General features: G+C 71.7%; 46 protein-coding genes, 1 tRNA gene and 1 pseudogene. 28 read left to right on the top strand and 20 right to left on the bottom strand.

Features of this window, described 5'->3' with window-relative positions; translation table 11 throughout:
• Nucleotides 1–61: 61 nt before the first annotated feature.
• Both ACZ67Q_RS11050 and ACZ67Q_RS11055 read left to right on the top strand, forming a co-directional pair.
• The gene (locus ACZ67Q_RS11050; protein ID WP_471179447.1) at nt 62–652 is read left to right on the top strand and encodes an ArsR/SmtB family transcription factor; all 591 of its coding nucleotides are present in this window, start codon (nt 62–64) and stop codon (nt 650–652) included.
• 40 nt (nt 653–692) lie between these two features.
• The gene (locus ACZ67Q_RS11055) at nt 693–1,934 is read left to right on the top strand and encodes an MFS transporter (protein WP_471179450.1); all 1,242 of its coding nucleotides are present in this window, start codon (nt 693–695) and stop codon (nt 1,932–1,934) included.
• A 735-nt stretch (nt 1,935–2,669) separates the two neighbouring features.
• Here the strand turns inward: ACZ67Q_RS11055 and ACZ67Q_RS11060 are convergent.
• On the bottom strand, nt 2,670–3,305 hold the full coding sequence (locus tag ACZ67Q_RS11060; RefSeq protein ID WP_471179452.1) for a TIGR03085 family metal-binding protein: 636 nt from the start codon (nt 3,303–3,305) through the stop codon (nt 2,670–2,672).
• A gap of 61 nt (nt 3,306–3,366) precedes the next feature.
• Between ACZ67Q_RS11060 and hisI the strand changes: the two genes are divergently transcribed.
• The 11 genes from hisI to lgt all read left to right on the top strand — a co-directional run bounded on the left by hisI (nt 3,367) and on the right by lgt (nt 12,314).
• On the top strand, nt 3,367–3,768 hold the full coding sequence (hisI, locus tag ACZ67Q_RS11065; protein WP_471180099.1) for a phosphoribosyl-AMP cyclohydrolase: 402 nt from the start codon (nt 3,367–3,369) through the stop codon (nt 3,766–3,768).
• A gap of 11 nt (nt 3,769–3,779) precedes the next feature.
• On the top strand, nt 3,780–5,270 hold the full coding sequence (locus ACZ67Q_RS11070) for an anthranilate synthase component I (RefSeq protein WP_471179455.1): 1,491 nt from the start codon (nt 3,780–3,782) through the stop codon (nt 5,268–5,270).
• A gap of 68 nt (nt 5,271–5,338) precedes the next feature.
• Nucleotides 5,339–5,998, top strand: coding sequence for a TIGR02234 family membrane protein (locus ACZ67Q_RS11075; RefSeq protein WP_471179457.1), 660 nt, complete (start codon nt 5,339–5,341; stop codon nt 5,996–5,998).
• Nucleotides 5,999–6,114: 116 nt separating this feature from the next.
• On the top strand, nt 6,115–6,378 hold the full coding sequence (locus tag ACZ67Q_RS11080; RefSeq protein WP_471179460.1) for an HGxxPAAW family protein: 264 nt from the start codon (nt 6,115–6,117) through the stop codon (nt 6,376–6,378).
• Between the two features lie 113 nt (nt 6,379–6,491).
• Nucleotides 6,492–6,905, top strand: coding sequence for a DUF2752 domain-containing protein (locus ACZ67Q_RS11085; RefSeq protein ID WP_471179462.1), 414 nt, complete (start codon nt 6,492–6,494; stop codon nt 6,903–6,905).
• Between the two features lie 139 nt (nt 6,906–7,044).
• Entirely contained in the window at nt 7,045–7,854 is an 810-nt protein-coding gene (trpC, locus tag ACZ67Q_RS11090; protein WP_469809847.1) for an indole-3-glycerol phosphate synthase TrpC, read from the top strand.
• Nucleotides 7,855–7,875: 21 nt separating this feature from the next.
• Complete coding sequence (gene trpM / locus ACZ67Q_RS11095; RefSeq protein WP_471179466.1) at nt 7,876–8,064, top strand: tryptophan biosynthesis modulator TrpM; 189 nt, start codon at nt 7,876–7,878, stop codon at nt 8,062–8,064.
• Between the two features lie 120 nt (nt 8,065–8,184).
• Complete coding sequence (gene trpB / locus ACZ67Q_RS11100; RefSeq protein WP_471179467.1) at nt 8,185–9,468, top strand: tryptophan synthase subunit beta; 1,284 nt, start codon at nt 8,185–8,187, stop codon at nt 9,466–9,468.
• Nucleotides 9,465–10,283, top strand: coding sequence for a tryptophan synthase subunit alpha (trpA, locus tag ACZ67Q_RS11105; protein ID WP_471179468.1), 819 nt, complete (start codon nt 9,465–9,467; stop codon nt 10,281–10,283). Before trpB ends, trpA begins: the two co-directional genes overlap by 4 nt.
• Nucleotides 10,284–10,414: 131 nt before the next feature.
• Nucleotides 10,415–11,191 (top strand): DsbA family protein, encoded by a 777-nt coding sequence (locus ACZ67Q_RS11110; RefSeq protein ID WP_471179471.1) that lies wholly within the window; start codon nt 10,415–10,417, stop codon nt 11,189–11,191.
• Nucleotides 11,192–11,315: 124 nt separating this feature from the next.
• Nucleotides 11,316–12,314, top strand: a complete 999-nt coding sequence (lgt, locus tag ACZ67Q_RS11115) for a prolipoprotein diacylglyceryl transferase (protein WP_471179474.1) — start codon at nt 11,316–11,318, stop codon at nt 12,312–12,314.
• 51 nt (nt 12,315–12,365) lie between these two features.
• Here the strand turns inward: lgt and ACZ67Q_RS11120 are convergent, their stop codons facing one another.
• The 6 genes and pseudogenes from ACZ67Q_RS11120 to ACZ67Q_RS11145 form a co-directional block, all read right to left on the bottom strand.
• On the bottom strand, nt 12,366–13,319 hold the full coding sequence (locus ACZ67Q_RS11120; RefSeq protein WP_471179477.1) for an HpcH/HpaI aldolase/citrate lyase family protein: 954 nt from the start codon (nt 13,317–13,319) through the stop codon (nt 12,366–12,368).
• Nucleotides 13,316–14,536: a CaiB/BaiF CoA transferase family protein gene (locus tag ACZ67Q_RS11125; RefSeq protein WP_471179480.1), complete on the bottom strand. Its 1,221-nt coding sequence runs from the start codon at nt 14,534–14,536 to the stop codon at nt 13,316–13,318. The genes ACZ67Q_RS11120 and ACZ67Q_RS11125 overlap by 4 nt, the downstream gene beginning before the upstream one ends.
• The gene (locus ACZ67Q_RS11130; protein ID WP_471179483.1) at nt 14,533–15,888 is read right to left on the bottom strand and encodes an ADP-ribosylglycohydrolase family protein; all 1,356 of its coding nucleotides are present in this window, start codon (nt 15,886–15,888) and stop codon (nt 14,533–14,535) included. The genes ACZ67Q_RS11125 and ACZ67Q_RS11130 overlap by 4 nt, the downstream gene beginning before the upstream one ends.
• Nucleotides 15,876–17,054 carry an ADP-ribosylglycohydrolase family protein gene (locus tag ACZ67Q_RS11135; RefSeq protein ID WP_471179485.1) on the bottom strand — a complete coding sequence of 393 codons (1,179 nt, stop codon included), beginning with the start codon at nt 17,052–17,054 and terminating at the stop codon, nt 15,876–15,878. Before ACZ67Q_RS11135 ends, ACZ67Q_RS11130 begins: the two co-directional genes overlap by 13 nt.
• Nucleotides 17,055–17,062: 8 nt before the next feature.
• A complete protein-coding gene (locus tag ACZ67Q_RS11140) occupies nt 17,063–18,178 on the bottom strand; it encodes an ADP-ribosylglycohydrolase family protein (RefSeq protein ID WP_471179488.1) in 1,116 nt (371 codons plus the stop codon).
• Between the two features lie 356 nt (nt 18,179–18,534).
• Nucleotides 18,535–19,491, bottom strand: a pseudogene (locus tag ACZ67Q_RS11145) (ADP-ribosylglycohydrolase family protein); the annotation flags it as partial.
• 636 nt (nt 19,492–20,127) lie between these two features.
• On the opposite strand from ACZ67Q_RS11145, the gene ACZ67Q_RS11150 reads away from it, so the two are divergent.
• From ACZ67Q_RS11150 to ACZ67Q_RS11160, 3 genes are all read left to right on the top strand, one after another.
• Nucleotides 20,128–20,859 carry a VIT1/CCC1 transporter family protein gene (locus ACZ67Q_RS11150; RefSeq protein WP_361638776.1) on the top strand — a complete coding sequence of 244 codons (732 nt, stop codon included), beginning with the start codon at nt 20,128–20,130 and terminating at the stop codon, nt 20,857–20,859.
• Between the two features lie 376 nt (nt 20,860–21,235).
• A complete protein-coding gene (gene gltB, locus ACZ67Q_RS11155; RefSeq protein ID WP_471179491.1) occupies nt 21,236–25,843 on the top strand; it encodes a glutamate synthase large subunit in 4,608 nt (1,535 codons plus the stop codon).
• The gene (locus tag ACZ67Q_RS11160) at nt 25,836–27,299 is read left to right on the top strand and encodes a glutamate synthase subunit beta (protein ID WP_471179493.1); all 1,464 of its coding nucleotides are present in this window, start codon (nt 25,836–25,838) and stop codon (nt 27,297–27,299) included. The genes gltB and ACZ67Q_RS11160 overlap by 8 nt, the downstream gene beginning before the upstream one ends.
• Before the next feature lie 102 nt (nt 27,300–27,401).
• Here the strand turns inward: ACZ67Q_RS11160 and ACZ67Q_RS11165 are convergent, their stop codons facing one another.
• Together ACZ67Q_RS11165 and ACZ67Q_RS11170 are read right to left on the bottom strand one after the other, a co-directional pair.
• Nucleotides 27,402–28,313, bottom strand: coding sequence for a chitosanase (locus tag ACZ67Q_RS11165; protein ID WP_471179496.1), 912 nt, complete (start codon nt 28,311–28,313; stop codon nt 27,402–27,404).
• A 19-nt stretch (nt 28,314–28,332) separates the two neighbouring features.
• Complete coding sequence (locus ACZ67Q_RS11170) at nt 28,333–29,256, bottom strand: rhomboid family intramembrane serine protease (protein WP_471179498.1); 924 nt, start codon at nt 29,254–29,256, stop codon at nt 28,333–28,335.
• A gap of 145 nt (nt 29,257–29,401) precedes the next feature.
• Here ACZ67Q_RS11170 and ACZ67Q_RS11175 point away from each other — a divergent pair, with 145 nt between their 5' ends.
• Entirely contained in the window at nt 29,402–30,127 is a 726-nt protein-coding gene (locus ACZ67Q_RS11175; RefSeq protein WP_471179500.1) for a vWA domain-containing protein, read from the top strand.
• Between the two features lie 127 nt (nt 30,128–30,254).
• Here ACZ67Q_RS11175 and ACZ67Q_RS11180 read toward each other — a convergent pair whose 3' ends face one another.
• Entirely contained in the window at nt 30,255–30,719 is a 465-nt protein-coding gene (locus tag ACZ67Q_RS11180) for a MarR family winged helix-turn-helix transcriptional regulator (RefSeq protein WP_471179503.1), read from the bottom strand.
• A 111-nt stretch (nt 30,720–30,830) separates the two neighbouring features.
• On the opposite strand from ACZ67Q_RS11180, the gene ACZ67Q_RS11185 reads away from it, so the two are divergent.
• Complete coding sequence (locus tag ACZ67Q_RS11185; RefSeq protein WP_471179506.1) at nt 30,831–32,288, top strand: MFS transporter; 1,458 nt, start codon at nt 30,831–30,833, stop codon at nt 32,286–32,288.
• Nucleotides 32,289–32,761: 473 nt separating this feature from the next.
• Here the strand turns inward: ACZ67Q_RS11185 and ACZ67Q_RS11190 are convergent, their stop codons facing one another.
• Nucleotides 32,762–33,862, bottom strand: coding sequence for a LacI family DNA-binding transcriptional regulator (locus ACZ67Q_RS11190; protein WP_471179508.1), 1,101 nt, complete (start codon nt 33,860–33,862; stop codon nt 32,762–32,764).
• 275 nt (nt 33,863–34,137) lie between these two features.
• Here ACZ67Q_RS11190 and ACZ67Q_RS11195 point away from each other — a divergent pair, with 275 nt between their 5' ends.
• Nucleotides 34,138–36,555, top strand: coding sequence for a polysaccharide lyase 8 family protein (locus ACZ67Q_RS11195; RefSeq protein ID WP_471179511.1), 2,418 nt, complete (start codon nt 34,138–34,140; stop codon nt 36,553–36,555).
• A gap of 31 nt (nt 36,556–36,586) precedes the next feature.
• Here ACZ67Q_RS11195 and ACZ67Q_RS11200 read toward each other — a convergent pair whose 3' ends face one another.
• Nucleotides 36,587–37,483, bottom strand: a complete 897-nt coding sequence (locus ACZ67Q_RS11200) for a zinc ribbon domain-containing protein (RefSeq protein ID WP_471179513.1) — start codon at nt 37,481–37,483, stop codon at nt 36,587–36,589.
• A gap of 125 nt (nt 37,484–37,608) precedes the next feature.
• On the opposite strand from ACZ67Q_RS11200, the gene ACZ67Q_RS11205 reads away from it, so the two are divergent.
• The 6 genes from ACZ67Q_RS11205 to ACZ67Q_RS11230 all read left to right on the top strand — a co-directional run bounded on the left by ACZ67Q_RS11205 (nt 37,609) and on the right by ACZ67Q_RS11230 (nt 45,183).
• Nucleotides 37,609–37,977, top strand: coding sequence for a chorismate mutase (locus tag ACZ67Q_RS11205; protein WP_471179515.1), 369 nt, complete (start codon nt 37,609–37,611; stop codon nt 37,975–37,977).
• Between the two features lie 137 nt (nt 37,978–38,114).
• Nucleotides 38,115–38,738, top strand: coding sequence for a response regulator (locus tag ACZ67Q_RS11210; RefSeq protein WP_471179517.1), 624 nt, complete (start codon nt 38,115–38,117; stop codon nt 38,736–38,738).
• A 56-nt stretch (nt 38,739–38,794) separates the two neighbouring features.
• A complete protein-coding gene (gene pepN, locus ACZ67Q_RS11215) occupies nt 38,795–41,284 on the top strand; it encodes an aminopeptidase N (RefSeq protein ID WP_471179520.1) in 2,490 nt (829 codons plus the stop codon).
• Nucleotides 41,285–41,394: 110 nt separating this feature from the next.
• Nucleotides 41,395–42,219 (top strand): NmrA family NAD(P)-binding protein, encoded by an 825-nt coding sequence (locus ACZ67Q_RS11220; RefSeq protein ID WP_471179523.1) that lies wholly within the window; start codon nt 41,395–41,397, stop codon nt 42,217–42,219.
• 184 nt (nt 42,220–42,403) lie between these two features.
• A complete protein-coding gene (locus ACZ67Q_RS11225; protein WP_471179526.1) occupies nt 42,404–43,777 on the top strand; it encodes a pyridoxal phosphate-dependent decarboxylase family protein in 1,374 nt (457 codons plus the stop codon).
• Nucleotides 43,774–45,183 carry a lysine N(6)-hydroxylase/L-ornithine N(5)-oxygenase family protein gene (locus ACZ67Q_RS11230; RefSeq protein ID WP_471179528.1) on the top strand — a complete coding sequence of 470 codons (1,410 nt, stop codon included), beginning with the start codon at nt 43,774–43,776 and terminating at the stop codon, nt 45,181–45,183. The genes ACZ67Q_RS11225 and ACZ67Q_RS11230 overlap by 4 nt, the downstream gene beginning before the upstream one ends.
• A gap of 66 nt (nt 45,184–45,249) precedes the next feature.
• On the opposite strand, the gene ACZ67Q_RS11235 is transcribed toward ACZ67Q_RS11230, so the two are convergent.
• Nucleotides 45,250–47,049, bottom strand: a complete 1,800-nt coding sequence (locus ACZ67Q_RS11235) for a bifunctional metallophosphatase/5'-nucleotidase (protein WP_471179531.1) — start codon at nt 47,047–47,049, stop codon at nt 45,250–45,252.
• A gap of 162 nt (nt 47,050–47,211) precedes the next feature.
• Here ACZ67Q_RS11235 and ACZ67Q_RS11240 point away from each other — a divergent pair, with 162 nt between their 5' ends.
• Nucleotides 47,212–47,925, top strand: coding sequence for an SIMPL domain-containing protein (locus ACZ67Q_RS11240; RefSeq protein WP_471179533.1), 714 nt, complete (start codon nt 47,212–47,214; stop codon nt 47,923–47,925).
• A gap of 185 nt (nt 47,926–48,110) precedes the next feature.
• A complete protein-coding gene (gene pyk / locus ACZ67Q_RS11245; RefSeq protein WP_471179536.1) occupies nt 48,111–49,547 on the top strand; it encodes a pyruvate kinase in 1,437 nt (478 codons plus the stop codon).
• A 6-nt stretch (nt 49,548–49,553) separates the two neighbouring features.
• Here pyk and ACZ67Q_RS11250 read toward each other — a convergent pair whose 3' ends face one another.
• Nucleotides 49,554–50,321 carry a transcriptional regulator gene (locus ACZ67Q_RS11250; RefSeq protein ID WP_471179538.1) on the bottom strand — a complete coding sequence of 256 codons (768 nt, stop codon included), beginning with the start codon at nt 50,319–50,321 and terminating at the stop codon, nt 49,554–49,556.
• Between the two features lie 105 nt (nt 50,322–50,426).
• Nucleotides 50,427–50,499: transfer RNA gene (locus ACZ67Q_RS11255), tRNA-Leu, on the bottom strand.
• A 102-nt stretch (nt 50,500–50,601) separates the two neighbouring features.
• Here ACZ67Q_RS11255 and ACZ67Q_RS11260 point away from each other — a divergent pair.
• Nucleotides 50,602–51,255, top strand: a complete 654-nt coding sequence (locus tag ACZ67Q_RS11260) for an ANTAR domain-containing response regulator (protein ID WP_361635311.1) — start codon at nt 50,602–50,604, stop codon at nt 51,253–51,255.
• Between the two features lie 66 nt (nt 51,256–51,321).
• On the opposite strand, the gene ACZ67Q_RS11265 is transcribed toward ACZ67Q_RS11260, so the two are convergent.
• The 5 genes from ACZ67Q_RS11265 to ACZ67Q_RS11285 all read right to left on the bottom strand — a co-directional run bounded on the left by ACZ67Q_RS11265 (nt 51,322) and on the right by ACZ67Q_RS11285 (nt 57,064).
• Nucleotides 51,322–52,038 carry an ABC transporter ATP-binding protein gene (locus ACZ67Q_RS11265; RefSeq protein ID WP_471179541.1) on the bottom strand — a complete coding sequence of 239 codons (717 nt, stop codon included), beginning with the start codon at nt 52,036–52,038 and terminating at the stop codon, nt 51,322–51,324.
• Nucleotides 52,035–52,934: an ABC transporter ATP-binding protein gene (locus ACZ67Q_RS11270; protein WP_471179544.1), complete on the bottom strand. Its 900-nt coding sequence runs from the start codon at nt 52,932–52,934 to the stop codon at nt 52,035–52,037. Before ACZ67Q_RS11270 ends, ACZ67Q_RS11265 begins: the two co-directional genes overlap by 4 nt.
• Before the next feature lie 6 nt (nt 52,935–52,940).
• Entirely contained in the window at nt 52,941–54,767 is a 1,827-nt protein-coding gene (locus tag ACZ67Q_RS11275) for a branched-chain amino acid ABC transporter permease (protein WP_471179547.1), read from the bottom strand.
• 5 nt (nt 54,768–54,772) lie between these two features.
• Nucleotides 54,773–55,705, bottom strand: a complete 933-nt coding sequence (locus ACZ67Q_RS11280) for a branched-chain amino acid ABC transporter permease (protein WP_363267071.1) — start codon at nt 55,703–55,705, stop codon at nt 54,773–54,775.
• Between the two features lie 123 nt (nt 55,706–55,828).
• Nucleotides 55,829–57,064 (bottom strand): branched-chain amino acid ABC transporter substrate-binding protein, encoded by a 1,236-nt coding sequence (locus ACZ67Q_RS11285; protein WP_471179550.1) that lies wholly within the window; start codon nt 57,062–57,064, stop codon nt 55,829–55,831.
• Nucleotides 57,065–57,671 lie beyond the last annotated feature (607 nt).

Genomic DNA, 57,671 nt, shown 5'->3' on the forward strand with positions numbered 1-57,671 from the left:
GTGAAAGGAAAGTTGCGCAAAATATGTTGTGCAACTTTTCTTTCGCATCTAGCGTTGAGGCATGCCGGACAAGGAGAGAGACCGCCGCATCCGGGACGTGGGCACGCTCAAGGCGCTCGCCCACCCGCTGCGGATGAAGCTGTACCGGGCGCTGACCATCGCCCGCACCGCCACCGCGTCCCAGCTCGCCGAGCAGGTCGACGAGGCCGTGTCGCTGGTCAGCTACCACCTGCGCAAGCTCGCCGAGCACGGCCTGATCGAGGAGGCCGAGAAGCAGAGCACGGACGCCCGCGAACGCTGGTGGCAGCCGTCCACCGACGGCGTCACCATCCGCGACGAGGACTTCCGCGACGCCCCGGACAAGGCCGCCGCGCACACCGCCGCCAGCCGCCTCTTCTTCGAGCAGCGCGCCGACACCTACCGCCGCTTCCTCGACGAGCGCGCCCACTGGGGCGCCGCGTGGAACGCCGCCTCCGACTCCTCCGAGTGGCTGCTCAAGCTCACCCCGGAGGAGCTGGCGCGGCTCTCCAAGGAGATGTACGACCTCGTGCGCAAGTACGAGGAGCTCGGCCGTGCCGCCGCCGACGCGGGCGACACGGAAGGCCGCGAGAACGTCGCGGTGCACACGTACGGCTTCCCCTTCCGCGCCTGAGATCCCGCGACCCGGGGTCCTTCCCGAGAGGACGGTCCGCGTGACCACCACCCTCGCGTCACCCGCCCGCCCGGTCGACAGACCCGCTCACCGCGACCCCAACGTCCTGCGCTGGCTCGGCGCCTACGCCTCGTCCGCGGTCGGCGACAACGTCTACTACATCGCCCTGTCCTGGGCGGCCGTCCAGAGCGGCACCCCCGCCCAGGCCGGGCTCGTCACCGCGGCCAGCGCCGTGCCGCGCGCCCTGCTGATGCTCGGCGGGGGAGTGGTGGCCGACCGCTACGGGCCGCGCCGGGTCGTCCTCGGCTCCACCGCCGCCCGCAGCGCCCTCGTGCTCGGTGCGGCCGTCCTGCTGCTCGCCACCAGCCCGGGCCTGTGGGTGCTCGGCGCGGTCGCCGTGCTCTTCGGCATCGTCGACGCCGTCTTCCTGCCCGCGGCCGGCGCGCTGCCCGCGCGGATCACCTCACGCGGCCAGCTCACTCGCGTCCAGGGCATGCGGGGCATGGCCACCCGGCTCGCCAACGTCCTCGGCGGCCCGCTCGGCGGCCTCGGCGTCGCCGTCGGCGGCACGGCCGGCGCCTTCGGTCTGGCCGCGCTGCTCGTCGGGGTGTCCCTGCCGCTGCTGCTGGGCGTACGGGTGGGTGCGCTGCCGCCGGACGAACGTCAGGACCGGCGGCCGGTGCTCGCCGAACTGCGCGACGGGCTGCGGCACATCCGGCAGGACGCGGTGCTGCGCCCGCTGGTGATCGCCGCCGCCCTCAGCGACCTCGGCTTCGTCGGCCCGATGAACCTCGGCCTGACCGTCCTCGCCCAGCAGCGTGGCTGGGGCTCCGCCGGCATGGGCTGGGTGCTCGCCGGCTTCGGCACCGGCGCTGCGGGGGCCGCGCTGCTGATCACCTGGCGGGGCCGGATACCCCGCGCCGCGGTGGTGGCCGCGGTGACCAACCTGGTGGCGGCCCTCGCCATCGCCGCGCTCGCCCAGGTCCCGTCCGTCGCCGCCGCGGCCGGTGTGGCCGCGCTCATCGGCGTGACCGCCGGACTGTCCGGCGCGCTGTGCGGAGCCCTCGTCCAGGTCCGGGCCGGTGCCGCCTACCTCGGCCGGGTCATGTCCGTCTCGACGCTGGTCGGCTTCGGCGTTGCGCCCCTCACCTTCCCGCTGGTCGGCGGCGCCGTGACCCTGTGGGGCACCGGCCCGGTGTTCGCGGTCTGCGCGGGCGTCAGTGCCCTCGCCGGCCTCGTCGTCCTGTGCGCCCGCGACCTCCGCCGCGCCGAACTGCCGTAACCCGCTCCCCGGGCCGTGGGCGCGAGCCCCGGCTCGGCAGCCCGCCGCCCAGCCCGCCGGGGCGGCGCGGGTCCCGGCCCGCGGGCCCGGCGGACCGCCCGCCGGGGGAGCCGAGTCGCCGTAGGGGCGCACGGGGATGTCACGTCCACCCCCCGGGGGCATGCCGCCGTGCCGAACCGCCGTAGCTCCGCTGCCCGGGGACGGGCCCTGATCTCCTGGCCCGGCAGCCCGCCGGGGCGGCGCGGGTCCCGGCCCGCGGGCCCGGCGGGCCGCCCGCTGGGGGAGCCGAGTCGCCGTGGGGGCGCACGGGGATGTCACGTCCACCCCCCGGGGGCATGCCGCCGTGCCGGACCGCCGTAGCTCCGCTGCCCGGGGACGGGCCCTGATCTCCTGGCCCGGCAGCCCGCCGGGGCGGCGCGGGTCCCGGCCCCGCGGGCGGGTGCGCCGGGGTCGCCGGCCGAGGGAGCCCAGTCGCCGTGCGGGTGACGCATCGGGATGCCGCGGTCGCGCGGTCGGGACGCCTCCGCGCCGAGCTGCCGTGGCACCGGGACCTTCACCGGGGGCCGCCGCGCAGAACCGCCGCCGACCCAGGAGCGCCTCCGCCCCGACCCGCTGTAAAGCCCAGGGCGCCGCCGCGCGGAACCGCCGTGGACCCCAGCGGGCCGTCGCTTCCACCCGCCGTAGAAGCCAGGGCACCGCGTCTCCGCCGGCGGCCGCCGTGGCCGGGGGAAGACCCTAGATGCCCAGCTCCTTCGCCTCGTGCAGCTTGGCGATCGCGTCCTCCTCGCCGTCCAGCGCCACCTTCGCCGCGCTCTGCCGGCCGTACAGGAACAGCAGCAGTTCCGACGGCTCGCCCGTCACCGTGACCACCGGGGTGCCGCGGTGGGCGACCGCCGTCTGGCCGTCCGGGCGCCGCAGCACCAGGCCCGTCGGGACGCCGCGGCCCATCAGGCGGGCCGTGCGCTCCAGCCGGGACCACAGGGCGTCCTGGAACACCGGGTCCAGCTCGCGCGTCGACCAGTCCGGCTGGGCGCGGCGGACGTCCTCGGCGTGGACGTAGAACTCGATCGTGTTCGACGCCTCGTCGATCTGCTTGAGCTGAAACGGTGAGAACCGCGGCGGGCCGGTACGGATGAGCCGGATCAGCTCCCCGTACGGCTTCGCGGCGAACTCCTCCATCACCTTCTCCAGCCGGGACGCCAACGGCTTGATCAGGATGCCCCCGGCGGCGTCCGGGCGGCGCTCACGCACCACCACGTGCGCGGCGAGATCACGCGTCTGCCAGCCCTCGCACAGGGTCGGCGCGTCGGGACCGGCCGTCTCCAGGAGGTCGGCGAGCAGGAGTCGTTCACGCTTGGCGAAGGTCGACATGCCGTCAGCCTACGACCACCCTGCGGACACGGCACCGGCGTTGTCACCCCCGCGCGGCACAATGGCACCCATGACCAGCACTCCCCGGCCCAGCAGCCTCGACCCGGAGATCGCCGCGCGCCTCAAGCGCAGCCCCGACGGCCTCCTGCCCGCGATCGCCCAGCAGTACGACACCGGAGAGGTGCTCATGCTCGGCTGGATGGACGACGAGGCCCTGCACCGCACGCTCACCACCGGCCGCTGCACCTACTGGTCGCGCAGCCGTCAGGAGTACTGGGTCAAGGGCGACACCTCCGGGCACTTCCAGTGGGTGAAGTCCGTCGCCCTGGACTGCGACGCCGACACCGTGCTCGTGAAGGTCGACCAGGTCGGCGCCGCCTGCCACACCGGCGCGCGCACCTGCTTCGACACGGACGTGCTGCTCAAGGACGCCGGTTCCGGCGTACCGGGCTCGGATCAGTAGGGTCGGCCGCCATGGACCTCGAGACGTTCCGCAAGCTGGCCACCGACCGCCGGGTCATCCCGGTCACCCGCAAGCTCCTCGCCGACGGCGACACCCCGGTCGCCCTCTACCGCAAGCTCGCCGCCGAACGCCCCGGCACCTTCCTGCTGGAGTCCGCGGAGAACGGCCGCTCCTGGTCTCGGTACTCCTTCGTCGGCGTCCGCAGCGCCGCCACCCTCACCGCACGCGACGGGCAGGCGCACTGGCTCGGCACCCCGCCCGTCGGTGTGCCCACCGACGGCGACCCGCTGGCCGCGCTGCGCGCCACCCTCGAGGCGCTGCACACCCCGCGCGACCTCGCCCACGACCTGCACCTGCCGCCCTTCACCGGCGGCATGGTCGGCTACCTCGGCTACGACATCGTCCGCCGCCTGGAGAAGATCGGCCCCGGCGAGCGCGACGACCTGCGGCTGCCCGAGCTGACCATGCTCCTCACCAGCGACCTGGCCGTCATGGACCACTGGGAGGGCTCGGTCCTGCTGATCGCCAACGCGATCAACCACAACGACCTGGAGAGCGGCGTCGACGAGGCCTACGCCGACGCGATCGCCCGCCTCGACGCCATGCAGGCGGACCTCTCCAGCGCCGTCGCCCAGCCGCCCGCGGCACTGCCGCCCTCCGAGCTGCCCGAGTTCACCGCACGCTGGGGCGGCACGGACTTCCAGGCCGCCGTGGAGGACGTCAAGGAGCGCATCCGGGCCGGCGAGGCCTTCCAGGTCGTCCCCTCGCAGCGCTTCGAGACGCCGTGCACGGCGAGCGCGCTGGACGTCTACCGGGTGCTGCGGGCCACCAACCCCTCGCCGTACATGTACCTGTTCCGCTTCGACGGGTTCGACGTCGTCGGTTCCTCGCCCGAGGCCCTGGTCAAGGTCGAGGACGGGCGGGCGATGGTCCACCCCATCGCCGGCACCCGGCACCGCGGCGCCACCCCGCAGGAGGACCAGGCCCTCGCCGACGAGCTGCTCGCCGACCCCAAGGAGCGCGCCGAGCACCTCATGCTCGTCGACCTCGGGCGCAACGACCTGGGCCGGGTCTGCGAGCCGGGCTCGGTGGAGGTCGTCGACTTCATGTCCATCGAGCGCTACTCGCACGTGATGCACATCGTCTCCACGGTCACCGGCCGCGTCGCCCCCGGCCGCACGGCCTTCGACGTGCTCACCGCCTGCTTCCCGGCAGGCACCCTCTCCGGCGCCCCGAAGCCGCGCGCCATGCAGATCATCGACGAACTGGAGCCGTCCCGGCGCGGGCTGTACGGCGGCTGCGTCGGCTACCTGGACTTCGCCGGCGACTCCGACACCGCCATCGCGATCCGCACTGCCCTGCTGCGCGACGGCACCGCCTACGTCCAGGCGGGCGCCGGTGTCGTCGCCGACTCCGACCCGGTCGCCGAGGACACCGAGTGCCGCAACAAGGCGGCGGCCGTCCTGCGCGCCGTGCACACCGCCAACCGGCTCGGCAAGTAGGGCCGCACACCGCGTGCGGCGCTTCTCACGGGACCCCGGGTGACGGTTCGCCCGGGGTTCGGGCGATAGTGGAGTACGTGACAGCCGTACCTCACCCCCGTACCGAAGCCGCCCCCGCCCGGTCGGGCCGCCGCAGCCTCGCCCTCGCCCTGCTGTGCGGAGCGCTCGGCGCGGCCGTCGTACTGCTGTCCACCCGGCAGCGCTGGGCCGAGGGCACCGCGACGGTCGCCGGCGGCGCCTTCCCGCTCACCGCCAAGGGCAGCGACGTCACCGGTGTGCCCGCGGCGCTCGCCATAGTGGGCCTGGCCGCGCTCGTCGCCGTCTTCGCCGTACGCCGCGCCGGCCGGCTGCTGGTGTCCGCGGTCCTCGCCCTGGCCGGCGCGGGGACCGTCGCCGCCGCCCTGGTCGGCGCGAGCGACGGCGCCGCCCTCGACGACAAGGCCGCCGCGGCCTCCGGCGACACCTCCGCCACCGTGGGCGCGCTCACCCACACCGCCTGGCCCTACGTCGCCGCCGTCGGCGGCGCGCTGATCCTGCTGGCCGGCCTGCTCGCCCTGCGCTACGGCCGGCTGTGGCCCGCGATGTCCGGGCGCTACGAGCGCTCCGGCGCACCCCGCCCGCGCCGCGCCGCCCAGGCCGTCGACCCCGACCGCCCCGAGGACCTGTGGAAGGCCCTCGACCGGGGCGAGGACCCGACGGGCGCCGACCCGGCCGCCGGCCCGGCCTGACCCGCTCCGACGGCCCACCCCGGCGCACGGCACGCGCGTGCGTACGGGACAATGGAGCTGAACACAACGTCCGTCACGGACACGTACGACACGTACACGGCAACGAGGAGCTAGCAATGGCGGGCAGCAGCCACGGACACACCCCGGCCGCCTGGACCGGTGTCATCATCGCCTTCATCGGTTTCTGCGCCGCCGGCGCCTTCGTGGTGCTGGCCCAGCCGGTCGGCTTCTGGGTCAGCATGGGCGTCGTGTGCCTCGGCGGTGTCGTCGGCGGCATCATGCGCTCCATGGGCATGGGCGCCCCGAAGTCCGCGTCCCAGCCGCTGGTGATGGCCGACCAGCCCACGGCCAACCGCGAGGCGGCCGTCGCCAAGGGCTGAGCCCTCGACCGGCCCCGCAGACGCAGTGAGGGGCGTAGACACAGCGAGGGGCGTTCCGGCACGCGTGTGTGCCGGGACGCCCCTCACTGCGTCTGCGGCGTCGGGGGAGCACAATGCGACACGTGAGACACGGACTCCTGGAGCGGCTGGCGGTGCCCGCCGCCGTCCTCGCCGCCGTCGCGGGCGCCTTCGCCTACGTCGGCGTGGTCGACCCCAACGAGCCCGGCCACTACCCCGTGTGCCCTCTGCTGCGCCTCACCGGCGTCTACTGCCCCGGCTGCGGCGGGCTGCGCAGCGCGCACGCCGTCGCCCACGGCGACCTCATGGGCGCGCTGCACGACAACGCGGCGGCGGTTGTGGGCTATCTGGGCTTCGCGGCGCTGTGGACCGTCTGGGTGGTTCACGCGGTGCGCGGACGGCCCTTCCGACCCGACCCCGGGCCTGTGCACCTGTGGACGCTGGGCGGGCTGCTGCTGGTCTTCACGGTTGTCCGGAACCTGCCGTTCGGCGGTTGGCTCCATCCGTGAGCGATCAGTGAATGTCCAGGTAGTGGGACCGGCATCGACCGGATGCGAAGTCATGGCCTTCGGGCGGATACCATCGCAGTGACCAATGGTTCCCCCCTGGTCGCTGGAACTGTCAACCGTCTGGAAGGGGGCCGCTCGCGTGAGTGTGCTCGACGAGATCATCGACGGAGTCCGTGCCGACCTCGCGGAGCGGCAGGCGCGCGTCAGCCTCGACGAGCTCAAGGAGCGCGCGGCGAAGGCCCCCGCGGCCAAGGACGGGGTGGCCGCGCTCAAGGGCGACGGCGTCAAGGTGATCTGCGAGGTCAAGCGCTCCAGCCCCTCCAAGGGCGCGCTGGCCGCGATCGCCGACCCGGCCGGCCTCGCCGCGGACTACGAGGCGGGCGGCGCGGCCGTCATCTCCGTCCTCACCGAGGAGCGCCGCTTCGGCGGCTCGCTGGCCGACCTGGAGGCCGTCCGCGCCCGCGTGGACATCCCGGTGCTGCGCAAGGACTTCATCGTCACGTCGTACCAGCTCTGGGAGGCCCGGGCCTACGGCGCCGACCTCGCCCTGCTGATCGTCGCCGCCCTGGAGCAGCCGGCCCTGGAGTCGCTGATCGAGCGCGCCGTCTCCATCGGTCTCACCCCGCTGGTCGAGGTGCACGACGAGGACGAGGTGGAGCGGGCCGTGGACGCCGGCGCCAAGATCATCGGTGTCAACGCGCGCAACCTCAAGACGCTGGAGGTCGACCGCGGCACCTTCGAGCGCGTCGCCCCGGAGATCCCCGACCACCTGGTCAAGATCGCCGAGTCCGGCGTCCGCGGCCCGCACGACCTGATCGCCTACGCCAACGCCGGTGCCGACGCCGTCCTCGTGGGTGAGTCCCTGGTCACCGGCAAGGACCCCAAGGCCGCGGTCGCCGACCTGGTCGCCGCGGGCGAGCACCCGGCACTGCGCCACGGCCGCGGCTGAGGCCCCGTTAGGCTGGACCCGATGACTCTGACGATCCCTGTGCCGACCACGGACCGGTACGCCCGCCTGGCGCGCGGCTGCCGTCCCCGTGGTTGCCGCGCACCCGCACGCCGGGTACACGGCCGCAGGGTCCGCTATGTCATCGGCGATGAGCCTGGGCAAGTGAACGGCATGCGATGGCAGCAGCCCCTCAGGGGCGCGGGGCTGTAATCGATCTGCGGCTACCGCCGCGCGGGCGCGACCAGTCACGACCGGCCCGCAGCCGACCGACAACCCCCGGCCCCACGGCGACCAAGTTTTTTCCCCGAGAACTCACCGTGAGGTACTCGCATGCCCAGCGATTTCTTCATCCCCGACCCGCAGGGTCAAGTCCCCAACTCCGAAGGCTACTTCGGAGAATTCGGCGGCAAGTTCATCCCGGAGGCCCTCGTGGCCGCCGTCGACGAGGTGGCCGTCGAGTACGACAAGGCCAAGAACGACCCCGAGTTCGCCAAGGAGCTCGACGACCTCCTGGTCAACTACACCGGCCGCCCGTCGGCCCTGACGGAGGTCCCCCGCTTCGCCGAACACGCCGGCGGCGCCCGCGTGTTCCTCAAGCGCGAGGACCTCAACCACACCGGCTCGCACAAGATCAACAACGTGCTCGGGCAGGCCCTGCTCACCAAGCGCATGGGCAAGACCCGCGTGATCGCCGAGACCGGCGCCGGCCAGCACGGCGTCGCCACGGCCACCGCCTGCGCGCTGTTCGGCCTCGAGTGCACGATCTACATGGGCGAGATCGACACCCGCCGCCAGGCCCTCAACGTCGCCCGCATGCGCATGCTCGGCGCCGAGGTCGTGGCCGTGAAGTCCGGCAGCCGCACGCTGAAGGACGCCATCAACGAGGCGTTCCGCGACTGGGTCGCCAACGTCGACCACACCCACTACCTCTTCGGTACGGTCGCAGGCCCCCACCCCTTCCCGGCGATGGTCCGCGACTTCCACCGCGTCATCGGCGTGGAGGCCCGCCGTCAGCTCCTGGAGCGGGCCGGCCGCCTGCCCGACGCCGCGATCGCCTGCGTCGGCGGCGGCTCCAACGCCATCGGTCTCTTCCACGCCTTCATCCCCGACGAGGGCGTCCGCCTCATCGGCTGCGAGCCCGCGGGCCACGGCGTCGAGACCGGTGAGCACGCGGCCACGCTGACCGCGGGCGAGCCGGGCATCCTGCACGGTTCGCGCTCCTACGTCCTGCAGGACGAGGAGGGCCAGATCACCGAGCCGTACTCCATCTCGGCCGGTCTGGACTACCCCGGCATCGGTCCCGAGCACTCCTACCTCAAGGACTCCGGCCGCGGCGAGTACCGCGCGGTCACGGACGACGCCGCGATGCAGGCGCTGCGCCTGCTGTCGCGCACCGAGGGCATCATCCCGGCCATCGAGAGCGCCCACGCCCTCGCCGGCGCCCTGGAGGTCGGCCGTGAGCTGGGCAAGGACGGCCTGATCGTGGTCAACCTGTCCGGCCGCGGCGACAAGGACATGGACACCGCCGCCCGCTACTTCGGGCTGTACGACACCGACGCGGAGGTCGCCGCGAACGAGGCCGACACGGCGGAGATCGAGGGGGACGCCAAGTGAGCGGGAACATTCAGCTGCTGACCGACACCCTGGCCGCCGCCAAGGCCGAGGGCCGCTCCGCGCTCATCGCCTACCTGCCGGCCGGGTTCCCGACCGTGGACGGCGGCATCGAGGCGATCAAGGCCGTCTTCGACGGCGGCGCCGACATCGTCGAGGTGGGCCTGCCGCACAGCGACCCCGTGCTCGACGGCCCGGTCATCCAGACCGCCGACGACATCGCCCTGCGCGGCGGCGTGAAGATCGCCGACGTGATGCGCACGGTGCGCGAGGCCCACCAGGCCACCGGCAAGCCGGTGCTGGTCATGACCTACTGGAACCCCATCGACCGCTACGGCGTCGAGCGCTTCACCGCCGAGCTGGCCGAGGCGGGCGGCGCGGGCTGCATCCTGCCCGACCTGCCGGTGCAGGAGTCGGCGCTGTGGCGCGAGCACGCCGACAAGCACGGACTCGCGACCGTGTTCGTCGTGGCGCCCAGCAGCAAGGACGCACGGCTGCGGGAGATCACCGCAGCGGGCAGCGGCTTCGTCTACGCCGCCTCACTCATGGGCGTCACCGGCACCCGTGAGTCCGTCGGCGCGCAGGCCCAGGACCTGGTCGGGCGCACTCGCGCGACCGGCGCCGGCCTGCCCGTGTGCGTCGGCCTCGGTGTCTCCAACCGCGCCCAGGCCGCCGAGGTCGCCGGCTTCGCGGACGGCGTGATCGTCGGCTCGGCCTTCGTCAAGCGGATGCTGGACGCGCCGGACGAGGCGGCCGGTCTGGAAGCGCTGCGCGCCCTCGCCGGCGAGCTGGCACTGGGCGTGCGCGGACAGGCGTAAGCAGCCGCGCGCAGGCGTCTACGCAGGCGTAACAGACCGTAACAGACAGGGACAATTTCGTATCGGTCACTCGAACGGGTGGACCTGGGACCGGGGAGGCGCAATGCGCCTCCCCGGTTCGTTCTGGGGGTGTGAGCGAGAAGAACCGTGACGGAAAGCGCACCGCCAGGGAGCGGCTGGCGGTCGAGCGCGAGAAGCAGAAAGCCGCCGAGAAGCGCAGGCGCGCCCTGATCATCGGGGCCAGCGTCGTCTGCGTGCTCGGCCTGGCGGCGGTGATCGGCGTCGTCGCCGCGAACGCGGGCAAGGACAAGGGCTCCAGCAGCGCCGGTCCCGTCGTCGCGCCCTCGGGCGCCCAGGGCAAGGACGCCCTGGCCATCCCGGTCGGCAAGGACAGCGCCAAATCCACGCTCGTCGTCTGGGAGGACTTCCGCTGCCCGGCCTGCCAGGCCTTCGAGGCGGCGTACCGCCCCACGATCCACGAGCTCACCGGCGCCGGCCTGCTCAGAGGCGAGTACCACCTGGTCACCCTGATCGACGGCAACCTCGGCGGCAGCGGCTCCCGGCACGCCGCGAACGCCGCGGCCTGCGCCCAGGACGCGGGCAAGTTCACCGCGTACCACGACGTGCTGTACGAGAACCAGCCGAAGGAGACCGACGACGCCTTCGCCAAGGACAGCAAGCTGATCGAGCTGGCCGGCAAGGTCCCCGGGCTGGACACGCCCGCCTTCCGCTCCTGCGTGCAGGACGGCAAGCACAACAGCTGGGTGGCGAAGTCCCACCAGGCGTTCCAGAAGGCCGGCTTCCAGGGCACACCGACCGTGCTGCTCAACGGCAAGAACATCTACCAGGACCAGACGATGACCCCGGCGAAGCTGAAGCAGCTGGTCCAGGAGGCCGCCAAGGGCTGATTTCCTTCCGCCGCCGGAGCCGGGCCCGGCGGCGTCTCACGGCGTTTTCTCACGCCCCTGTTATGGACCCGTAGCCAGGCGGCTTGCCGTCGCCCGGGTCCGGCACGGTAGCGTCGACCTTGCCATGGAACTTGCCTTCATTCCCAGCCCGTCGCGCGGGGTCCTGTATCTCGGGCCCATTCCGCTGCGCGGCTACGCCTTCTGCATCATCATCGGCGTCTTCGTTGCCGTCTGGCTCGGCAACAAGCGATGGATCGCCCGGGGCGGACGAGCCGGCACGGTCGCGGACATCGCGGTCTGGGCGGTGCCGTTCGGCCTGGTCGGCGGGCGTCTGTACCACGTGATCACGGACTACGAGCTGTACTTCAGCGCGGGCCGTGACTGGGTGGACGCCTTCAAGGTCTGGGAAGGCGGCCTCGGTATCTGGGGCGCGATCGCCCTGGGTGCCCTCGGCGCGTGGATCGGCTGCCGCCGCCGGGGCATTCCGATGCCGGCGTACGCCGACGCCGTGGCCCCCGGCATCGCCCTGGCCCAGGCGATCGGCCGCTGGGGCAACTGGTTCAACCAGGAGCTGTACGGCAAGCCGACCGACCTGCCCTGGGCGCTGAAGATCACCTCCTCCGCGGACGGGCGGGTGCCCGGCACCTACCACCCGACGTTCCTGTACGAGTCGCTGTGGTGCATCGGCGTCGCGCTGCTCGTCATCTGGGCCGACCGCCGCTTCAAGCTGGGCCACGGCCGCGCGTTCGCGCTGTATGTCGCCGCGTACTGCGTGGGCCGGTTCTGGACCGAGTACCTGCGCGTGGACGACGCGCACCACATCCTCGGCCTGCGGCTGAACAACTGGACCGCGCTGTTCGTCTTCCTGCTCGCGGTGCTCTACATGGTGCTGTCGGCGAAGAAGCGGCCGGGCCGGGAGGCGATCGTCGAACCGGGGACGGACGCAGACGGTTCGGCCGAGAGCGACACCAAGGCCGAGAGCGACACCAAGGCCGACGGTGCCGTGACCGACGCCGAGCCCGAGGCCGCTAGCGGGGCCGCGAACGAGGAGAAGGCCCCGCTGGCCGACGGGATCAAGGACGAGGCGAAGGACGAGGCGGGGACCGCGACCAAGAAGTCGTGACACGTCACGTCGTACGACCGTGAGGGGCGCCCGGAGTCTTCCGGGCGCCCCTCACGGCATGTCCGCGGCGCCGGGCATCAGCGGCGGCGGGCCAGGTCCAAGCGTGCGGTGGGCCGCCGTCACCGCCGCCGCGTCGATGAAGCGGCCGTCGGGCAGTGCCTGGGCGCCCGGGTGGGCCGCCGCCTCGATCACCGCCTCCGCGTCCTCGATCTCCGCCGCGGTCGGCAGATAGGCCCGTTCGATCACCGGGAGCTGACGGGGATGGATCGCGGCGCGCCCCAGGAAGCCGAGGGCGCGGCCGTGGGCACAGCTCGCGGCCAGGCCGTCCAGGTCGCGGATGTCGGGGTGCACGGACTGGGCGGGCGGTGGCAGCCCCGCCGCCCGCGCGGCGACGACCACCCGGGAGCGCGGCCAGTCCAGACCGGCGTCGTCCCGGATCCCCAGATCGCCGCGCAGATCGGCCTCCCCGAGTGCGATGCCGCGCACGGCACCGTGAGCGGTCGCGATGGCGTGGGCGTACTCGATGCCGAGCGCCGACTCCAGCAGGGCGTACAGCGGCGGCACCCGGCCGCCCGCCGCCACCGTCCGCTCGGCGACCCGGACGATGTGCTCGGGCCCGCCGACCTTCGGCAGCCGCAACCCCGCCACGCCCGGCAGACGGGCGAGGGCCCGCAGGTCGGCCTCCGCGAGCGGGCCGTCCAGGGCGTTGATCCGCACATGCACCGGCACCGGCTGCGGGTCGGCGAGGAGGGCGGCGGTGGCGGCGCGGGCGTACTCCTTGCGGTCGGGGGCGACCGCGTCCTCCAGGTCGACCACCACCACGTCGGCCCCGCAGCCGAGCGCCTTGGCGACGACCTGCGGCCGGTCGCCGGGGGCGTAGAGCCAGGTGAGCGGGGCACCGGCGAGCGAAGAAGCGGCCGACAGGGAAGCAGCCGACAGGGAAGCGGCCCACAGAGAGATGGCCGGCGCCGAAGCGGCGGACGGGGTGCGCGGCGGGCTCGTCATACGGCGCCCTCCGCGCGCAGCGCGGCCACCTCGGCCGCGGTCAGGCCCAGCTCGGCGAGGACTGCGTCGGTGTCGGCGCCGTGCGGACGGCCGGCCCAGCGGATCGCGCCGGGCGTGGAGGACAGCCGGAACAGGACGTTCTGCATGCGCAGCGGGCCCAGCTCCGGATCGTCGACGGTGGTGATCGTGGAGAGCGCCTGATACTGCGGGTCAGTCATCACCTCCCGTACGTCCTGCACCGGGGCGATCGCCGCCTCCGCCTTCTCGAATGCGGCGAGGACGTCCTCGCGCGGGCGGGCGGCGATCCAGCGGCCGACGGCCTCGTCGAGCAGGTCGGCGTGACGGGCGCGGCCGTCGCCGGTGGCGAACCACGGCTCGTCGATGAGCTCGGGGCGGCCCACCAGCTCCATCACCCGCTCGGCGACCGACTGGGCGGAGGTGGAGACGGCGACCCAGGTGCCGTCGGCGGTGCGGTAGGTGTTGCGCGGAGCGTTGTTGGCGGAGCGGTTGCCGGTGCGTTCCTGGACGTATCCGAGCTGGTCGTACCAGGTCGGGTGAGGGCCGAGGACGGTCAGGATCGGCTCGATGATCGCCATGTCGACGACCTGTCCGGCGCCGGTGCGCTCCCGGCCGGCCAGCGCGGCCATGACGGCGTAGGCGGTGGCCAGCCCGGCGATCGAGTCGGCCAGGCCGAACGGCGGCAGCGTGGGCGGGGTGTCCCGTTCCCCAGTGATCGCGGCGAAGCCGCTCATGGCCTCGGCGAGCGTGCCGAAGCCGGGCCGGTGGGCGTAGGGGCCGAACTGGCCGAAGGCGGTGACCCGGGCGAGGACCAGCCGCGGGTTGGCGGCGGACAGCTCGTCCCAGCCGAGGTCCCACTTCTCGAGGGTGCCGGGGCGGAAGTTCTCCACGATCACGTCAGCGCCGGCGGCCAGGCGCAGCAGGGTGGTGCGGCCGCCTGGGGTGGACAGGTCGAGGGTCACGGTGCGCTTGTTGCGGCCGAGTACCTTCCACCACAGGCCGATGCCGTCCTTCGCGGGGCCGTGGCCGCGGGACGGGTCGGGTTTCGCCGGGTGCTCGATCTTGATCACCTCCGCGCCGAAGTCGCCCAGGAAGGTGGCCGCGAGAGGCCCGGCGAAGAGGGTGGCCAGGTCCAGCACACGCAGGCCGCTGAGCGGGGCCTCGGCCAGGGACGGGATGCCTGCCGGTGCGTCGGTCATGGACGGGATGCCTCCCGGTGCGTGAGGTGGGCCAGGGCGTCGAAGCCGATGCCGTCCAAGCCGGCGACGGAGGTGGCGAGCCGGTTCTTCAGCGGGGCCGTCCAGCGGTCGGGCAGCGCGGCGGGGGAACCGGCGAGCAGTCCGGCGACGCTGCCGGCCGTGGCACCGTTGGAGTCGGTGTCCAGGCCGCCCGACACCACCCGGCAGATGGACCCGGCGAAGTCCCCGTCGGCGTGGGTGAGGGCGGCGGCGGTCAGCGCGGTGTTGGGCAGGGCGTGCACCCAGTGGTGGCTGGGCGAGTAGCGGGCGTGGAGTCGGTCGACGACGGTGTCGAAGTCGGCGTGCTCGTGAGCGAGTCGCACCGCATGCCGGACCGCGTCCGCGAGCCGGGAACCGGGCGGCACGACGGTCAGGCCGACACGCAGGCAGGAGTGGACGTCGTGCTCCCCGGTCGCCGCGGCGGCGAGGGTGGCCGCGACGAACATCGCCGCGTAGACGCCGTTCGCGGTGTGGGTGAGCGTGGCGTCGCGGTGGGCCTGCGCGGCGGCCCCCGCCGGATCGCCGGGGTTGGTCCAGCCGTGGACGTCGGCGCGGATGAAGGCGCCGATCCACTCGCGGAAGGGGTTGCGGTGACGGGCGGTCTCCGGCGGCTCGAGGCCGAGCAGCAGGTTGCGCAGGGCGATGCGCTCGGCGGTGAAGACCCGGCCGGGCCGCAGCTCGTCGAGCCAGAGACCGGCGACGTCGGCGGTGGTGAAGGCGCGGCCGTGACGCTGGAGCAACAGCAGGTTCAGCAAAGGGTAGTCGAGGTCGTCGTCCTCGGGCATGCCCTCGATGGTCTCGGCCAGGGAGGTGGCGGCCGAGCGGCGGTTCCACGGGTGTGCCGCGAGCAGCTCGGAGGGGACACCGCGAGCGGTGAACCAGGTGCTCAGCGGCCAGTTGCCGACCGCCTGGGCGAGCGCGCGGATGCCGTCGAGGGGGAGCTTCTCGACGGGCTTGCCGAGCAGACAGCCGGCGGCCCGGCCGAGCCAGGCGGCCTCCAGCCGTTCCGGGGTGACGGGCGTACGCGGCGCGGGAGCGGGCCAGTCGGGGCACAGGCGCTTGATGCGCTCAAGGTCGGTCGGCTCGTCCAGCCGGCTGGGCAGATCGGCGAGTTCGTCCAGCAGGTCCTCGGCGAGCTGGCGCAGATAGCGGGAGGCACGCTGCGGGGAGGCCCCGGCCCGCTCGGGGGCGTCGGTGCCTCCGGCCGCCCGCCAGCGCGCCGCGATCGCCTTCGGCTCACGGCCGTCCAGGGTGGCCTGGCGCAGCTCGTGCCCGATCAGGTCCTCCGGCTGGACCCAGGTCAGTCGGCGCATCCGGCGCCTCCGAGCCGTGCGAACGCCTCCTCGTGGGCGCGCCGGCGCTCCACGTCCCGCCGGAAGACCTCCCGGGCGACCTCGGTGAGGGCGCGGGCCGGCTCCCACAGGTCGAGGCGGCTGGCTTCGGCGACGGTCTTCGCCCAGTCCTCCGGGACCGGGGAGCCGAGGGCACCGGCCAGAGCTCCCGCCATCGTCGCGATGGAGTCGCAGTCGCGGCCGTAGTTCACCGCGCCGAGCACGGCATGCCGATAGTCGCCGCGCGCCACGACCAACATGCCCAGGGCGACGGGCAGTTCCTCGATCGCGTGCAACCGGGACGGGCGGCGGGCGCCCAAAGAGGGCGAGCGGTAGTCGGGGCCCACGGTGTCGTAGGGGGCGACCGCGTCCCGCAGCGGGGCGAGCGCCGACTCGAAGTCGGTGTGGCGGGCGGCGACGTCGCACACCGCCTCGATGGCCGCCCGGGTGCCGTCCTTCGCCAGGTCCAGGCACGCGCGGACCACCGACTCCGGTGTCGCGCCCGGGGCGCAGGCCGCCGCCACGGCCGCGGCGAAGACACCGGCCGCCTCCCGGCCGTACGACGACTGGTGGGCGCCCGCGACGTCCAGTGCCTCGGCGTACGCGCCCGCCGGGTGGGCCGCGTTGACCAGGCCGACGGGGGCCATGTACATCGCGGCCCCGCAGTTGACGAGGTTGCCGGCGCCCGCCTCGCGGGGGTCGACATGGCCGTAGTGCAGGCGGGCGACCAGCCACTTCTCCGCCAGGAAGATCCGTTGCAGGGGCAGCGCCTCAGCCTCCAGTTCCGGGATCCAGCGCGGGGTGCTCATCAGGTCCGGGACCAGGTGGTCGGCGACCGCGTACGCGTCGAGGTGGTCGCGGACGGTGGCGTAGACCCGGACGAGGGCGTGGGTCATCAGGGTGTCGTCGGTGACGTGCCCGTCGCCCTTGTGGTACGGCGCGAGGGGGCGGGCGGTGCGCCAGGCGTCGCCGTGCCAGGGGCCGACGACGCCGTGCACGCGGCCGCCGTGGCGTTCGGTGATCTGGTCGGGGGAGTAGCCCTCGACCGGGCCGCCGAGGGCGTCACCGACGGCTGCGCCGACGAGGGCGCCGGTGATCCGGTCCTCCAGGGTCACCGCCCCTGGGGTTTCTTCTCCTTTGGGCGTCATGTGCCGAATCATCCTCCTGGCAGGGCCGGTTGCGCGGCTTCCAGCAACTCGGCGAGTTCCACCAGGTCGGTGCCGGTCAGGCGAGGCAGGGCGCAGCCGGTGAGGGTGCGGCAGGCGGCGCGCCAGGTCTCGGGGATCGCCCCGGCGCCGCCCAGCGCTCCGGTGAGGGCGCCGGTGAGGGCCGGGGCGGAGTCGGCGACCCGGGACAGGCAGGCGGCGGCGGGCACGGCGGCGGAGATACGGCCGTCGGCGGCGGTGGCCAGGGCGAGGGCGACCGGCACGGTCTCGGCGGCGGCGATGCCGTAGCTGTAGACGTGGTCGACGATCTGGTGCTCCAGCGGCGGGACCAGGGCGAAGGCGCTCTCGGCGTCACGGGCGAGCATGAGCGCGTGCCGGGCGTTGCGGCCGATCTCGGTGTCCGGGGGGAGTTCGGCGAGGGCGGCGGTCACACAGGTGCCGGTGTCGGCGCCGGCGAGGGCGAGCGCGAGGGCCGCGGCCATCGCCCGGGCGCCGTGCACGCCGTCGCCGTCCTGGGTGTAGCGGGCGTCGAACTCGGCGAGGCCGGCCGCGGCGAGCGGGTCGCCGACGTGGGCGGCGGCCAGCACGCAGGCGCGCACGCAGGCGGCGTCGTCGAAGTAGTGCGGGTTGTCGTGGCCGGTCGCGGGAGGGCGCAGACCGGCGGCGAGGTTGCCGAGGCCGGCGCGCACGGAGATGCGGGCGCGCAGGGGCAGGACGGCGGACTCGATCTCGGCGGCGCGCTCGGCCGCCGCGGCGACCTCGGCGGCCACGGCGGTCCAGGTGAGGTCGATGGCGGTGCGCACCCGGCGTTCCCGGCTGAGGTCGCCGAGGGCGTGGTCGTCACCGGCCCGCAGCACCGCCTCGGCGGCGAACGCCGCCCACTCGGCGTCGTCGGAGGGGCCGAGGCGCAGCGGCTCGGGGGGCTGGTTGAGGGCGATGGGGACGGGGAGGGTGGTGGTGGCGTTCTGCTCGGCGAAGGTGTCCAGCTCGCGGGTGAGCCGCCGGGTCCACTCCGGCATGCGTGCGGCGCGGTGCCGCGCGGCGGGCCATCCGGCCGCGTCGCCGGCGGCGAGCCCGAGGAGCAGCCCTTCGATACGGCGGGTCACGGCTTCACCTCGTCGTCGGGCTCGCCGGGATCCATCGCCGGTACGACGAGGGGGTTCGGCGCCCGGGACCCCCGGGGCGGCGCCCACCCGCCGGCCGGCTCGGCCGGGGCAGCAGCGGGCGCGCGGGGGTCGAGCCCTTCGTTCCGTACCGCGTCGCGTACGTCGTCCCGCAGGTCGTCGCGCACCTGATCCCGCACGTCGTCGTGTACCTCGTCCGGTACGAAGTCAGGCACCACGACCTGTGCCGCCCACGCACCGGGCCCCGCGGGCCCCGCGGGCTCCGCGGCACTCCCTGCCTCTGCCGCCTGCTCAGCCTCTGCGGCCCGCCTCGGCCTGGGCTCCTTCTCGTCCCCGCCCGCCCCGGCGGAGGCCACCAGCAGATCCGCCACCTCCAGCACATGCCGTCCCTTCATCGCCGGCAGGCAGCTGCCGCGGGCCGGCCCGATCGCCGCCGCCCAGTCCGCCGGGATCGCCGCCACGCCCTGCGTCGCACCCGCCAGGGCACCGGCCACCGCAGCCGTCGTGTCCGCGTCACGGCCCATGTTCACCGCCGTGAGCACCGCGTCACGGAAGTCGCCGTCCGCCGCCGCGTACGCGCCGAAGGCGAGGGCCACCGCCTCGGGGGCGAGGTCGGTCCAGGGGTAGCCGCCGATGACGACGGCGGTGCGGACGGCGCGTTCGCCGCGGTGGGCGGCGATCACCGCGCGCCGCAGGGAGCGGGCCGTCCAGGAGTCGTCGGGTACGACGGTGAGCGCGGCCGCGACCACCGCCTCCGGCGCGGCGCCCCCCATCGCCGCCGCGACCCCGGCCGCGACCGCCTGGCCGCCGTAGATGCCCTCGCCCTCATGGCTGACCGAGCCGTCGATCGCGGCGAGCCGTGCCGCCTCCGCCGGGCGGCCCGCGGCGTGCACCCCGGAGACGGCGGCGCGCATGGCGAGCCCGTCGCTCCAGGCGTGCCGGTGCTGGGCGGAGATGGGCGCGGCGAGGCCCCGGCGCAGGTTCTCCAGCGTGCCGCGCTCGCTGAACCCCGCGCCCCGGAAGGGCCCCTCGGCGCGGTCGGCGATCCACTCGTGCCAGGCCGCCTCGACGTCGGCCGGGGTCAGCGCCGAGCCGTGCCGGGCGAGCAGCAGTCCGGAGAAGATCGTGTACTCGGTGTCGTCGGTGCCGGCCGGCTCGGTGGCCACGAACCCGGTGATACGGCCCCAGCGGGCGCGGATCTCGGAGGGCTTGAGGTTCTCCGCGGGTGCCCCGAGGGCGTCCCCGACGGCCAGGCCGAGCAGGGCGCCACGGGCCCGCTCACGGATCGTGGCCATGGCGGCGTCACCTCCGGGGAGTCCCGTCGAGGGCGTGCAGCCCTCGTCGCCAGGTGTCCCACGGCGGCCGTCCCGCCTCGCGCGTCCGGACCGGCTGTCACCCGGTCGGCGCGCACCACCGGCATCACGCGCCCGGAAACCGGCGGCGTCATCCGCCTGCCGGACGCCCCGCTCGCCGAACAGCGCCTGCGGCGCGCGCCCCCGGCCGTCCGGCACCCACTCCCGGCGTCGCGGGTCGGCAGCCACCTTGTGGCAGCGGGCGTCCCCGGCTGCCGGCATCGGCTCTCGCCCTCTGTGCCGGTTGCCGTCCGGTCGGCGGCCTCCCCGGCCGACCGCCATGGGTCCCGGCGTCCTGGGCCCGCCGTCACCGCTTCGCGGCGGGCGCCCGGCAGCCCGGCCCCCCGTCGGCCGGCGCCCGCCCCCGTCGGCCGGTGCCCGCGGCCCGCCCCCGGCCTCCGGGCACAGGCACCGGCCAAGGCGCCGACCGGTCGCCCGCAACCGCCCGGAGGGCAAACGTGCAGGTTAGCGGAGCCTTTCCTTGCTGGCGGTGAGGGAATCGGCGGCGTAGATTCAGTGTTGTCGGAAATTGGAATCTGTCCAGACTTAGCTTTGCCTTAGCTTTCTTGGGGGACCGCAATGGCCATCATCGAGACCCGGGCGGCGCTGCACGAGGCGCACCGCGACAACCACACCCACCGTGACGTCAACGGAGGGTGGCTGCGCCCCGCCGTCTTCGGCGCGATGGACGGACTGGTCTCGAACCTGGCCCTGATGACCGGCGTCGCGGGCGGATCCGTCGGTCAGCACACGATCGTGCTGACCGGGCTTGCGGGCTTGGCCGCCGGCGCCTTCTCGATGGCGGCCGGCGAGTACACCTCGGTCGCCTCCCAGCGCGAGCTGGTCGAGGCCGAACTGGACATCGAGCGCCGTGAGCTGCGCAAGCACCCCGCCGACGAGGAGGCCGAGCTGGCCGCCCTCTACGCGGCGCGAGGCGTGGAGCCGGAGCTGGCCCGCGAGGTCGCCCGGCAGCTGTCGAAGGACCCGGAGCAGGCGCTCGAGATACACGCCCGCGAGGAGCTGGGCATCGACCCGAGCGATCTGCCGTCGCCGCTGGTCGCCGCCGTGTCCTCGTTCGGTTCCTTCGCGCTGGGCGCCCTGCTGCCCGTCCTGCCGTATCTGCTCGGCGCCACTGCGCTGTGGCCGGCCGTCCTGCTCGCGCTGTTCGGGCTGTTCGCCTGCGGCGCGGTGGTCGCCAAGGTGACCGCGCGCAGCTGGTGGTACAGCGGTTTGCGCCAGCTTGTCCTGGGTGGTGCCGCGGCCGGTGTGACGTACGCCCTGGGCATCCTGTTCGGAACGGCCGTAGGATGACGCGGCTGGTACTTATGCAAGGGGCTGCATAAGTTCTCCATTACCCGCTGGTTTCAGCTGTATGACGGCGGGGCATGAGCCGTAAGCGCTGCGGGCAACGAGGCCTGCGGCACCCCCTCGGGGCGAGCGACGACGCCCGCCCCGGCCCCGGTCCGACGGACATCGATCTGTCCGCGTCGGCCGCCCCCACACTCTCCGCCGCGGGGTCGTTCACCCCCCACCCGCGCACCTCGCGGCGTCCGCATGCTGGAACGAAGTATCCGGTTCCCGGAAACCGCTCCATCATGTAACCTGCACGAAATTTTGAGATCACGCAGAGGGCCAACGTCGTCCCTCGGCACCTGCCACATGCCACTTGACGACGACGGGAGAGCCGATGCGTACGCCGCGCCAGCCGTCCCAGCACTCCACGAACGGCCAGAACTGGTCGTTCATGGATGCTCGCCCTGCTGCGCAGGGTATGTACGACCCCCGCAACGAGCGCGACGCCTGCGGCGTCGGCTTCGTCGCCACCCTCACCGGCGAGGCGTCCCACACGCTGGTCGAGCAGGCCCTGACGGTCCTGCGCAACCTGGAGCACCGCGGTGCCACCGGCTCCGAGCCCGACTCGGGCGACGGCGCGGGCATCCTCTCCCAGGTCCCGGACGCGTTCTTCCGCGAGGTGGCCGGATTCGAGCTGCCGGAGGCCGGCGCCTACGCCGCCGGTATCGCCTTCCTCCCGGAGGACGGCGCCGCCGACGCCGTCTCGCAGATCGAGACGATCGCCGCCGACGAGGGCCTGACCGTCCTCGGCTGGCGCGAGGTCCCGGTCGCCCCGGAGCTGCTGGGCGCCACCGCCCGCTCCACGATGCCTCTCTTCCGCCAGCTCTTCGTCACCGACGGTGCCGAAGTGCCCGCCACGGGGATCGCCCTGGACCGCAAGGCGTTCGTGCTGCGCAAGCGCGCCGAGCGCGAGGCGGGCGTCTACTTCCCGTCGCTGTCCGCGCGGACCATCGTCTACAAGGGCATGCTGACCACCGGCCAGCTCGAGCCGTTCTTCCCGGACCTGTCCGACCGCCGCTTCGCGTCCGCGATCGCGCTCGTCCACTCCCGCTTCTCCACGAACACCTTCCCGTCGTGGCCGCTCGCGCACCCCTACCGCTTCGTCGCCCACAACGGTGAGATCAACACCGTCAAGGGCAACCGCAACTGGATGCGCGCCCGCGAGTCGCAGCTGGTCTCGGACCTGTTCGGCTCCTCGGAGAAGACCCTCGAGCGGATCTTCCCGGTCTGTACGCCCGACGCCTCCGACTCGGCGTCCTTCGACGAGGTGCTGGAGCTGCTGCACCTGGGCGGCCGTTCGCTGCCGCACTCGGTGCTGATGATGATCCCGGAGGCGTGGGAGAACCACGACTCCATGGACCCGGCCCGGCGCGCCTTCTACCAGTTCCACTCCACGATGATGGAGCCCTGGGACGGCCCCGCCTGCGTCACCTTCACCGACGGCACCCAGGTCGGCGCCGTGCTCGACCGCAACGGTCTGCGCCCCGGCCGCTACTGGGTCACCGACGACGGCCTCGTCGTCCTCGGCTCCGAGGTCGGCGTCCTCGACATCGACCCGGCCAAGGTCGTCCGCAAGGGCCGCCTGCAGCCCGGCAGGATGTTCCTCGTCGACACCGCCGAGCACCGCATCGTCGAGGACGACGAGATCAAGGCGCAGCTCGCCGCGGAGAAGCCGTACGCCGAGTGGCTGGAGACCGGCGAGATCGAGCTGGGCGACCTGCCCGAGCGCGAGCACATCGTCCACACCCACGCCTCCGTCACCCGCCGCCAGCAGACCTTCGGTTACACCGAGGAGGAGCTGCGCGTCATCCTCGCGCCGATGGCCCGCGCCGGCGCCGAGCCGATCGGCTCCATGGGCACCGACAGCCCGATCGCGGCCCTGTCCGAGCGCCCGCGCCTGCTCTTCGACTACTTCACCCAGCTGTTCGCGCAGGTCACCAACCCGCCGCTGGACGCGATCCGCGAGGAACTGGTCACCTCCCTGCGTTCGTCGCTGGGCCCCGAGGGCAACCTGCTGGAGCCGACGGCCGCGTCGTGCCGCTCGGTCACCCTGCCCTTCCCGGTGATCGACAACGACGAGCTGGCCAAGCTCATCCACATCAACGCCGACGGCGACATGCCCGGCTTCAAGGCCGCGACCCTGTCCGGCCTGTACCGGGTGCACGGCGGCGGCGAGGCGCTGGCCGCCCGCATCGAGGAGATCTGCGCCGAGGCCGACGCCGCCATAGAGAACGGCGCCCGCCTCATCGTCCTCTCCGACCGGCACTCCGACGCCGAGCACGCGCCCATCCCGTCGCTGCTGCTCACCTCGGCCGTCCACCACCATCTCATCCGCACCAAGCAGCGCACCCAGGTGGGCCTGCTGGTCGAGGCCGGCGACGTCCGCGAGGTCCACCACGTCGCGCTGCTCATCGGCTACGGCGCCGCCGCCGTCAACCCCTACCTGGCGATGGAGTCGGTGGAGGACCTGCTGCGCGCCGGTACCTTCCTGAACGGTCTCGAGCCCGAGAAGGCCATCAAGAACCTGATCTACGCCCTCGGCAAGGGCGTGCTGAAGGTCATGTCCAAGATGGGCATCTCCACCGTCGCCTCCTACCGCGGCGCCCAGGTCTTCGAGGCCGTCGGCCTGGACGAGGCCTTCGTCGAGAAGTACTTCAACGGCACCACCACCAAGATCGGCGGCGTCGGCATCGACGTCATCGCCAAGGAGGTCGCCGCCCGCCACGCCAAGGCCTACCCGGCCTCCGGCATCGCCCCGGCGCACCGCGCGCTGGAGATCGGCGGCGAGTACCAGTGGCGCCGCGAGGGCGAACCGCACCTGTTCGACCCGGAGACGGTCTTCCGTCTCCAGCACTCGACGCGCACCGGCCGCTACGACATCTTCAAGAAGTACACGGACCGCGTGAACGAGCAGTCCGAGCGTCTGATGACGCTGCGCGGCCTGTTCGGCTTCAAGTCCGGCCGCGGCCCCATCCCGATCGACGAGGTCGAGCCCGTCTCGGAGATCGTCAAGCGCTTCTCCACGGGCGCCATGTCGTACGGCTCCATCTCGCAGGAGGCGCACGAGACCCTCGCCATCGCCATGAACCAGCTGGGCGGCAAGTCCAACACCGGTGAGGGCGGCGAGGACCCGGAGCGCCTGTACGACCCGGCGCGCCGCTCGGCGATCAAGCAGGTGGCCTCCGGCCGCTTCGGCGTCACCTCGGAGTACCTGGTCAACGCGGACGACATCCAGATCAAGATGGCCCAGGGCGCCAAGCCCGGCGAGGGCGGCCAGCTGCCCGGCCACAAGGTCTACCCGTGGGTGGCCAAGACCCGTCACTCGACGCCGGGTGTCGGCCTGATCTCCCCGCCGCCGCACCACGACATCTACTCCATCGAGGACCTCGCCCAGCTGATCCACGACCTGAAGAACGCGAACCCGCAGGCGCGGATTCACGTCAAGCTGGTCTCCGAGGTCGGCGTCGGCACGGTCGCGGCCGGTGTGTCCAAGGCGCACGCGGACGTCGTGCTCATCTCCGGCCACGACGGCGGCACGGGCGCGTCCCCGCTGACCTCGCTCAAGCACGCCGGTGGTCCCTGGGAGCTGGGCCTCGCCGAGACCCAGCAGACCCTGCTGCTCAACGGCCTGCGCGACCGCATCGTCGTGCAGACCGACGGCCAGCTCAAGACCGGCCGTGACGTGGTCATCGCCGCGCTGCTGGGCGCCGAGGAGTTCGGTTTCGCGACCGCTCCGCTCGTCGTCTCCGGCTGCGTGATGATGCGTGTGTGCCACCTGGACACCTGCCCGGTCGGCATCGCCACCCAGAACCCGGTGCTGCGCGACCGCTTCGCCGGCAAGGCCGAGCACGTGGTGAACTTCTTCCGGTTCATCGCGCAGGAGGTCCGCGAGCTGCTGGCCGAGCTGGGCTTCCGCTCCATCGAGGAGGCCGTCGGCCACGCCGAGGTGCTGGACGTCGAGCGCGCGGTGGACCACTGGAAGGCCCAGGGCCTGGACCTCAACCCGCTCTTCCACGTGCCCGAGCTGCCCGAGGGCGCGGTCCGCCACCAGGTCGTCGCCCAGGACCACGGTCTGGAGAAGGCCCTCGACAACGAGCTGATCAAGCTGGCCGCCGACGCGCTGGCCGCCGGGAGCGCGACGGACGCACAGCCGGTCCGCGCCCAGGTCGCCATCCGCAACATCAACCGCACGGTCGGCACCATGCTCGGCCACGAGGTGACCAAGAAGTTCGGCGGTGCGGGCCTGCCCGACGACACCATCGACATCACCTTCACCGGTTCCGCCGGCCAGTCCTTCGGCGCCTTCGTCCCGCGCGGTGTCACGCTGCGCCTGGAGGGCGACGCCAACGACTACGTCGGCAAGGGCCTGTCCGGCGGCCGGATCGTCGTCCGCCCGGACCGGGGCGCCGACCACCTCGCCGAGTACAGCGTCATCGCCGGCAACACCATCGGCTACGGCGCGACCGGCGGCGAGATGTTCCTGCGCGGCAAGACCGGCGAGCGCTTCTGCGTGCGCAACTCCGGCGCGCTGGTCGTCTCCGAGGGCGTGGGCGACCACGGCTGCGAGTACATGACGGGCGGTCACGCGGTCGTCCTCGGCGAGACGGGCCGCAACTTCGCGGCCGGTATGTCCGGCGGCATCGCGTACGTCATCGACCTGGACCGCGACAACGTCAACGTCGGCAACGTCGACGCGATCGAGGCACTGGACGAGACGGACAAGCAGTGGCTGCACGACGTCGTGCGCCGCCACCAGGAGGAGACCGGCTCCACCGTGGCCGCGAAGCTCCTGGCCGAGTGGGACACCGCCGTCGAGCGCTTCAGCAAGATCATCCCCAGCACGTACAAGGCAGTGCTCGCCGCCAAGGACGCCGCCGAGCGAGCCGGTCTGTCGGAGACCGAGATCACCGAGAAGATGATGGAGGCGGCGATCAATGGCTGACCCGAAGGGCTTTCTGAACCACGGCCGCGAGGTCGCCAAGTCCCGTCCGGTGCCCGAGCGCGTCAAGGACTGGAACGAGGTCTACGTTCCCGGCTCCCTGCTGCCGATCATCTCCAAGCAGGCCAGCCGCTGCATGGACTGCGGCATCCCGTTCTGCCACAACGGCTGTCCGCTCGGGAACCTCATCCCCGAGTGGAACGACTACGCCTACCGCGAGGACTGGGGCGCCGCCTCCGAGCGCCTGCACGCGACCAACAACTTCCCGGAGTTCACCGGTCGCCTCTGCCCGGCGCCCTGTGAGTCGGCGTGCGTGCTCGGCATCAACCAGCCGCCGGTCACCATCAAGAACGTCGAGGTCTCGATCATCGACAAGGCGTGGGAGACCGGGGACGTCGCCCCGCAGATCCCCGAGCGCCTGTCCGGCAAGACCGTGGCCGTCGTCGGCTCGGGCCCCGCGGGCCTGGCCGCCGCCCAGCAGCTCACCCGGGCCGGCCACACCGTCGCCGTCTACGAGCGCGCGGACCGCGTCGGAGGTCTCCTCCGGTACGGCATCCCCGAGTTCAAGATGGAGAAGCGGCACATCAACCGCCGTATCGAGCAGATGCGCGCGGAGGGCACCCGCTTCCGCACCGGCATCGAGATCGGCCGCGACCTGAAGGCCACGGACCTGAAGAAGCGGTACGACGCGGTCGTGCTGGCCGTGGGCGCCACCACCGCCCGCGACCTGCCGGTGCCGGGCCGTGAGCTCAAGGGCATCTACCAGGCCATGGAGTACCTGCCGCTGGCGAACAAGGTCCAGGAGGGCGACTTCGTGGCGCCCCCGATCTCCGCCGAGGGCAAGCACGTCGTCGTCATCGGCGGCGGCGACACGGGCGCCGACTGCGTGGGCACCGCCCACCGCCAGGGCGCGGCCTCGGTCACGCAGCTGGAGATCATGCCCCGCCCGAGCGAGGAGCGGCACCCGACGAACCAGCCGTGGCCGACCTTCCCGATGCTCTACAAGGTCACCTCCGCGCACGAGGAGGGCGGTGAGCGGGTCTACTCCGTCTCCACCACCCACTTCGAGGGCGACGAGGACGGCAACGTGCAGTGGCTGCACCTGAGCGAAGTCGAGTTCGTCGACGGCAAGTTGACCTCCAAGCCGGGCACCGAGCGCAAGATCCCGGCCCAGCTGGTCACCCTCGCGATGGGCTTCACCGGCACCGACCGGGACAACGGCCTGGTGGAGCAGTTCGGCCTGGACCTCGACGAACGCGGTAACATCGCCCGCGACGCCGACTTCCAGACGAACGTCCCCGGTGTCTTCGTCGCCGGTGACGCCGGCCGTGGCCAGTCCCTGATCGTGTGGGCGATCGCGGAAGGCCGCTCGGCCGCCCGCGGCGTCGACCGCTTCCTGACCGGAGCCAGCGACCTGCCGGCCCCGATCCGCCCGACGGACCGCGCCCTGGCGGTCTGACAGCCCAGAAACGTCCCGTACAACGGCGTGCGGAACACAGACGGCGCCTGCCCTGTCCCCGACCGGACCCTGGGCAGGCGCCGTCGCCTTTACCGCGCGGCTCTACGGCACCCGGTACGACTCCCCGTACATCTCCCAGCTCAGCGGGGTGTCCAGAGACAGGTTGCCGGTGTTCAGCCAGCGGCGCTGGGCCGTGTCGATGCGGGAGGTGTCCTGAGTGGTCCGGCGCTCTCTCATCGCGGCGCGGCGCACGTCCAGGAAGGCGGAGAGGTACGTCTTCTCGGCGCCCCCCTGCGCCGGAGTCTTCGCCTGCCGCATCGCGCGCTCGCGCAGCACGTAGAAGCCGTCGGCGTCGATGCCCGGACCGTGGAGCACCATCGCGTCGTAGTAGACGAACTGGCCCAGCGTGCCCAGGCCGTCCAGCTTGGCCAGGCGCACCGCCGGGTCGAAGTACACCTCGTCGCGCTCGCGCTCCTGCGCCTGCCGGAACGCCGGAAGCTTCGCCTCCGCCCTCCATGCGGCCGGGAAGCCCGGGTCGAGCCCCTCGTGGGAGCCGGTGCCGTCCACCGCCCGCAGCGCCGGGAGATAGCGGGCCAGACCGTTGCCCGGGTGGTCCTTCGTGTAGCGCTCCACCAGAGTGAGCAGGTCATGGGTGCCGGTGCAGAAACCGATGACACCGGCCGTGTAGCCGCAGCCGTCGCCGATGTCCTCGATGGAGCCGTAGGAGGTCCGCCAGTCGAGCGTGGAGTTCTCGGCGCTGGCCACGATCTGCTGCGCGAGTTCCTTCTTCGCGGGCGCGGCCAGCCCCGGCGGGGCGTCGGCCAGCACCTCCGCGTCCTGTGACCGCTGCCCGGGGCCCTGTTCCGCCCTCACCTTGGCGTCCTTGCGGGACTCCTGCGTGGCGGACGTGCCGCCGGGGGCGGACCCGCCGCCGTCCGACGGGGTGAGGAAGAAGAACGCCGCCGCCGCGACGACGGGGAAGGCGGCGAACAGCAGACAACCGGTGCGCTTCACGATGTCGCTCCCGCCGCCCTCACGCCGTGACCGAGGTCAGCTCGGCGACCCTGCCCCACGCGCACAGCGCGAGCAGCGCCAGCACCGCCACACAGGCGCCCGCCTGCACCAGGGCGCGGTAGCGGTTGCGGGGCGCGTAGGCGTAGGCCAGGCTCACCGCGCCGCCGGTCAGCAGCCCGCCGAGGTGGCCCTGCCAGGACGTCAGACCGGCGGAGATCAGCATCCACAGCAGCAGCGCCCCCATGAAGCGGTTGACCTGCCCGCGGTCGCCGCCCATGCGCCGGGCGAGGACGTAGTACGCCGCGCCCAGCCCGAAGATGGCGCCCGAGGCGCCCACCGACTCGGTCGCCGGGTCGGCGATGAGCAGCTCCAGCACCGAACCGCCGAGCGCGGACAGGATGTACAGCGCCAGGTAGCGGACCCGGCCGAGCAGGGCCTCCGCGACGCGGCCGATCTGCCACAGCGCGATCATGTTCATCACGATGTGCGCGATCCCGAACGCGCCCTCCGTCGGCGGCAGATGCAGGAAGGAGCCGGTCAGCAGTCGCTCCCACTCGCCGGCCACCACACCCTGGGCGTGGTAGTCCGCCGGGAAGCCGCTGTCGTAGACGTAGTAGCCGCCGTCCGGGCCGACCAGCCGTGCGCCGAGCATCGAGAACCGCTCGACGATCCCCGGGCGGACCAGCTCGCCCAGATAGGCGAGCACGTTCAGACCGATCAGCACGCACGTGAGCACCGGCGTCGCCGAGACCCGGCCGCCCACGACGGTACGGGCCTGCCGCACCGAGCGCGCCCCTTCCTTCACGCACTCCACGCACTGGTGGCCGACCGCCGCCTCGCGCATGCAGTCCGGGCAGATGAACCTCTCGCAGCGGGTGCAGCGGACGTAGGACTCCACCTTGGGATGGCGGTAGCAGGTGGTGACGGCGGACTCGGGTTCCACGCCGGCTCCTCGCAGAGATGGGACGGACGGTGAGCCGGTGGGGACGGCGGCGAACAAAATAGCGAACGCCTGTGGGTGACGGGTTGCCAGGGGCGTGTGTGACGTAGCCTCGACAGCCGGAACCACGGAGCCGAGGGGGAGACGCGTGGCCGCGATCAGTCTGACCAAGGTGGAGGAGACCGCACCGGCGCTCGTCAGCCTCTACAAGAGCGCCGGGATCTCCCTCGGCAAGCACGGCCTGGACGGCCTGCGGGCGGCGGTCTACCTCGTCGTCGACTACTCGGGCTCGATGAAGCCGTACTACCGGGACGGCAGTGTGCAGGCGCTCGCCGACCGGGTGCTGGGCCTGTCCGCGCACCTCGACGACGACGGCAGCGTGCCGGTCGTCTTCTTCTCCACCGACGTCGACGCCGTCACCGACATAGCGCTCGCCGACCACCAGGGCCGCATCGACCGGATCGTGGCCGGGCTCGGCCACATGGGCAGGACGAGCTACCACCTCGCGATGGACGCCGTCATCGACCACTACCTCGACAGCGGCGCGAACGACCCCGCCCTGGTCGTCTTCCAGACCGACGGCGGCCCGATCAACAAGCTCGCCGCGGAACGCTACCTGTGCAAGGCCGCGCGGCTGCCGCTGTTCTGGCAGTTCGTCGGCTTCGGCGACCCGTACAGCAATCAGTTCGACTTCCTGCGCAAGCTGGACGACCTCGCCGTACCGGACAAGCGGACGGTCGACAACGCCGGTTTCTTCCACGCCGGCACGGACCCGCGCACGGTCACCGACGCCGAGCTGTACGACCGGCTGGTGGGGGAGTTCCCGCAGTGGCTCGCGGCCGCCCGCGCCCAGGGCATCGTGCGCCCGGCCTGAACCTGCCACCGCCTGCCGGCCAGGACCCACCCGGCCACGATGGTCCCGTGCCCGGGGGCCGGTACACCCCTCAGGAGATCGCCCGCCAGTACCTCTCGATGGTCCTGAAGGGCATCGCCGTACTCGGTCAGGAACCGGTGAGGCGGGCCGCCGCCGCGCGCTGCCGCTTCGCCATCACCGTCAGGAACCGCACGACGGTGTCCAGTTCCTCGGTGCTGAACTCCTCGCACGCGTCGACGATGTCCCGGGCCCAGTCCTCGAAGAAAACGGCCAGCTCACCGACCCGGTCCGCGTCCAGCTCCACCAGCACCCTGCGCTTGTCCGTGGGGTGCTTGACGCGCCGGGCGAACCCCTTGGACTCCAGGCGGTCCACCAGCCCGGTCACGGAGGCGGGCGCCAGCCCGGTCAGCCGCGCGAGGTCCTTGGCGGTGAGCGGGCCGTGCCGCTCCAGCAGGTCGAGTGTCTTCTCCTCGGTCGCGCTCAGCCCCTGCTTGGCGGCGATCGCCGAGTGGAACATCACCGTGACGCCACTGTGCTCACGGCCCACGGCCATGAGCCGTCCCAGAGTCTCCGCGCGCTTCTCGTCCGACATGCACCCACCCTACTAAAAATTTAGTTCGTCCGAACGAATGACTTGCGATCATCACCCACATCCTGCAACTCTTTCGTTAGTCCGAACGAAATAAATGCCCTGGGAGCAGCCATGTCGAAGTTCGCACCGCAAGCGCCCCTCACCACACCGCCCCCACTCCCCGCCACCACGGCACCGCACCCCCGCCGCTGGGCGGCCGCCGCCGTGATGATGACCGCCGCCCTGATGGACCTCCTCGACGTCACGATCGTCAACGTCGCCGTCCCGTCCATCGCCCGCGACCTGCACGCATCGGCCGGCGATCTCCAGTGGCTGGTCTCGGCCTATCTGCTGGGCTTCGGCGCCACGCTGATCGTCTCCGGCCACCTCGGCGACCGCTACGGCCGCCGCGGCCTCTTCCTCACCGGCACCGCGGGCTTCGGCCTGGCGAGCCTGGCCTGCGGCATCGCCCAGTCACCGGGCCAGCTGATCGCCGCACGCGCAGTGCAGGGGGTCATGGCGGCCGTCCTCGTACCCCAGGTGATCGGCTCGTTCCGCACCCTGTTCACCGGCAAGGAGCGCGGCGCAGCCTTCGGGATGTACGGCGCGGTGTCCGGCTTCGCCTCCGCGGTGGGCCTGCTGCTGGGCGGCCTGCTGACCGACGCAGACCTGTTCGGCTGGGGCTGGCGCTCGGTGTTCCTCGTCAACGTGCCGATCGCGGTGACGACGTTCGTCGGCGGTCTGCTGCTGGTGCCGGCCACGAAGGAGCGCTCGGCCGGACGCCCCGACGTCTTCGGCAGCGCGCTGCTCGCGGCCGGCCTGGTGGCGATCGTGCTGCCACTGGTCCAGGGCCGCGAGAACGGCTGGCCCGTGTGGGGCTGGCTGTGCCTGGCCGCAGGTGTGTGCGCGGTCGTGGCGCTGGCGCTCGTCGAGGGGCGTCGCCGCACGGCCCGTACCACACCCCTCCTCCCGTCCCGCGCCTTCCGCCTCCCCGCGTTCTCCTTCGGCGTCCTCGTCCAACTCCTGTTCTCCGTCGGCATGCAGGGTTTCTTCCTGGTCTTCGCGGTCTGGCTGCAGGCGGGCGAGCGGTACACGCCGATGCAGGCCGGGCTGGTGACGGTGGCCTTCTCGGCCGGCGGCTTCCTGACCGCGCCCGTCGCGGACTCCCTCGCCGTCAAGTACGGCCGGGTGGTGCTGGGCGCCGGCGCGCTGATGATGGCCGGCGGCTTCGGCTGGGTCTGGGTGGCCGTCACGGACGCCTCCGGCGCGCACACGGGTGCGTGGCCACTGACCCCGGGCCTGCTGGTGGCCGGCGCCGGCCTCGGCTTCCTCGTCGTGCCCCTGGTCAACGTGGTCCTGTCCGCCGTACCGGCCGACCTCGCGGGCGGCGCGTCCGGCATCTTCTCCACGGCCCAGCAGTTCGGGGGCGCGCTGGGAGCGGCGGCGATCGGCACGGTGTTCTTCGGCCACACCGCCCACGGCCTGACCGACGCCCTCACGACGGCGATGCCGTGGGTCACGGCAACGTTCCTCGCCTGCGCAACCCTCACGATCGCGCTGCCGCGCCATGCGGTGAGAGGCGAGGCATGACCCGACGGCGGGCTACGCACCCGGCGCGGCGATGACCGGGGCGGGTACTCGCCCGGCGTTTCCCGGTGCCCGGTCCTGCGGCCGGCCGGGACCGGGACGCTCACCGGCCCCCCCCACGCACTAGGTGCACGACTGCCCGCAGCTACGGCGGCATGGCGCCCGCCACGACGTTGCGGCACCCGCGTACGGCGGGGAGGGGCCGGGGTGGGGAGTGTCCGCCCGCAGCGGCCGGCACCGGCACAGGGTGCGGTCGTCGGGAACGGGCGGCCGGACCGAGGACGGACACCCCTCGCCCCGGCCCCGCCCCGCAACGCACCGCAGGCGCGACAGCTACCGGCTACCGGCTGGAAACGGGCCGCCGCAGGCACAAAAGGGGCGCGGGGAACGGCGCGACCAGCCCCCACCGGCCCGCAGAGCGACAACACACCCGCAGAGCGACAACGCACCCGGCGTCGCAGGCACCCCGCACCCCCTCACCTGCTGGACCCCCGCACCCGCAACTCCGGCAACAGCGACACCCGATGCCGGGCCCGCCCCGGCTCGGCCAACCGTCGCGCGATCAGTTCCACCGCCGCCACCCCCACCGCCCGCTTCCGCGGAGCCACCGCGCTCAGCGGCACGTCGGCCAACCCCGCGACCTCGTCGTCGTACGCCACGAGCGCCACGTCGTCCGGCACCCGCACCCCCCGCGCCCGCAGCCGCTGCAACACCACGATCGCGTCGTGGTCGTTGTGCACGAGCGCCGCATCGATCCGCCCCGACACCACCGCCTCGGTGAACTCCTCCAGCACCCGCTCCCGTTCACCCACCCGCCCCTGCGACGGCGACGGCAGCGGCATCACGAAGTCGCCCGGCAGCCCCACCCCCGCGAGCCCACCCACGAACCCCTCCCGCACCAGCCCCCGATGCGGGCTGTCGTCCCGCAGCATCAGCCCGATCCGTGACCGACCGCCCTCCGCCAGATGCCGCACCGCGATCCGCGCACCGTAGGCATGGTCGCTGACCACCTGTTCGGCGTCCGTGACATCGTCCCCCGGCTGCCGCTCCACCAGCACATACGGCACCCCGGGAGCACCGGGCGGGACGAGGTCGTCAGGGAGGAACCCCGCACCTTCCACGACCCGCTCGCACGGAGTGATGAGCAACCCGTCGATCCCCTCGGAGAGCATGTGCCGCACCTGCGCCCGCTCCTGCTCCGGGTCGTACTGCGAGATGCCGAGGACGATCCGCACCCCCCACTCGGCGGCCGCCTCCCGCGCCCCCTTGATCACCTCGGGGTAGTAGTAATCGGCGGCGGGCACGACGAGCCCCACGACAGGCTCCCGCCCGCCCCACCCGACACCCCCGCCGGCACCTTCGCCTGCACCCCCGCCTGCCCCGCCCGGCACGGCCTCCGGCAGCACCGCACCCCCGTGCACCCGGACCAGCAATCCCCGCTCGGCGAGCGCCTCGACGTCGCGCCGCACGGTGATCGGGGAGACCCCCAGCGCGGCGGCGACGTCACTGACCCGTACCGAGCCGTTCTCGCGCACCCTGCGCAGAATTTCCTGATGCCGTTCCCCGGCGTGCGCCACTGCATTCCCCTTACGACGGCACCGACGGCACCTCCGCCCACCAGCAGACTAGCCCGCTGCCGATCGAAACTGAACGTTTATGAGCGAATGAACAAAACAAAGCTCTCGTGTGCGATTCATTGCCGATGCGTGTTCGTTCGTGTTAGAAACCGCTTCACCTCGCCGCGGACAGAGCCCGCCGCCCCACCCCAGCCCGGAGCCCCGCCCTCAGCCCGTCGCCTCGCCCCTGCCCGTCCGCTCCCTCCTCGCACCGGAGGTACAACGCCATGCCCCGCATGACCCGCCGTACCCTGCTCACCGCCGCCCTGGCCACAGCCGCCACCGCACCCCTCGGCCTCGCCCTCCCCGGCACCGCACACGCCGCCGAGGGCACCACCGACCCCTACGACACCCTCCGCCTGAAATGGCGCGACCTCACGCTCGGCACCGGCTTCGACCCCACCGCCGCCCCCTACGCCGCCCGCCTCACCGCGCTCGGCGCCACCGCCGCCGCACTGCGCGCCACGATGAACGCCACGCCCGGCTCCCTGTGGCCCGACCTCCCCTACGCCGACCCCGACCCGGACACCGACAGCGAGTCGTACACGTACTCCGGGAACATGGTCACCAGTTACACCCGGCTGCGGACCCTCACCGAGGCCTACGCGCAGCCCGGCACCGGCCTCACCGGCGACACCGCGCTGCTCGCCGAGATCATCACGGGCCTCGACCACCTGCACGCCGAGGCGTACAACGCCGGCCAGGCCCGCTACGGCAACTGGTGGAGCTGGCAGATCGGAGCCCCGCAGGCCCTGCTCGACATCGCCACCCACCTCTACGACAGCCTCGGCGCGGCCCGGATCGGCGACTACGCCGCGGCCGTCGACCACTTCGTGCCCGACAGCGCGGTCGCGCAGTACGCCGGCACCTCCACCGGCGCCAACCGCGTCGACCTGTGCCGGGTGATCGCCCTGCGCGGCGTCCTCGGCAAGGACCCGGCCAAGATCGCCCTCGCCCGCGACGCGCTCAGCCCCGTCTTCCCCTACGTCACCTCCGGCGACGGCCTGTACGCCGACGGCAGCTTCATCCAGCACACCTACGTCCCCTACGCCGGCTCCTACGGCGCGGTGATGCTCGGCGGGCTGTCCCTGCTGTTCGCCCTGCTGGAAGGGTCGGCCTGGGAGGTCACCGACCCGGCCCGGCAGGTCATCCTCGACTCCGTCGAGAAGGCGTACGCGCCGTTCCTCTTCAACGGTCTCGCCATGGACAACGTCTCGGGACGCGCGGTCAGCCGGGGCGTGCAGAAGAGCGACACCCGCGCCGTCCTCCAGGACGACCATCTGCGCGGTCACGCGATCATCGCCTGCATCGCCCTGCTCGCCCGCAGCGCGTCCCCGGCCGAACGCACCCGCTGGGAGGCCATGATCAAGGGGTGGATCACCCGCGCCACCTACCGCCCGATCCTCACCAGCGACGCCCTGAACGTGGCCCAGCTCGCCCGGCTGAAGACGATCGCCGACTCCACCACGACCGCCGCCGCCCCCGAACCAGCCGGCCACCACCTCTTCCCCGGCATGGACAGGGCCGTGCACCGCCGCCCCGGCTGGGCCGCGAGCGTCTCGATGGCGTCGAAGCGGATCACGTACTACGAGAACGGCAACGGCGAGCACCTGCGCGGCTGGCACAGCGGCTCGGGAATGCTCTACTGGTGGGGCGACACCTTCGGCAACGGCCAGTACAGCGACAGCTTCTGGGCCACCGTCGACCCCATGCGGCTGCCCGGCACCACCGTCTCCCGCAAGCCGCTCGCCGACGGCGAGGGCGGCGCCTGGGGCGCGGCCCGCCCCGACGTGCGCTGGGTCGGCGGCGCCACCGACGGCACGTACGCGGCCGTCGGCCAGCACCTCAAGGGCCTGTCCTCCACGCTGGTCGCCAAGAAGTCGTGGTTCTTCCTCGACGACATGATCGTCTGCCTCGGCGCCGGCATCCAGGGCCGGGACGGAACCGGTGCGGAGACGATCGTCGACAACCGCAACCTCGGCGCGAACGGCAGCAACGCCCTCACCGTCGACGGCACCGTGCAGCCCGCCACCCTCGGCCTGCGCACCACCTTCCCCCGCGCCCGCTGGGCCCACCTCGCCGGCTTCGGCGGGTACGTCTTCCCCGGCGGCGCCGCCCTGGAGACGCTGCGCGAGGCCCGTACCGGCTCGTGGTCCGCCATCAACACCGGCGGCACCGCCGATCCCGTCACCCGCCGCTACCTCACCCTCTGGACGGACCACGGCACCGACCCGACCGCGGCGGACTACGCCTACGCCATCCTGCCCGGCGCCAGCGCCCGGCAGACCGCCGCCCGCGCCGCCGACGCCGGTCGGCTGAGAATCCTCGCCAACACGAACGACCAGCAGGCTGTCTGCGCACCCGCGCTCGGCTTCACCGGCGTCAACTTCTGGCTCGCCGGCACCGTCCACGACCTCACCGCGAGCGCCCCGGCGAGCGTCATGATCCGCCGCGGCGGCGGTACGGCCACCGTCTGCGTCTCCGGGCCGCTGCGCGACGGCGCGGCCATCGACGTCACCTGGAACCGTCCGGTGTCCGCGGTGACGTCGGCCGATCCCACGGTGCAGGTGCTGGCGACCGGGAACGCCCTGACGCTGCGCATCACACCCGGCACCCTCGGTGCCGTGCACACCGCCCGGGTCACTCTGGCCTAGGCCCTGCCGGGAGCGGCCCCAACGACAAGGCCTAGGTGTCGCACTCCCACACCGTCCGGCACAGCGCGCACCGCGCGCGTACCCGCCCACGCACCGGCACCCTGATCCGCTGATGGCAGGTCGGGCACGGGAACGACACCCGCAACGGCCCGTGCCCGTCCGGGGCGAAGCTGTACGGCACGCCGTCTGGCGCGGCCACGCGCGCGTGCTCCTGCGCATGGCGCCGGTCGCGCGCGTAGCGCCGGCGTCCCGCCCAGCCGGCCGCCGTCAGCGGCGGTTGCCGTTCGTCCTGCCGGGCGAGCGCCAGCCCCGCGGTGTACGCCTCGTACGCCCGCGCGCTGGTGAACCACGTCGAGGGGTCCTCCCCGAACAGCAGCGACCGCTTCGCCAGCACGTACCCGAACTCCTCCGGCGTCAGATAGCCCAGCTTCTGCGACGACGCCCCGTCCTCCCGGTAGGCGTCCAGCAGCAGCCAGCCCGCGCCCAGGTACGTCGTCGCCGTGTCGGTGAGGATCTCGTTCTCGCGCGTGCCCGGGAACGCCAGGTCCAGCCGGTGCAGATACACATGCATGATCTCGTGCGCCAGGGCCGCCCCGATGTCGCACCGATGCGTACGGAACCGGTCATTCAGCTCCACGAAGTACTCCGGCCCGGCGGTCAGTTCGATGTTCGCCGCATGCGTCATCTCGCGGAACGACACGATCATCCGCGCGTCCGGGAGCCGGTAGTGCCGCACCAGTTCACGCGCCACCCGCTGCGCCCCCAGATACAGGTCGTCGGTGTCGCAGAACGCCACGTCCACCGGCGCCACACTCGTCGCGAACGTGGCGATCGTGTCGTACGACAGGCGCTTGTACAGCGCGGTGACCGCGGCCCGCACCGTCTGCAGATGCGGGTAGCCGTGCCGGACCGGTCCGCCGTTGCCCACGCCCAACCCCCAAGACGCTCGACCCCGCCTCCACTGTACGCAGATCCGGCCGAACCTCCGCCAGGCCGGCTTCGGCGGATCCTCGCTGGTCGGGCGGTACCCGGCACGCACTAGGGTGGACGGCCATGACCATCAGCAACACCGCAACCGGTGACGTCGACCCGGCCGTCCGCGCCGAACTGTCCCGGCTGCGCGACAGCATCGACAACATCGACGCCGCCGTCGTCCACATGCTCGCCGAGCGCTTCAAGTGCACCCAGCAGGTCGGCCACCTCAAGGCCGCTCACCAGCTGCCGCCGGCCGACCCCGCGCGCGAGGCCCGCCAGATCGAGCGGCTGCGCGGCCTCGCCGAGAGCGCCAAACTCGACCCCGCGTTCGCCGAGAAGTTCCTGAACTTCATCGTCGCCGAGGTGATCCGCCACCACGAGCGCATCGCCGAGGACACCGCGAACGGCACGGCCGGCCCCACCCCCGCCGCCGGCCCCGCCCACTGATCCGGCCCGCCCCCCGGCACACCGGCCCGACCGCATCGATCCGGCCACCGCGAACACGGCAGGTGATCCGGCCGGCACCGCGCGTCAGCACCCGGCCGTAAGCTGGGCCCCTCAGCGCGCGGGAGGGACGCCAGGCCATGCCGTCGGATGCCGAGATCCTCATCGTCGACGACCACCAGGGCACCCTGTACGCCCTGGAGAGCACCCTGGCCCCGCTCGGCTACCGCCTGGGCCGGGCCACCAGCGGCGACGCGGCGCTCAAACAGCTGCTGCGCGGCCGCGTCGGGCTGCTCCTGCTCCAGGTGCGCACACCCGGCACCGGCGCCTTGGACGTGGTGCGCTACATGCGCCGCCTGGAGCAGACCCAGCACATCCCCGTCGTCCTGCTCACCGGTTTCCGCCCCGACCCCGAACTGGCGGCCGCCGCCTTCGATCTCCGCGTCGCCGGCGTCATCGGCACCCCCGTCGACCCGTGGACGCTGCGCACCCAGGTCCGCCACCTCTACGACACCCACCAGCACCGCCTCGCCCTGGAGGACGAGATCCGCCGGCTGCGCGCCCGGCCGGCCGACGGCACCGGCAGCGCCGGACCGGCGCCTCAGCCCCGCCCAGCGCCCCGGCCCGCCGTACCGCACCAGCGCGACCAGGCAAGGCCCGCCACCCTCACCGACCCGTCACGCCCCGCCACCCTCACCGACCCGGCACGCCCCCCGCGGGCGGTTCCCACACGCGAGGGCACCCGGGCACCCGAGGGGACATAGGCCGCGTAGCGAACCGCCCCTGTGCGATGCCCGTGCCATCAGGCAGCATGTCCTGCATGTCCGTACTCACGCGCGACGAAGCGCAGACCCGTGCCCAGCTCCTCGACGTCCAGCGGTACACGATCGACCTCGATCTGACGGCCGGCGACGAGACCTTCGACTCCCGCACCCTGATCCGCTTCACCGCCCGGACGGACGCGGACACCTTCGTGGAGCTGAAGCCGGCCGAGCTGCGCAGCGTCACACTGGACGGACAGCCCCTCGACCCCGAGACCCTCGACGGCAACCGCCTGCCGCTGAAGAACCTCACCGCCGGCGAGCACGAGCTGCGCGTCGACGCGGCCATGCGCTACTCCCGCACCGGCGAGGGCATGCACCGCTTCACCGACCCCAGCGACGGCGAGACGTACGTCTACACCCAGCTGTTCATGGAGGACGTCCAGCGCGTCTTCGCCGCCTTCGACCAGCCCGACCTCAAGTCCGTCTTCGAGCTGACCGTGACCGCGCCCGAAGACTGGACCGTCCTCGCCAACGGCGTCACCGAACACCTCGGCGACGGCCGCTGGAAGGCCGCGGCCACCCCGCTGATCTCCACCTACCTCGTCGCCGTCGCCGCCGGCCCCTGGCACACCCTGCGCACCGAACACCGCGGCCTGCCCTTCGGCATCCACTGCCGCCGCTCGCTCGCCCCCCACCTCGACGCCGACGCCGAGGAGATCCTCGACATCACCCGCGCCTGCTTCGACCGCTACCACGAGAAGTTCGCCGAGCCCTACCCCTTCGACTCCTACGACCAGGCGTTCGTCCCGGAGTTCAACGCCGGTGCCATGGAGAACCCCGGCCTGGTCACCTTCCGCGACGAGTTCGTCTACCGCTCCGCCGTCACCGACACCGAGCGGCAGACCCGCGCCATGGTCATCGCCCACGAGATGGCCCACATGTGGTTCGGCGACCTCGTCACCCTCAAGTGGTGGGACGACATCTGGCTGAACGAGTCCTTCGCCGAGTACATGGGCTACCAGACCACCCTCGAAGCCACCCGCTTCACCCAGCCCTGGGTCGAGTTCGGCGTCACCCGCAAAGCCTGGGGCTACGACGCCGACCAGCGCCCCTCCACCCACCCCGTCGCCCCCGAAGCCGTCCCCGACACCGCCTCCGCGCTGCTCAACTTCGACGGCATCTCCTACGCCAAGGGCGCCTCCGCGCTGCGCCAGCTCGTCACCTGGCTCGGCGAGAAGGACTTCCTCGCCGGCATCAACACGCACTTCGCCCGGCACAAATTCGCCAACGCCACCCTCGCCGACTTCATCGACTCCCTCGCCTCCGCCACCGACCGCGACGTCCACGCCTGGGCCGACGCCTGGCTGCGCACCACCGGAGTCGACACCCTCACCCCGCACATCAGCGGCAGCAACGGCGACCGCACGCTCACCGTCGAGCACATCGGCAGCCGCCCGCACCGCATCGCGGTCGGCGTGTACGACCAGGACCTCACCGACGACGGCGGGCTCACCCTGCGCGAACGCGTCGAGATCGACGTCCCGCTCACCCGGCCGCACCCCCTCGGCAAGAAGCCCGCCCTGCTGCTCCTCAACGACGGCGACCTCACCTACGCCAAGGTCCGCTTCGACACCGGCTCGTTCGACACCGTGCGCACCGCCCTCTCCGGCCTGCCCGACCCGCTCACCCGCGCCGTCGTGTGGAACGCGCTGCGCGACGCCGTCCGCGACGGCGAACTGGCGCCCACCGCCTACCTGGAGGCCGCCCGCGCCCACCTGCCGCACGAGCGGGACCTCGCCGTCGTACAGGGCGTCCTCGCCTTCGCCTCCGGCCAGATCGCCGACCGCTACATCAGCCCCGGACAGCGGCCCGCCGCCCTGGCCACCCTCACCCACCTGTGCCGCGACCTCATCCGCCGCACCGAGGACGGCGACCACCCCGGCCTGCGCCTGATCGCCGTACGCCACTACATCGACACCGCCGCCCACCCCGACACCATCGCCGCCTGGCTCGCCGACGGCATCGTGCCCGGCGGCCCCGAACTCGACCCCGAGCTGCGCTGGCGCGTACTGGCCCGGCTCGCCGTCCTCGGCGCCACCGACGAGGCCACCATCGCCGCCGAACTGGACCGCGACCCCTCCGCCGCCGGCCAGGAAGGCGCCGCCCGCTGCCGCGCCGCCCTGCCCGAAGCGGACGCGAAGGCTCGCGCGTGGCAGGCCATGTTCGGCGGCGACGACCTCTCCAACTACCTGTTCATCGCCACCGCGCAGGGCTTCTGGCAGCCCGAACAGGCCGGCCTCGTACGGCCCTTCGTCGAGCGCTACTACGACGACGCGGTCGCCGTCGCCGCCCGGCGCGGCCCCGCCATGGCCGACGCCGCCGGCCGCTGGGCGTTCCCCGTGCACGCCGTCGACACCGAAACCCTCCGCCTCGGCGAGCAGTGCCTGCGCGACGCCGAGCCCATCCCGGCCCTGCGCCGCAAGCTCGCCGACCAACTCGACGACCTCGCACGGGCGTTGCGCGTACGGGGTGAGGCGGGGGAGTAGGACCACAGGCGTAGGGCACGGCTGGTCCCCGGCGACGATGCGCGCAGCCGATCACGCTTCCTAGGCTCACAGGGCCAGGACGATCAGCCCTGAAACGTCAGGAGAACACCGTGATCGCAGTGACCGGCGCCACCGGCAACGTCGGCCGTGCCCTCGTCCACCGCCTGCTCGCCGCAGGCGCCCCCGTGCGGGCGCTCACCCGCGACCCGCAGCGCGCCGCCCTGCCCGAAGAAGCCGACGTCGTCCGCGTCCCCGCAGACGACCCCGGCGCCCTGTTCGACGGCGTGACCAAGCTGTTCCTCTACGTCCAGAGCGCCGACCTGCTCCCCGCGGCCCAGGCGGCCGGCGTACGCCACGTCGTCCTGCTCTCCTCCAGCGTCATCCAGGAAGGCGCCGACGACCCCACCCACCCCATCCACATCATGCACGCCCGCGTCGAACAGCAACTGCGCGACAGCGGCCTCGACTTCACCTTCCTGCGGCCCGGCGCCTTCGCCGCCAACGCCCTCCAGTACGGGCCCCAGATCCGCGCCGGTGACACCACCATCCGCGGCGTCTACGCCGACGGCCTGACCGCCCCCGTCCACGAGGACGACATCGCCGCCGTCGCCGAACGCGCCCTCCTCGACACCGGCCACGAAGGCGCCGTCCACCGCCTCACCGGCCCCGAAGCGATCAGCAACGCCGACCAGGTCACCGCCATCGGCCGGGCCGTCGGCCGCGACCTGCGCTTCGTCGAGATCCCGCCCCACGAGGCGGGCGCCGAACTCTTCCCGCACGTGCCGCCGCAGATGCTCGACCGGCTCCTGCGCACCTTCGCCGACACCGTCGGCACACCCCCGGAAATCACCCCCACCGTCGAGAAGATCACCGGCACCCCCGCCCGCACCTTCGCCGAGTGGGCCACCGACCACGCCACCGACTTCCGCGCCTGACACTCCGGCCCCACCAGGCCCACCCGACACCTCCGCAGCCGCAGGACACCAGCCCGTACCCCCAACACGCCCCCCGCGCAAGGACGTACCCCCTACAGGGTGGCGATCGTTGGATATTCCGGGCGCGCCCGAACCTTCCGCGTACAAGCTGGAAGCCCCGTCCCGCGGCCCCCGGAGGACCGACATGAGCACGCCGCCCCTCGCCTCGGGACCCGACGGTCCCGAGGCGCTGCGCCCCCTGCTCGACACCGTCCTCGACGCCCTCACCGAAGGCACCCGCGCCCGCGGCGGCCCCCTCCCCGCCGGCGGCCCCCAGCAGGTCACCGCCCGCCTGCGGGAAGCCATCGGCGACATCCTGCCCGACCACGGCGACCCGGCCGCCCTGCACACCCTGATCACCGCCCTCGCCGCCGGCGCCGCCGACCCCGCCCACCCGCTGTGCGCGGCCCACCTGCACTGCCCACCCCTCGCCGTCGCCACCGCCGCCGACCTCGCCGCGTCCGCCCTCAACCCCTCCCTCGACTCCTGGGACCAGGCCCCCGCCGCCTCCGCCCTGGAAACCCTCGTCACCGACGCCCTCGCCCGGCAGGCCGGCACCACCGACGCCCTCATCACCAGCGGCGGCACCGAGTCCAACCACCTCGCCCTGCTCCTCGCCCGCGAACGGCACGGCCCCGGCCTGCGCCTGCTCACCGGAGCGAACGCCCACCACTCCCTCACCCGCGCCGCCTGGCTGCTCGGCCTGCCCGACCCCGTGATCGTCCCCGCACCCGGCGGCACCCTCGACCCCGCCGCCCTCGACGACGCCCTCACCACGGTGCCCGGCCCCCACCTCGTCGCCGCCACCGCCGGCACCACCGACGCCGGCCTCATCGACCCCCTCACCGACATCGCCGCCCGCTGCACCGCCCACGGCGCCCGCCTGCACATCGACGCCGCCTACGGAGGCGCACTCCTGTTCAGCGACCGCCACCGCGACCGCCTCACCGGCCTCGACGCCGCCCACACCATCACCCTCGACCTGCACAAACTCGGCTGGCAACCGGTCCCCGCCGGCGTCCTCGCCGTCCGCGACCCCCACGACCTCACCGCACTGAACCAGCGCGCCGACTACCTCAACGCCGACGACGACACCGACGCAGGCCTGCCCGACCTCCTCGGCCGCTCCCTGCACACCACCCGCCGCCCCGACGTACTGAAGATCGCCGCCACCTTCACCACCCTCGGCCGGCACGGCCTCGCCACCCTCGTCGACCAGGTCCTCGACCTCGCCCAGGAACTCGCCGCCCTCGTCAAGGACCACCCCGCCTTCGACCTCTACGACACCCCCACCCTCAGCACCGTCCTGTTCCGCCCCACCGGCGCCGACGACACCACCGTCGCCGCACTGCGCCGCACCCTGCTGAACCAAGGCCGCGCCGTCCTCGGCCGCGCCCGCCCCGACGGCCGCCTCTGGCTGAAAGCCACCCTCCTCAACCCCCGCACCGGCACCAGCGACCTGGCCGCACTCCTCACCCTCGTCCGGGACGCCCTCGTGGAAGGAACCACCCCCCGATGACCCCGCCCCCCACCACCCCCGGCACCCCCCGCGACCTCGTCGGCATCGGCATCGGCCCCAGCAACCTCTCCCTCGCCGCCCTCGCCCAGCCCCTCACCGAACTCGACACCGCCTTCTACGAACAGCGCCCCGGCTTCAGCTGGCACCCCGGACTGCTCCTCGACGGCGCCACCATCCAGGTCCCCTTCCTCGCCGACCTCGTCACCCTCGTCGACCCCGCCAGCCGCTGGTCCTTCCTCAACCACCTCAAGACCCACGACCGGCTCTTCCCCTTCTACTTCGCCGAACGCTTCCACATCCAGCGCACCGAATACGACGCCTACTGCCGCTGGGTCGCCGCCAACCTCCCCGCACTGCACTTCCGCCACCAGGTCGACGCGGTGCGCTGGAACCCCGAACGCGACGTCTTCGAAGTCGACTACACCCAGCTCGACACCGACGGCGAAGCCGAAGCCCTCGGCCGCACCCACACCCGCAACATCGTCCTCGGCATCGGCACCGAGCCCCACATCCCCGACCCGCTCAAACCCCTCGCCGACGCCCCCGGCGTACCCGTCCTGCACGCCGCCGACTACCTCGACAACCGCGACAGCCTCCTCGCCGCCGGCCACATCACCGTCGTCGGCTCCGGCCAATCGGGCGCCGAGATCTTCCTCGACCTGCTCCGCCACCGCCCCACCGGCCGCGAACGCCTCACCTGGATCGGCCGCACCGACGCCTTCGCACCCATGGAGTACTCCAAGCTCGGCCTGGAACACTTCACCCCCGACTACACCCGCTACTTCCACGCCCTCACCGAACCCGTCCGCGACCAGCTCGTCGCCGCCCAGTGGCAACTCCACAAAGGCATCAGCGCCGACACCCTCGCCGCCGTCCACGACGAGCTCTACCGCCGCACCCTGCACGGCGGCTGGCCCGACACCGTCCTCACCCCCGGAGTCCGCGTCCGCACCGCCGGCCGCCTCGCCACCACCAAAGTCGAACTCCACCTCGAACACATCCAGCAGGGCACCCGCACCCGCCTCACCACCGACGCCGTCGTCCTCGCCACCGGCTACCGCGAACGCCCCCTCGACCAACTGCTCGCCGGCCTCGACCCCTACCTGCGCCGCGACAGCAGCGACCGCCCCCGCATCGACGAGCACTACCGCCTCGTCCTCGACCCGTCCGTCACCGGCTCGATCCACGTGCAGAACGCCGAACGCCACACCCACGGCGTCGGCGCCCCCGACCTCGGCCTCGCCGCCTGGCGCAGCGCCACCATCCTCAACTCCATTACCGGCAAGGAGACCTACCCCCTGCCCGCCCGCACCGCCTTCACCACCTTCGGCCTCACGCCGGCCGGCCACGTACCGGCCGCCCGCCGCCCCCACGAGACCCTCACCCCGCTCGTCGAGCCCCGCTGAACAGCCGCACGACACAAAGGCGGGCCGGCACCCGGCCGACCCGCCCCCGCGTCACCCCATCGAACGTCAGAACACCGGCACACCGTTCCGCGTCAGCTTCCAGTCCACCGACGCGAACTCCTTCGGGTCCAGCACACCCTTCGCCGTCACCCACTCCGCGATCCGCGTCCGGATCTCCGTCGACTCCGACCACAACTCCTTCGCCGACGCCACGAACGGGAACGCACCACCGCCGTTCGCCCGGTAATTGTTCACCGCCAGCACGAACTGCTGCGCATCGTCCAGCGGCACCCCGCCGAACGTCAGATTCTTGATCCGCGACCCGGCCGGCTGCGCGATGTCGATGTCGTACGCCAGACCCGACACATAGTCGTAGTTGTAGTCCGGACGCCCACCCGCGTTCGTCAGCTGCTCCACATCCACAGGAGCACCCGGCGCCGTCTGCACGTAGTACCCCGCCGAGTACTCCAGGTACGCCCGCAGCTGCGCACCCGTCATCAGCTTCGCGACCAGCGTGTTGTCGTAGACGTACAGGCTCGACAGATCCCGGATCGTCACATTCCCCGCCGGGATCTCCGACGTGCGCGAGAACGGCGACGCCTGCGCGACCACCGGCAGCGACGCATACTGCGTCCCCGCCAGCGCCGCCTTGACCACGTCCTCCTGCACCCGCGTGATCAGATCGATGATCGGCGCGTCCTTGTACCGCGCCTCCACCGTCGTCAGCGTCTCGGTCGCCTTGCCGACCACCTGGTTCACATACGCCACCACCTTGGCGTGCTGCTCCGTCAGCAACCGCGTGATCCGCGGATCGTCCGCCACGGTCTTCGAGTCACGCAGCGACGCCGCCACCGACTCCACCTCCCAGCAGCCCCGGCGGAACACCAGCTCGACGTCGAACACCGTCAGCCGCTCCGCGTAACACAGCGGCTCCGACAGCACGACCGTCTTCCCCGTCCGCTCGTTGACGACCTTCAGCTCCGGAATCTCCAGATGCGCGTGCCCGACCAGGATCGCGTCGATCCCCGGCACCTGCTTCGCCACGTTCGCCGCCGCGTTCTCCACGTACGGCACCTGGTCACCGTACGACGAGGTCCCCGACGTCCCCGAATGCGCCGAGACGATCACCACGTCCGCGCCCATCGACCTCAGCTTCGGCACCCACTTCGCGGCCTGCTCCTCCAGCCCCGGGAACGCCAGCTTCCCCTGCACATACGCCTTGTCCCAGATCGCGATCCCCGGGTTGGTCAACCCCAGCACCGCCACCTTGACCGGACGCGCGCCCTTCACATGGAACGTCTTCATCACATACGGCGGGAACGCCGGCCGCAGCGTCTTCGCGTCCACCGCGTTCGCCCCCAGCAGCGGGAAGTCCAGCTGCTCCTCGAACTTGCGCAGCGTCTCGATGCCGTAGTTGAACTCGTGATTGCCCAGCGCCGCCGCGTCGTACCCGATCGCGTTCATCGCCGCCGCCATCGGATGCACCGGACCACCCTCGGCGGTGATCGGATCCACCTTCGCGAAGTAGTACGTCAGCGGCGTGCCCTGAATGGTGTCACCCGCGTCCAGCAGCAGCGTGTTCTCCCGGCCCCGCTCCGCCCGGATCTGGTTCACCAGCGTCGAGATACGCGCCAGACCCTGCGCGTTGCCCGCCTTGTCGGCATACTCCGCATCCTTGAAATAGTCCCAGTTGAAGACGTGCCCGTGCAGGTCCGTCGTCCCCATCACGGTCAGCGAATACCGCTTCTCACGGCTCCGGCCGGCGGGCGCCGCCTGCGCGGCGGGAGCCGTCACCGCGCTCGCCACGGCCACCCCCGCCCCGGTCGCGGCCGACTTCTCCAGAAACTTCCGGCGGTTCAACGCCATGGCCTGCCTCTCCTCGCTACAACGCCCTCGTGGGACGGGACAACGACACGCACGGGACAACGACGCGCGTAGATAACGCGCGTAGATTCTGACCCGCACTCAGCGGCACGCAACAGGCCCCGGAGGTTTCGATCTGGTGACCACAACTGCGACAGTGACCCCATGACACCCACTCAGGAACCCACCGCCCTGCCCTACGGCACCCCCGACGCACCCCGAATCGCCGTCCGCGGCGAAGCCCACCTCGAAGCCGACCCCGAACTCGCCCGCATCGGCATCACGGTCACCGCCCGCGGCAAAGACCGCCGCACCACCCTCGCCGACCTCACCCGCCGCAACGCCGACGTCCTCGACCTCGTCAAGTCCTACGGCGACGCCGTCGAACGCCTCGAAACCGGCGCCCTCACCCTCACCCCCGTCCTCACCCCCAAGAACCGCGGCGAACGCGTCCGCACCTACCACGGCGCCGTCCACCTCACCGCCGAACTCACCGACTTCACCGCACTGGGCGAACTCACCACCCGCCTGGCCGACTTGGACCTCACCCGGGTCGACGGCCCCTGGTGGTCCCTGCGCCCCGACTCACCCGTCCACCGCACCGCACGCCGCCAAGCCGTCCAAGCCGCCGTCCAGCGCGCCCGCGAATACGCCGAAGCCCTCGGCACCACCCTCGCCGCCCTCGTCGAGCTCGCCGACATCGGCGCGGAAAGCCCCACCCCGCCCTACCCCCCGGCCCCCGGCCGCGCCCGGTCCATGACCTACGGCGGTCCCGCCGAACCCGGAGCGGCCGCCCCGCCGCTCGACCTGGAACCCCAGCGCCAGCACGTCCACGCACAGATCAACGCACGTTTCACGATGGTCCCGCCCAGCCTGTGACCGCCGTATTCGAGAATTCCGGTATTCGAAAACACGACCGGGACACCCGAACGAATGACACCCGCACGCTCATCGGAGCGCACCGGCGCACAATTCAACACTTGTCAATAGCGCTTCACTCAAAGGTTGTTGAGTAGTCACGCCCCACCAATTCTCTACCCACCGGTAAGTCATAGGCTCGACTCATGCGCCGAGCAAAAATCGTCTGCACCCTGGGCCCCGCCACCGACACATACGACCAGATCAAAGCCCTGGTCGACGCCGGAATGGACGTCGCCCGCTTCAACCTCAGCCACGGCGGCCACGCCGAACACGAGGAGCGCTACCACCACGTGCGCAAGGCCGCCGACAAAACCGGCCGCAGCGTCGGCATCCTCGCCGATCTTCAGGGACCGAAGATCCGCCTCGGCCGCTTCGCCGAAGGACCCGTACTCCTTGAACGCGGCGACACCTTCACCATCACCGTCGAAGACGGCGCCCAAGGCAACCACGACCAGTGCGGCACCACCTACCACGGCCTCGCCGACGACGTCACCCCCGGCGAACGCATCCTCGTCGACGACGGCAAAGTCTGCCTCGAAGTCACCGACGTCGACGGCCCCCGCGTCCGCACCCGCGTCATCGAAGGCGGCGTGATCTCCGACCACAAAGGCCTCAACCTGCCCGGCGTCGCCGTCTCCGTCCCCGCCCTCTCCAAGAAGGACGAGGACGACCTGCGCTGGGCCCTGCGCACCGGCTTCGACGTCATCGCCCTCTCCTTCGTCCGCTCAGGCAAGGACATCCTCGACGTCCACCGCATCATGGACGAAGAAGGCCGCCGCCTCCCCGTCATCGCCAAAGTCGAAAAACCCAAGGCGGTCGAAGCCATCGACGACATCGTCGCCGCCTTCGACGGCATCATGGTCGCCCGCGGCGACCTCGGCGTCGAAATGCCCCTCGAACAAGTCCCCATCGTCCAAAAGCGCGCCATCAAACTCGCCAAACGCAACGCCAAGCCGGTCATCGTCGCCACCCAGATGCTCGACTCCATGATCGAGAACGCCCGCCCCACCCGCGCCGAAGCCAGCGACGTCGCCAACGCCGTCCTCGACGGCACCGACGCGGTCATGCTCTCCGGCGAGACAAGCGTCGGCAAGCACCCGATCGAGACCGTCAAGACCATGTCCAAGATCGTCGCCGCGGCGGAGGAGGACATGCTCGCCAAGGGCCTCCCGCCGCTCACGGAACGCAACAAGCCCCGCACCCAGGGCGGCGCAGTCGCCCGAGCGGCCGCCGAAATGGGCGACTTCCTCGGCGCGAAGTTCCTGGTCGCCTTCACCCAGTCGGGCGACACGGCCCGCCGCCTGTCCCGCTACCGCTCACCCATCCCGGTCCTCGCCTTCACCCCCGACCCCGCCACCCGCTCCCAGCTCAGCATGACCTGGGGCGTCGAAACCTTCCTCGGCCCCCACGTCGACTCCACGGACGCAATGGTCGACCAGGTCGACGAACTGCTGCTCAAGTACGGCCGCTGCGCCAAGGGCGACGTGGTGGTCATCACCGCCGGCTCGCCGCCCGGAGTCTCGGGCTCGACGAACATGGTCCGCGTCCACCACATCGGCGAGGACGACAGCCCGAAATAGCGGGGATCAGTGCTTGGGGCCGACGTGGGCGTCGAGGAGGGCGACGGAGGCCTTCTTCGCAACGGAGACGTTGTAAGGAACGCCGTCCCGGGTGCAGTGCGTCCACTCGAGGCCGAGCCGGTCGAGGGTGTCGGTGTACAGCCTCCTGATGTCGTCCGACTTGTTGGTGAAGAAGTAGCGGGGGTATTCGTACCGCTTGCGCTCCCCGCCGACGAGCCGGGTGGTCCAGTTGGTGATCCGACACCCGTCCAAATGGATGAGGCCCCGGATGAAGTCCCAGGGGTGAGCGTCGACGACGGCTTGCTGCCAGGGTTCCAGGGCGATCGTGCGGTCATGTTTCTTGCCGGGGCCGTGCTGGGGGAAGAGGCAGGGCCAGTGGCTGCTGTAGGACTTCACGTCGACGCAGCCAGCGCGGGCCAGTCTACTGATGCTGGGATCAGGCAATACCTTGCGTAACGCATTCTCGGCTGCGTCAACGAGCCCTGGCCACGAGGCAGTGCATGTAATCATCAGATAGTGCTGGCGCGGCTTGGAGATGATGTACCCATCACCCAAATAGAGCCCCAGTAAGTAGGTATACGAGGCTTCATCTGTCGGGGTGGCTGGCACATCCTGGCAACGGATGCAAGGCGACGTGCGTCGGAGAGGCTCGATTCGAGTGAGCCACTGTGCGATCGCGTGACGAGAGATGCCCATTTCTTTACTGACCGAGTTGAGGCTGCGCCCCTGGGTCACCAGAGTCAGTGCTCGCTTGCGCGTGCTCATGTCGTACATGTGAACACTGTGCGCAACTGGAGTACGGCGCGCGCAGCAAAAAGCGGAAGATCACGCGAACGTGATCCTCCGCAAATGTCGTTAACCTTCAGAACGAAGGAAAAGTACCCCGGGTCGGATTCGAACCGACGCTGGATGGTGTTTGAGACCATTGCCTCTACCGCTGGGCTACCGGGGCTCCCTTTAAAAGCAAGGTCGACGGTCACCCGCCGTGCACCCACCTTACCGCAGCTAGGTAGGCTCTTGTCAGCAGTACCCCTGCCCTGAACGAGGAGCCCCTGTGACCGCCGAGTCGCCCCAGCCCGCTGACGTGACCGACGACGACAAGTCGCACGTGCCTCCGCTGACGACCCGTGTCGTCATCGCCGAGGACGAGGCGCTGATCCGCCTCGACCTCAAAGAGATGCTGGAGGAGGAGGGCTACTCCGTCGTCGGTGAGGCCGGTGACGGCGAGCAGGCCATCGAGCTCGCCCGCGAGCACCAGCCGGACCTCGTGATCCTGGACGTGAAGATGCCGAAGCTCGACGGCATCTCGGCGGCGGAGAAGATCGCCGAGGAGGGGATCGCGCCGGTGCTGATGCTGACCGCGTTCTCGCAGCGTGACCTCGTGGAGCGGGCGAGGGACGCGGGGGCGATGGCGTACCTGGTGAAGCCGTTCTCCAAGAGTGATGTCGTTCCCGCGATCGAGATGGCCGTCTCGCGGTTCACGGAGCTGAAGACGCTGGAGAAGGAGGTCGCCGACCTCACGCTGCGTCTGGAGACGCGCAAGCTGGTGGACCGGGCGAAGTCGATCCTTCAGACGGAGTACGGGCTGACGGAGCCGGCGGCGTTCCGGTGGATCCAGAAGACGTCGATGGATCGCCGTATGTCGATGCAGCAGGTGGCGGAGGCGGTCATTCAGGACGCCGAGGAGAAGAAGGCCGCGAAGGGCTGACCGCGGTCGTACGGATGAGGCCCGCGTCCCCAGCAGGGGGCGCGGGCCTCAGTCGTGTCCGGGACCTCAGTCCTCGCCGAGGTAGGCCTTGCGGACCGATTCGTCGTGGAGGAGGTCGCGTCCGGTGCCGGACAGGACGATCTTGCCGATTTCCATGACGTGGCCCTGGTCGGCGAGGGAGAGCGCCGCCTGGGCGTTCTGCTCGACGAGCAGGATGGTCGTGCCCTGGGACTTCAGTTCGGCGATGGTGGCCATGATCTTCTGCATCATGATGGGGGAGAGGCCCATGGAGGGTTCGTCCAGCATGAGCAGCTTGGGCTGGGACATCAGGGCCCGGCCCATGGCGAGCATCTGCTGTTCACCGCCGGAGAGGGTGCCCGCGGCCTGTTTGCGCCGCTCGCCCAGGATGGGGAAGAGGTCGTAGGCGCGCTGGATGTCCTTTTCGATGCCGGGCCGGTCGCTGCGCAGGAAGGCTCCGAGGCGGAGGTTGTCCTCGATGGTCATGCGCGGGAAGATGTGCCGCCCTTCGGGGGAGTGGGCGAGTCCGAGGGAGACGATCTGGTGGGCGGGGACCTTCTTGAGGGACTTGCCGTTGAACTTGATCTGGCCGCCGACGGGCTTGAGCAGGCCGGAGAGGGTGCGCAGGGTGGTGGTCTTGCCGGCGCCGTTGGTGCCGATGAGGGTGACGACCTCGCCTGCTTCGACCTTGAACGAGATGCCCTTGACGGCTTCGATCTTGCCGTAGGCGACGCGGAGGTCCTCGACTTCGAGCAGGGTGGTCATCGGTCGTTCTCCTTGCCGGGCGCGGCGTCCGTGGTGGCTTCGGCCGTCGCGGCCGGGGCCTGTGCTTCGGCGGCTTCGACCTCGGCGGCCTCTGTGGCTCCGGGGTCGCCTTCGAAGGGTTCGCCGAGGTAGGCGGCGATGACGCGTTCGTCGCCCTGGACGGTGGCGCTGTCGCCTTCGATGAGCTTTTCGCCCTGGACGAGGACGGCGACGCGGTCGCAGAGGTTGAAGATGAACCGCATGTCGTGCTCGATGACGAGGACGGCGATGCCCTGGTCGCGGATGGCGAAGACGAGTTCTTCGGTGGTCCGGGTCTCCTGGGGGTTCATGCCGGCCGTCGGCTCGTCGAGGAGCAGCAGGCCGGGCTCGCTGGCCAGGGCGCGCGCGATCTCCAGTTTGCGTTGTTCGCCGTAGGGGAGGTTGCGGGCGAGGTGGTCGGCCTTGTTCGCGAGGCCGACGAACTCGAGGAGTTCCATGGCGCGTTCGCGGGAGGCCTTCTCGGCTTTGTGGAAGCCGGGGCCGCGCAGGACGGCGGACCAGAAGCCTTCCTTGGTGCGGGTGTGGCGGCCGACGAGGACGTTCTCCAGGACGGTCATGTTGGCGAACAGGCGGATGTTCTGGAAGGTGCGGGCGATGCCGGCCGCGGTGACCTTGAAGGATTTGGGCGGCAGGACGTTGCCCTTGTAGCGGACTTCGCCTTCGGTGGGGACGTACAGGCCGGTGAGGCAGTTGAAGAAGGTGGTTTTTCCGGCGCCGTTGGGGCCGATGAGTCCGACGATCTCGCCGCTGCCGACGGTGAGGTCGACGCCGCGTACGGCGGTGAGGCCGCCGAAGCGCATGGTGACGCCGCGTGCGTCGAGGACGGTCTCGCCGCTGGTGATGGTCTGGGTGGTCATCTTGTGTCAGGCCCCTGTCTTGCCGAGGACTGCGGGCGCTTCGGCCTCGTCGTGGAATTCGAGCTGCCGGCGCCGGTTGGCGACGAGGCCTTCGGGGCGGAAGCGCATCAGGAGGATGAGTGCGACGCCGAAGGCGAAGAGCTGGTAGTCGCCGAGGAACTGCAGCTTGTTGGGGATGAGGTAGAGCAGGGAGGCGCCGATGAGGGGGCCGCCGATGGTGCCCATGCCGCCGAGGACGACTGCGGCGAGCAGGAAGGCGCTGTTGGGCGGGATGGGGCCGGCGAACTGGTACTGCTCGGGGGTCACGGTGTAGGTGACGTGGGCCTGGACGGTGCCGGCGAGTCCGGCGAGGGAGGCGCCGACGGCGAAGGCGATGAGTTTGACGCGGAAGCCGTTGATGCCCATGGCGAGGGCGGCGGTCTCGTCTTCGCGGATGGCGACCCAGGCGCGGCCGATGCGGGAGTCGCCGCTGCGTCGGAAGACGAGGACGACGACGGCCGTGATGAGCAGCATCAGCAGGAAGTAGTTGGCGAAGCGGCCGATGGTGAAGCCGGCGATGGTGTGTTCGGCGCCGAGGTCCCAGCCGAGGATGTTCAGGTTGGGGATGGAGGAGATGCCGTTGGAGCCGTTGGTGATGTCGGGTCCGGAGGTTCCGTCGAGGTTGTTGACGGTGATGCGGAAGATCTCTCCGAAGCCGAGGGTGACGATGGCGAGGTAGTCGCCGCGCAGTCGCAGGGTGGGGGCGCCGATGAGGACGCCGAACACGAGGGAGGCCGCGGCGCCGACGAGCACGGCGGCCCAGAATGGGAAGTGCACGTGCAGCGGCGAGCTGGGGGAGCCGGAGACGAGGGCCGCGGCGTAGGCGCCGACGCCGAGGAAGGCGACGTAGCCGAGGTCGAGGAGGCCGGCGAGGCCGACGACGATGTTCAGGCCGAGGGCGACGGTGGCGAAGATGAGGATGTAGACGCCGAGGGTCGCGTACTGGTCGTCGGTCTGGGTGAACGGGAACAGGGCGGCGGTGACGAAGGCGCCGACCATGGTGATGTTCTGGTGCCGCGCGGTGATCTCCGAGGCGTGGGCCACGAGCCCGGCCTTGGCGAGTGCGGCGAAGCCGAAGCCCGCGGTGATGAGGAAGCCGACGAAGAGTTCGTCGTATTCGGTGCCGATGCCGTAGGTGAAGACGATGAGGGCGACGGCGAGGACGGCGACGATGACGAGGATCTCGGCGAACGCCGGGAGCTTCGGTGCGGGGCGTGCGGTGCCGCCGGTGAAGGCGGCCTTGAGCGTGGCCCGGCCGTGCGCGGCGCGGTTCTTGAAGTGCTCCCAGCCGTTGTCGTCGGGGTCGATGGGGTCGGGTTCGGGCCGCTGGAAGGGCAGCGCGAGGGCGCCGAGGAGGGCGATGAGGGTGGTGACGGCGACGATGTAGCCGCCCGGTTCGAGGTTGACGACGCCGCCGAGTTCGTAGCTGATGGAGATGACGGTGTACCAGGCGGTGGCGAAGGTGGCGAGGGCCGCGAACTTCAGTGCGGCGTCGGCGCCGGCGGGGACGAGCCAGCGCAGGTATTTCACGTCGTACGAGGCGAGGCCGAGGACGGTGGTGAGGATGCCGCCGATGAGGACGAGGACCTGCAGGCCGCCGGGGTAGCCGTAGACGGTGAGGTCGCCGGGGAATTCCTGTGTCCAGGTCCAGGCGAGGAAGGTGGCGACGATGGTGAGCACCGCGCCGGCGGTGGCGAGGGCGCGGCCGAGGGCGGCTGGGATGCCGATGAGTCCGGTGGGGGTTTTGGCGGTGGGGGCGCTGGGGGTTTCGGGTGCGGTGGTCTGTGTGGTCATCGGTGTCACGCCCTGTCCGCGACGCGCTCGCCGAGCAGGCCTTGGGGCCTGAGCAGCAGAACAAGGATGAGGAGTACGAAGGCCCAGACGTCGGCCCAGGACTGGCTGCCGAACTTGTCCATGCCGGGGAGGTCGGAGATGTAGGCGGCGGCGATGGTTTCTGCGACGCCGAGGACGACTCCGCCGATCATGGCGCCGTAGATGTTGCCGATGCCGCCGAGGACGGCTGCGGTGAAGGCCTTCAGGCCGAGGATGAAGCCCATCTTGAAGTCGATCTGGCCGTACTTGAGGCCGTTGGCGACTCCGGCGACGGCGGCGAAGGCGGCTCCGAGGGCGAACGCGATCACGATGATGCGGTCGGTGTTGATGCCCATGAGCTTGGCGGTGTCCGGGTCCTGGGCGGTGGCCTGCATGCCGCGGCCGGTGCGGGTCTTCATGACGAAGTAGGCGAGGACGGCCATGCTGAGGGGGGCGGCGATCAGCAGGAAGATGTCGCCGGTCTGGATGGTGACGCTGCCGATGTGGAAGGGGCCGCCCTCGATCTGGGGGAAGGTGCGGGCGGACTTGGCCTCGGGGTACCAGGCCCAGACGGCCTGCTGCAGCGCGAGGGAGAGGCCGATGGCGGTGATGAGGGGCGCCAGTCGGGGGGCGGTGCGCAGGGGCCGGTAGGCGAATCGTTCCGCTGCGACGGCGACGAGGACGGCGACGATGATGCCGCCGATCAGCATGAGGGGCAGGGCTATCCACATGCTCGTCCCGTCGGGCAGGACGTAGGCGTAGACCGTGAGGGCACCGAAGGCCCCGGTCATGAAGATCTCGCCGTGGGCGAAGTTGATGAGCTGGACGATGCCGTAGACCATCGTGTAGCCAATGGCGACCAGCCCGTACATGGATCCCAGTAGCAGGCCGTTGACCAGCTGCTGCGGCAGTTCGTTCACCGCATGTCCTCCGAGACGTTCGGATGTTCGACGGATGTGCCGGATGTCCGGATGTGAGTCCGCGCGGGGCGCCAGTGGAACGCGCCCCGCGCGGCTCATGGGTGGTGCGGGTGGAGGGGTGGGTCAGCCACCGTTGTAGGTGCCGGACTCCACGGTCTTCCAGGTCCCGTTCTCGACGGCGTAGACGGTGAGCTGCTTGTTGGTGGTGTCACCGTACTGATCGAAGGAGACCTTGCCGGTCACTCCGTCGATGGAGACGTTCTGCATGGCCTCCGTGATCTTGGCGCGGGCGTCGGAGGGCAGCTTGCCGTTGTTGTCGGCGACGACCTTCTTGACGGCCTCGATGATGGCCTGGGCGGAGTCGTAGGCGTAGCCGCCGTAGGCGCCGTAGGCGTCCTTGTAGCCGCCGGCCTTGTAGTTGTCCAGGAACTGCTTGGCGGAGGGGAGTTCGTCGAGCGGGGCGCCGACGGAGGTGGCGAGGTCGCCGTTGCTGGCGGCGCCGGCGAGCTTGACGTAGGTCGGGTCGTACAGGGCGTCGCCGCCGACGACGGGGATGTTGGCTCCGGCGGCCTTGATCTGCTTGCTGAGCGGGCCGGCCTGGGGGTACTCGCCGCCGTAGTAGACGACGTCGGCGCCGGAGTTCTTGACCTTGGTGGCGACCGCGGAGAAGTCCTTGGCGTCGGGGTTGATGTGCTCGGTGCCGGCGACGGTGCCGCCGAGCTTCTTGAACTCGGTGGTGAAGGTGCCCGCGAGGCCGGCGCCGTAGGTCTTCTTGTCGTCGATGACGAAGACCTTCTTCTTCTTGGCCTTGTTGAAGACGTACTGGGCGGCGAACGGGCCCTGGACGGCGTCCGTGGTCGCGGTGCGGAAGTACGACTTGTACGTGCGGGTCTTGCTGGTCGCCCAGTTGGTGCCCTGGGTGAGCGCCGGGTTGGTGTTGGCGGGGGAGATCTCGACGAGCTTGGCGTCGTCGAAGACCTTCTGCATGGACTCGGCGACGGAGGAGTTCAGCGGGCCGACGACGCCGAGGACGTCCTTGTTGGCGACGAGTTTGGTGGCGTTCTGCTGGCCGGAGGAGGGCTGGGCCTGGTCGTCCAGCGCCTGCATCTCGAAGGTGATGCCGTCGACGGCCTTGTTCTTGTTGGCCTGCTTGACGGCGAGGTCGACGGAGTTCTTGATGCCGAGGCCGATCGCGGACAGGTCGCCCGTGAGGGGCGCGTCGACGCCGATGACGACCTTGGTGCCGCCGCCGTTACCGGAGTCCGAGCCACCGTCCTTGTCACGCGAGCCGCAGGCGGTGAGGGTCAGTGCTCCCGCCGCCAGCGCGGCGGTGATGGCGATGAGCGAACGTTGACGCACGATCAGTCCTTTCCCTGGCACAGCCGAATCCCCGTGGAAACGGCTGAGTCGAGCGCTGGGCCGAAGTGGCATTCCGACGGCGCGGTGACTGGCGGTGACTCTAAGCGTGTGTGGGGAACGTGGAGGAGAGTCTGTCCCATGCTGTGACGCTCTTGTTATGACACGACGTAATGCAGAGCGGTGCAGCGTGGGGGGAACAGCGGAATTCAGGCCGATTCGCCCCGTCCGGATTCTGAGAATCCGCAGGACTCGCCGTGGTGCGTTCAGGCGTCTCGGCGTTTTTGCTGATTACCGGGAATCGTTGCCATGGGCCACTGGTGGGGGGCGTGTCAGGGCGGGCTCCAGAAGATGATCAAGAGGAAAGAGTGATCGTTTATTGCGTACGCATTACGCACGGTTACGGATCAGGAAAAGGAATCGTGGGTTCCTCGCCAGATTTCCGCAATGGGGGGTGCGGTGGTGATCGTGATCTTGCGCGGGGGAAGCCGCTTCTTTGTCCGTGATGCCCCCGGAAAACCCGAAACCGCCCGTCCCGGTGAGCGGGTCGGACGGCTTCGGGTGAAGGGCGGTGCGGGGGGTGGGGGTTGAAGCGGCGGTCGGGGCCGGG

Source organism: Streptomyces sp. NPDC036813, assembly GCF_055609245.1.

Coding starts and splice junctions, on each gene's coding strand:
- ACZ67Q_RS11275 (WP_471179547.1), bottom strand. CDS start 54,767: ATGACCACACAGACCACCGCACCCGAAACCCCCAGCGCCCCCACCGCC.
- ACZ67Q_RS11195 (WP_471179511.1), top strand. CDS start 34,138: ATGACCCGCCGTACCCTGCTCACCGCCGCCCTGGCCACAGCCGCCACC.
- ACZ67Q_RS11180 (WP_471179503.1), bottom strand. CDS start 30,719: ATGTCGGACGAGAAGCGCGCGGAGACTCTGGGACGGCTCATGGCCGTG.
- pepN (WP_471179520.1), top strand. CDS start 38,795: ATGTCCGTACTCACGCGCGACGAAGCGCAGACCCGTGCCCAGCTCCTC.
- ACZ67Q_RS11130 (WP_471179483.1), bottom strand. CDS start 15,888: ATGCGCCGACTGACCTGGGTCCAGCCGGAGGACCTGATCGGGCACGAG.
- ACZ67Q_RS11070 (WP_471179455.1), top strand. CDS start 3,780: ATGGACCTCGAGACGTTCCGCAAGCTGGCCACCGACCGCCGGGTCATC.
- ACZ67Q_RS11240 (WP_471179533.1), top strand. CDS start 47,212: ATGACACCCACTCAGGAACCCACCGCCCTGCCCTACGGCACCCCCGAC.
- ACZ67Q_RS11050 (WP_471179447.1), top strand. CDS start 62: ATGCCGGACAAGGAGAGAGACCGCCGCATCCGGGACGTGGGCACGCTC.
- ACZ67Q_RS11085 (WP_471179462.1), top strand. CDS start 6,492: ATGCGACACGTGAGACACGGACTCCTGGAGCGGCTGGCGGTGCCCGCC.
- ACZ67Q_RS11185 (WP_471179506.1), top strand. CDS start 30,831: ATGTCGAAGTTCGCACCGCAAGCGCCCCTCACCACACCGCCCCCACTC.
- ACZ67Q_RS11210 (WP_471179517.1), top strand. CDS start 38,115: ATGCCGTCGGATGCCGAGATCCTCATCGTCGACGACCACCAGGGCACC.
- ACZ67Q_RS11060 (WP_471179452.1), bottom strand. CDS start 3,305: ATGTCGACCTTCGCCAAGCGTGAACGACTCCTGCTCGCCGACCTCCTG.
- ACZ67Q_RS11225 (WP_471179526.1), top strand. CDS start 42,404: ATGAGCACGCCGCCCCTCGCCTCGGGACCCGACGGTCCCGAGGCGCTG.
- ACZ67Q_RS11265 (WP_471179541.1), bottom strand. CDS start 52,038: ATGACCACCCTGCTCGAAGTCGAGGACCTCCGCGTCGCCTACGGCAAG.
- ACZ67Q_RS11205 (WP_471179515.1), top strand. CDS start 37,609: ATGACCATCAGCAACACCGCAACCGGTGACGTCGACCCGGCCGTCCGC.
- hisI (WP_471180099.1), top strand. CDS start 3,367: ATGGCACCCATGACCAGCACTCCCCGGCCCAGCAGCCTCGACCCGGAG.
- ACZ67Q_RS11135 (WP_471179485.1), bottom strand. CDS start 17,054: ATGACGCCCAAAGGAGAAGAAACCCCAGGGGCGGTGACCCTGGAGGAC.
- ACZ67Q_RS11250 (WP_471179538.1), bottom strand. CDS start 50,321: ATGTACGACATGAGCACGCGCAAGCGAGCACTGACTCTGGTGACCCAG.
- trpM (WP_471179466.1), top strand. CDS start 7,876: ATGACTCTGACGATCCCTGTGCCGACCACGGACCGGTACGCCCGCCTG.
- pyk (WP_471179536.1), top strand. CDS start 48,111: ATGCGCCGAGCAAAAATCGTCTGCACCCTGGGCCCCGCCACCGACACA.
- ACZ67Q_RS11160 (WP_471179493.1), top strand. CDS start 25,836: ATGGCTGACCCGAAGGGCTTTCTGAACCACGGCCGCGAGGTCGCCAAG.
- lgt (WP_471179474.1), top strand. CDS start 11,316: ATGGAACTTGCCTTCATTCCCAGCCCGTCGCGCGGGGTCCTGTATCTC.
- trpB (WP_471179467.1), top strand. CDS start 8,185: ATGCCCAGCGATTTCTTCATCCCCGACCCGCAGGGTCAAGTCCCCAAC.
- gltB (WP_471179491.1), top strand. CDS start 21,236: ATGCGTACGCCGCGCCAGCCGTCCCAGCACTCCACGAACGGCCAGAAC.
- ACZ67Q_RS11270 (WP_471179544.1), bottom strand. CDS start 52,934: ATGACCACCCAGACCATCACCAGCGGCGAGACCGTCCTCGACGCACGC.
- ACZ67Q_RS11125 (WP_471179480.1), bottom strand. CDS start 14,536: ATGACCGACGCACCGGCAGGCATCCCGTCCCTGGCCGAGGCCCCGCTC.
- ACZ67Q_RS11080 (WP_471179460.1), top strand. CDS start 6,115: ATGGCGGGCAGCAGCCACGGACACACCCCGGCCGCCTGGACCGGTGTC.
- ACZ67Q_RS11120 (WP_471179477.1), bottom strand. CDS start 13,319: ATGACGAGCCCGCCGCGCACCCCGTCCGCCGCTTCGGCGCCGGCCATC.
- ACZ67Q_RS11150 (WP_361638776.1), top strand. CDS start 20,128: ATGGCCATCATCGAGACCCGGGCGGCGCTGCACGAGGCGCACCGCGAC.
- ACZ67Q_RS11230 (WP_471179528.1), top strand. CDS start 43,774: ATGACCCCGCCCCCCACCACCCCCGGCACCCCCCGCGACCTCGTCGGC.
- ACZ67Q_RS11235 (WP_471179531.1), bottom strand. CDS start 47,049: ATGGCGTTGAACCGCCGGAAGTTTCTGGAGAAGTCGGCCGCGACCGGG.